This window comes from Campylobacter hyointestinalis subsp. lawsonii, assembly GCF_013372165.1.
Lineage (GTDB): Bacteria > Campylobacterota > Campylobacteria > Campylobacterales > Campylobacteraceae > Campylobacter > Campylobacter lawsonii.
Genome location: NZ_CP053828.1, coordinates 575,562 through 633,232 on the forward strand (window position 1 = coordinate 575,562; position 57,671 = coordinate 633,232).

The 57,671-nt window shown below is 32.1% G+C and carries 58 protein-coding genes and 2 pseudogenes (2 of these 60 cut by a window edge); 39 read left to right on the forward strand and 21 right to left on the reverse strand.

Annotated elements, in window-relative coordinates:
• The 4 genes in view from CHLWT_RS02930 to CHLWT_RS02945 are tightly spaced (at most 26 nt apart) and all read right to left on the reverse strand, a layout consistent with a single transcriptional unit that may run on beyond the window.
• Nucleotides 1-177 carry the beginning of an ABC transporter permease gene (locus CHLWT_RS02930; protein WP_111968671.1) on the reverse strand. Its footprint begins 558 nt before the window's first position, so 177 of the gene's 735 nt are visible here — the first part of the coding sequence; the start codon lies at nt 175-177; its stop codon lies beyond the left edge, outside the window.
• Nucleotides 174-1,091 (reverse strand): ABC transporter substrate-binding protein, encoded by a 918-nt coding sequence (locus CHLWT_RS02935; protein ID WP_111999939.1) that lies wholly within the window; start codon nt 1,089-1,091, stop codon nt 174-176. The genes CHLWT_RS02930 and CHLWT_RS02935 overlap by 4 nt, the downstream gene beginning before the upstream one ends.
• Nucleotides 1,092-1,103: 12 nt before the next feature.
• Nucleotides 1,104-2,159: an acyl-CoA dehydrogenase family protein gene (locus CHLWT_RS02940; protein ID WP_111970517.1), complete on the reverse strand. Its 1,056-nt coding sequence runs from the start codon at nt 2,157-2,159 to the stop codon at nt 1,104-1,106.
• 26 nt (nt 2,160-2,185) lie between these two features.
• Complete coding sequence (locus tag CHLWT_RS02945; protein WP_111999938.1) at nt 2,186-2,716, reverse strand: OsmC family protein; 531 nt, start codon at nt 2,714-2,716, stop codon at nt 2,186-2,188.
• A 203-nt stretch (nt 2,717-2,919) separates the two neighbouring features.
• Here CHLWT_RS02945 and CHLWT_RS02950 point away from each other — a divergent pair, with 203 nt between their 5' ends.
• The 14 genes from CHLWT_RS02950 (at nt 2,920) to CHLWT_RS03015 (ending at nt 21,461) form a co-directional block, all read left to right on the forward strand.
• A complete protein-coding gene (locus tag CHLWT_RS02950; protein WP_111999937.1) occupies nt 2,920-5,121 on the forward strand; it encodes an endonuclease MutS2 in 2,202 nt (733 codons plus the stop codon).
• A 62-nt stretch (nt 5,122-5,183) separates the two neighbouring features.
• The gene (locus CHLWT_RS02955; RefSeq protein ID WP_170253200.1) at nt 5,184-7,034 is read left to right on the forward strand and encodes an EAL domain-containing protein; all 1,851 of its coding nucleotides are present in this window, start codon (nt 5,184-5,186) and stop codon (nt 7,032-7,034) included.
• A gap of 9 nt (nt 7,035-7,043) precedes the next feature.
• Nucleotides 7,044-7,643, forward strand: a complete 600-nt coding sequence (locus CHLWT_RS02960) for a LysE family translocator (protein ID WP_111999935.1) — start codon at nt 7,044-7,046, stop codon at nt 7,641-7,643.
• Between the two features lie 3 nt (nt 7,644-7,646).
• Nucleotides 7,647-8,741, forward strand: coding sequence for a succinyl-diaminopimelate desuccinylase (dapE, locus tag CHLWT_RS02965; RefSeq protein WP_111999934.1), 1,095 nt, complete (start codon nt 7,647-7,649; stop codon nt 8,739-8,741).
• Between the two features lie 80 nt (nt 8,742-8,821).
• Nucleotides 8,822-10,168 (forward strand): FAD-dependent oxidoreductase, encoded by a 1,347-nt coding sequence (locus CHLWT_RS02970; protein ID WP_111947918.1) that lies wholly within the window; start codon nt 8,822-8,824, stop codon nt 10,166-10,168.
• Nucleotides 10,169-10,385: 217 nt separating this feature from the next.
• Nucleotides 10,386-10,622, forward strand: coding sequence for a hypothetical protein (locus tag CHLWT_RS02975; RefSeq protein WP_111999933.1), 237 nt, complete (start codon nt 10,386-10,388; stop codon nt 10,620-10,622).
• A 63-nt stretch (nt 10,623-10,685) separates the two neighbouring features.
• Nucleotides 10,686-12,131, forward strand: coding sequence for a pyruvate kinase (gene pyk, locus CHLWT_RS02980; RefSeq protein WP_063999006.1), 1,446 nt, complete (start codon nt 10,686-10,688; stop codon nt 12,129-12,131).
• Between the two features lie 10 nt (nt 12,132-12,141).
• Complete coding sequence (locus CHLWT_RS02985; RefSeq protein ID WP_111999932.1) at nt 12,142-13,365, forward strand: M16 family metallopeptidase; 1,224 nt, start codon at nt 12,142-12,144, stop codon at nt 13,363-13,365.
• Entirely contained in the window at nt 13,355-15,178 is a 1,824-nt protein-coding gene (gene recG, locus CHLWT_RS02990) for an ATP-dependent DNA helicase RecG (protein WP_111999931.1), read from the forward strand. The genes CHLWT_RS02985 and recG overlap by 11 nt, the downstream gene beginning before the upstream one ends.
• An 89-nt stretch (nt 15,179-15,267) precedes the next feature.
• On the forward strand, nt 15,268-15,915 hold the full coding sequence (locus CHLWT_RS02995; RefSeq protein WP_063998471.1) for an outer membrane protein assembly factor BamD: 648 nt from the start codon (nt 15,268-15,270) through the stop codon (nt 15,913-15,915).
• 8 nt (nt 15,916-15,923) lie between these two features.
• Complete coding sequence (lon, locus tag CHLWT_RS03000; protein ID WP_111999930.1) at nt 15,924-18,320, forward strand: endopeptidase La; 2,397 nt, start codon at nt 15,924-15,926, stop codon at nt 18,318-18,320.
• Nucleotides 18,321-18,883: 563 nt separating this feature from the next.
• On the forward strand, nt 18,884-20,317 hold the full coding sequence (locus tag CHLWT_RS03005; RefSeq protein WP_111999929.1) for a catalase: 1,434 nt from the start codon (nt 18,884-18,886) through the stop codon (nt 20,315-20,317).
• 84 nt (nt 20,318-20,401) lie between these two features.
• Nucleotides 20,402-20,890 (forward strand): ankyrin repeat domain-containing protein, encoded by a 489-nt coding sequence (locus CHLWT_RS03010; protein WP_111999928.1) that lies wholly within the window; start codon nt 20,402-20,404, stop codon nt 20,888-20,890.
• 121 nt (nt 20,891-21,011) lie between these two features.
• Nucleotides 21,012-21,461 (forward strand): hypothetical protein, encoded by a 450-nt coding sequence (locus tag CHLWT_RS03015; protein ID WP_111999927.1) that lies wholly within the window; start codon nt 21,012-21,014, stop codon nt 21,459-21,461.
• 37 nt (nt 21,462-21,498) lie between these two features.
• Here CHLWT_RS03015 and glnA read toward each other — a convergent pair whose 3' ends face one another.
• Nucleotides 21,499-22,926, reverse strand: coding sequence for a type I glutamate--ammonia ligase (glnA, locus tag CHLWT_RS03020; RefSeq protein WP_063998466.1), 1,428 nt, complete (start codon nt 22,924-22,926; stop codon nt 21,499-21,501).
• Nucleotides 22,927-23,013: 87 nt separating this feature from the next.
• A complete protein-coding gene (locus CHLWT_RS03025) occupies nt 23,014-23,793 on the reverse strand; it encodes a histidinol-phosphatase (RefSeq protein ID WP_111999926.1) in 780 nt (259 codons plus the stop codon).
• Between the two features lie 162 nt (nt 23,794-23,955).
• Here CHLWT_RS03025 and CHLWT_RS03030 point away from each other — a divergent pair, with 162 nt between their 5' ends.
• From CHLWT_RS03030 to CHLWT_RS03095, 14 genes are all read left to right on the forward strand, one after another.
• Nucleotides 23,956-24,723, forward strand: a complete 768-nt coding sequence (locus CHLWT_RS03030; RefSeq protein ID WP_111999925.1) for a chemotaxis protein — start codon at nt 23,956-23,958, stop codon at nt 24,721-24,723.
• Entirely contained in the window at nt 24,720-25,976 is a 1,257-nt protein-coding gene (locus tag CHLWT_RS03035) for a peptidase U32 family protein (RefSeq protein WP_111999924.1), read from the forward strand. The genes CHLWT_RS03030 and CHLWT_RS03035 overlap by 4 nt, the downstream gene beginning before the upstream one ends.
• A gap of 122 nt (nt 25,977-26,098) precedes the next feature.
• Nucleotides 26,099-26,596: a 5-(carboxyamino)imidazole ribonucleotide mutase gene (gene purE, locus CHLWT_RS03040; protein WP_111985145.1), complete on the forward strand. Its 498-nt coding sequence runs from the start codon at nt 26,099-26,101 to the stop codon at nt 26,594-26,596.
• A 12-nt stretch (nt 26,597-26,608) separates the two neighbouring features.
• The gene (locus CHLWT_RS03045; RefSeq protein WP_063998461.1) at nt 26,609-27,079 is read left to right on the forward strand and encodes a DUF3972 domain-containing protein; all 471 of its coding nucleotides are present in this window, start codon (nt 26,609-26,611) and stop codon (nt 27,077-27,079) included.
• A gap of 33 nt (nt 27,080-27,112) precedes the next feature.
• Nucleotides 27,113-27,970, forward strand: a complete 858-nt coding sequence (gene glyQ, locus CHLWT_RS03050) for a glycine--tRNA ligase subunit alpha (RefSeq protein WP_059425648.1) — start codon at nt 27,113-27,115, stop codon at nt 27,968-27,970.
• Nucleotides 27,967-28,701 (forward strand): Nif3-like dinuclear metal center hexameric protein, encoded by a 735-nt coding sequence (locus tag CHLWT_RS03055; protein WP_111999923.1) that lies wholly within the window; start codon nt 27,967-27,969, stop codon nt 28,699-28,701. Before glyQ ends, CHLWT_RS03055 begins: the two co-directional genes overlap by 4 nt.
• Nucleotides 28,698-29,405 (forward strand): zinc ribbon domain-containing protein, encoded by a 708-nt coding sequence (locus CHLWT_RS03060; RefSeq protein ID WP_111999922.1) that lies wholly within the window; start codon nt 28,698-28,700, stop codon nt 29,403-29,405. Before CHLWT_RS03055 ends, CHLWT_RS03060 begins: the two co-directional genes overlap by 4 nt.
• Nucleotides 29,402-30,532 carry a lipid IV(A) 3-deoxy-D-manno-octulosonic acid transferase gene (gene waaA, locus CHLWT_RS03065; protein ID WP_111999921.1) on the forward strand — a complete coding sequence of 377 codons (1,131 nt, stop codon included), beginning with the start codon at nt 29,402-29,404 and terminating at the stop codon, nt 30,530-30,532. Before CHLWT_RS03060 ends, waaA begins: the two co-directional genes overlap by 4 nt.
• Nucleotides 30,529-31,293, forward strand: a complete 765-nt coding sequence (locus tag CHLWT_RS03070; protein WP_111999920.1) for a pseudouridine synthase family protein — start codon at nt 30,529-30,531, stop codon at nt 31,291-31,293. Before waaA ends, CHLWT_RS03070 begins: the two co-directional genes overlap by 4 nt.
• 90 nt (nt 31,294-31,383) lie before the next feature.
• Nucleotides 31,384-32,133, forward strand: coding sequence for a DUF4198 domain-containing protein (locus CHLWT_RS03075; RefSeq protein ID WP_111999919.1), 750 nt, complete (start codon nt 31,384-31,386; stop codon nt 32,131-32,133).
• Entirely contained in the window at nt 32,133-32,735 is a 603-nt protein-coding gene (gene cbiM / locus CHLWT_RS03080) for a cobalt transporter CbiM (protein ID WP_111974813.1), read from the forward strand. Before CHLWT_RS03075 ends, cbiM begins: the two co-directional genes overlap by 1 nt.
• Nucleotides 32,732-33,121, forward strand: coding sequence for a hypothetical protein (locus tag CHLWT_RS03085; RefSeq protein ID WP_111999918.1), 390 nt, complete (start codon nt 32,732-32,734; stop codon nt 33,119-33,121). Before cbiM ends, CHLWT_RS03085 begins: the two co-directional genes overlap by 4 nt.
• Nucleotides 33,118-33,771, forward strand: a complete 654-nt coding sequence (locus CHLWT_RS03090; RefSeq protein WP_111970486.1) for a CbiQ family ECF transporter T component — start codon at nt 33,118-33,120, stop codon at nt 33,769-33,771. Before CHLWT_RS03085 ends, CHLWT_RS03090 begins: the two co-directional genes overlap by 4 nt.
• Nucleotides 33,768-34,421, forward strand: coding sequence for an energy-coupling factor ABC transporter ATP-binding protein (locus CHLWT_RS03095; protein ID WP_111999917.1), 654 nt, complete (start codon nt 33,768-33,770; stop codon nt 34,419-34,421). The genes CHLWT_RS03090 and CHLWT_RS03095 overlap by 4 nt, the downstream gene beginning before the upstream one ends.
• A gap of 11 nt (nt 34,422-34,432) precedes the next feature.
• On the opposite strand, the gene CHLWT_RS03100 is transcribed toward CHLWT_RS03095, so the two are convergent.
• Entirely contained in the window at nt 34,433-34,615 is a 183-nt protein-coding gene (locus tag CHLWT_RS03100) for a YgaP family membrane protein (RefSeq protein ID WP_111999916.1), read from the reverse strand.
• Nucleotides 34,616-34,853: 238 nt separating this feature from the next.
• Here CHLWT_RS03100 and CHLWT_RS03105 point away from each other — a divergent pair, with 238 nt between their 5' ends.
• From CHLWT_RS03105 to CHLWT_RS09730, 10 genes and pseudogenes are all read left to right on the forward strand, one after another.
• Complete coding sequence (locus CHLWT_RS03105; protein ID WP_111974808.1) at nt 34,854-35,345, forward strand: toprim domain-containing protein; 492 nt, start codon at nt 34,854-34,856, stop codon at nt 35,343-35,345.
• A gap of 176 nt (nt 35,346-35,521) precedes the next feature.
• The gene (locus CHLWT_RS09420) at nt 35,522-38,005 is read left to right on the forward strand and encodes an autotransporter outer membrane beta-barrel domain-containing protein (protein WP_244948795.1); all 2,484 of its coding nucleotides are present in this window, start codon (nt 35,522-35,524) and stop codon (nt 38,003-38,005) included.
• 366 nt (nt 38,006-38,371) lie between these two features.
• On the forward strand, nt 38,372-38,728 hold the full coding sequence (locus tag CHLWT_RS03115; protein ID WP_111999915.1) for a hypothetical protein: 357 nt from the start codon (nt 38,372-38,374) through the stop codon (nt 38,726-38,728).
• Between the two features lie 15 nt (nt 38,729-38,743).
• A complete protein-coding gene (locus tag CHLWT_RS03120; RefSeq protein WP_111999914.1) occupies nt 38,744-39,193 on the forward strand; it encodes a hypothetical protein in 450 nt (149 codons plus the stop codon).
• Between the two features lie 19 nt (nt 39,194-39,212).
• On the forward strand, nt 39,213-39,377 hold the full coding sequence (locus CHLWT_RS03125) for a hypothetical protein (protein ID WP_170253199.1): 165 nt from the start codon (nt 39,213-39,215) through the stop codon (nt 39,375-39,377).
• Between the two features lie 48 nt (nt 39,378-39,425).
• Nucleotides 39,426-39,701 carry a hypothetical protein gene (locus CHLWT_RS03130; RefSeq protein ID WP_111999913.1) on the forward strand — a complete coding sequence of 92 codons (276 nt, stop codon included), beginning with the start codon at nt 39,426-39,428 and terminating at the stop codon, nt 39,699-39,701.
• Between the two features lie 137 nt (nt 39,702-39,838).
• Nucleotides 39,839-40,519, forward strand: a complete 681-nt coding sequence (locus CHLWT_RS03135; protein ID WP_111999954.1) for an AAA family ATPase — start codon at nt 39,839-39,841, stop codon at nt 40,517-40,519.
• Between the two features lie 13 nt (nt 40,520-40,532).
• On the forward strand, nt 40,533-40,856 hold the full coding sequence (locus CHLWT_RS03140) for a plasmid mobilization protein (protein ID WP_111947943.1): 324 nt from the start codon (nt 40,533-40,535) through the stop codon (nt 40,854-40,856).
• Nucleotides 40,857-41,127: 271 nt separating this feature from the next.
• Nucleotides 41,128-41,337 carry a nucleotide-binding protein gene (locus tag CHLWT_RS03145; RefSeq protein WP_111947944.1) on the forward strand — a complete coding sequence of 70 codons (210 nt, stop codon included), beginning with the start codon at nt 41,128-41,130 and terminating at the stop codon, nt 41,335-41,337.
• Nucleotides 41,322-41,445: pseudogene (locus CHLWT_RS09730) on the forward strand (ankyrin repeat domain-containing protein); the annotation flags it as partial. The gene CHLWT_RS03145 and the pseudogene CHLWT_RS09730, both read left to right, overlap by 16 nt.
• Nucleotides 41,446-41,462: 17 nt before the next feature.
• Here CHLWT_RS09730 and CHLWT_RS03150 read toward each other — a convergent pair.
• The 14 genes and pseudogenes from CHLWT_RS03150 to CHLWT_RS03215 form a co-directional block, all read right to left on the reverse strand.
• Nucleotides 41,463-42,014 (reverse strand): ImmA/IrrE family metallo-endopeptidase, encoded by a 552-nt coding sequence (locus CHLWT_RS03150; protein ID WP_111947945.1) that lies wholly within the window; start codon nt 42,012-42,014, stop codon nt 41,463-41,465.
• Nucleotides 42,011-42,238 (reverse strand): hypothetical protein, encoded by a 228-nt coding sequence (locus tag CHLWT_RS03155; protein WP_111975141.1) that lies wholly within the window; start codon nt 42,236-42,238, stop codon nt 42,011-42,013. The genes CHLWT_RS03150 and CHLWT_RS03155 overlap by 4 nt, the downstream gene beginning before the upstream one ends.
• 213 nt (nt 42,239-42,451) lie before the next feature.
• A pseudogene (locus CHLWT_RS09690) lies at nt 42,452-42,628 on the reverse strand (DNA adenine methylase); the annotation flags it as partial.
• The gene (locus CHLWT_RS03165) at nt 42,562-42,750 is read right to left on the reverse strand and encodes a HipA domain-containing protein (protein WP_244948796.1); all 189 of its coding nucleotides are present in this window, start codon (nt 42,748-42,750) and stop codon (nt 42,562-42,564) included. The gene CHLWT_RS03165 and the pseudogene CHLWT_RS09690, both read right to left, overlap by 67 nt.
• Before the next feature lie 974 nt (nt 42,751-43,724).
• Complete coding sequence (locus tag CHLWT_RS03170) at nt 43,725-46,571, reverse strand: DEAD/DEAH box helicase family protein (protein ID WP_111999912.1); 2,847 nt, start codon at nt 46,569-46,571, stop codon at nt 43,725-43,727.
• 9 nt (nt 46,572-46,580) lie between these two features.
• Nucleotides 46,581-47,243: an MIT C-terminal domain-containing protein gene (locus tag CHLWT_RS03175; RefSeq protein ID WP_170253198.1), complete on the reverse strand. Its 663-nt coding sequence runs from the start codon at nt 47,241-47,243 to the stop codon at nt 46,581-46,583.
• Between the two features lie 5 nt (nt 47,244-47,248).
• The gene (locus tag CHLWT_RS03180) at nt 47,249-48,259 is read right to left on the reverse strand and encodes an AAA family ATPase (RefSeq protein WP_111999910.1); all 1,011 of its coding nucleotides are present in this window, start codon (nt 48,257-48,259) and stop codon (nt 47,249-47,251) included.
• Nucleotides 48,252-49,370: a DUF262 domain-containing protein gene (locus CHLWT_RS03185; protein ID WP_111999909.1), complete on the reverse strand. Its 1,119-nt coding sequence runs from the start codon at nt 49,368-49,370 to the stop codon at nt 48,252-48,254. The genes CHLWT_RS03180 and CHLWT_RS03185 overlap by 8 nt, the downstream gene beginning before the upstream one ends.
• A gap of 35 nt (nt 49,371-49,405) precedes the next feature.
• Nucleotides 49,406-50,707 carry a restriction endonuclease subunit S gene (locus tag CHLWT_RS03190; protein ID WP_111999908.1) on the reverse strand — a complete coding sequence of 434 codons (1,302 nt, stop codon included), beginning with the start codon at nt 50,705-50,707 and terminating at the stop codon, nt 49,406-49,408.
• Nucleotides 50,708-50,710: 3 nt separating this feature from the next.
• Nucleotides 50,711-51,256 (reverse strand): protein adenylyltransferase Fic, encoded by a 546-nt coding sequence (gene fic / locus CHLWT_RS03195; RefSeq protein ID WP_111999953.1) that lies wholly within the window; start codon nt 51,254-51,256, stop codon nt 50,711-50,713.
• Nucleotides 51,249-53,234: a type I restriction-modification system subunit M gene (locus CHLWT_RS03200; RefSeq protein ID WP_111999907.1), complete on the reverse strand. Its 1,986-nt coding sequence runs from the start codon at nt 53,232-53,234 to the stop codon at nt 51,249-51,251. Before CHLWT_RS03200 ends, fic begins: the two co-directional genes overlap by 8 nt.
• A gap of 545 nt (nt 53,235-53,779) precedes the next feature.
• The gene (gene ybeY / locus CHLWT_RS03205) at nt 53,780-54,184 is read right to left on the reverse strand and encodes an rRNA maturation RNase YbeY (protein ID WP_111999906.1); all 405 of its coding nucleotides are present in this window, start codon (nt 54,182-54,184) and stop codon (nt 53,780-53,782) included.
• 310 nt (nt 54,185-54,494) lie between these two features.
• Complete coding sequence (gene flgG, locus CHLWT_RS03210) at nt 54,495-55,283, reverse strand: flagellar basal-body rod protein FlgG (RefSeq protein WP_111970483.1); 789 nt, start codon at nt 55,281-55,283, stop codon at nt 54,495-54,497.
• Nucleotides 55,284-55,295: 12 nt separating this feature from the next.
• The gene (locus CHLWT_RS03215) at nt 55,296-56,108 is read right to left on the reverse strand and encodes a flagellar hook-basal body protein (RefSeq protein ID WP_111985123.1); all 813 of its coding nucleotides are present in this window, start codon (nt 56,106-56,108) and stop codon (nt 55,296-55,298) included.
• Nucleotides 56,109-56,293: 185 nt separating this feature from the next.
• On the opposite strand from CHLWT_RS03215, the gene rpoD reads away from it, so the two are divergent.
• Nucleotides 56,294-57,671, forward strand: the 5' portion of a protein-coding gene (rpoD, locus tag CHLWT_RS03220) for an RNA polymerase sigma factor RpoD (protein WP_111968632.1). The gene runs 509 nt beyond the window's last position; the window shows 1,378 of its 1,887 coding nt (coding positions 1-1,378); it begins with the start codon at nt 56,294-56,296; its stop codon lies beyond the right edge, outside the window.

Consider the following 57,671-nt stretch of genomic DNA (forward strand, 5'->3'; position numbering starts at 1 on the left):
TAACCCCAAAATATATCGATATAGTGAGTCTATAATGCCTATTTGAAGGCTATTATTAGCTATGATTTGCTCATAAGCTTCTAAGGTTTTAGCTGGTGATGGTATCAAAGCAGAGCTAGAGAAATGCCATAAAATGAGTAGCAAAACCAAAACTAAAATTTGATAAAAATATCTCATTTTTGCTCCACCAAATAGCTATCGATATCTAAATTTTTTAGCCCATCATTTGCTAAATTTTGAGATATCAAAAACTCTTTTAATGCTATTAAATCATCTTTTTTGACGCTTAAATCATCATATGATACTATCTTATCTTCTACAATTTTGTTGATGATATTAGCATCTTGAGCTAGGATTTTGGAGCCTATTATAGAGGCTTCTTTGTGATTTTTCTCTATGAAATTAGCTGCCATTTTAAAGGCATTTGTAAGTTGAGCCGCAACTGGTGAGTTGGCTAGCTCGCTAGAATAGTTTAGTAAGCAGCAGATGTGATTAGGCGTGATATCTTTGCTTAATATCAAATTTCTAGCTCCCCTTTGGACGCCAAGCTGACCAAAAGGCTCAGCAACGATATATCCATCAATTCTATTTGTTAGCAAGGCAAAAGGCATCTCAGTAGGTGCCATATCTACTAAATTTACTTTTATATTATGCTTGCTTAAAAGCTTGTGTAAGATATAGTAGTGGCTAGAAAATCTAGATGGAATTGCTATATTTTTGCCTTCTAATTCATTGATTGTTTTAATGCTGTTATTTACCACCAAAGATGAGCCGTTTTTGTGTGCGGCCATAATGGCTTTGATATCTGTGCCACTACCTCTTAGCATAAGCCCAAGCGGAGCTAATAAAAACGCTCCATCAACTGCTTTAGCCCTTAGAGCCTCGCTCAAATCCGCCCAATTAGCAAATTTAATAGGAACAATATCAAACTCATCACTACTAAAGATATCTTTAGCGATTATAATCAAATGATCGCAAATCGGCAGATATCCTATCTTAATACCTTTTTTAAATTTAGAATTTGCCACACTCTTAGTCGCACTAAGAGCTAAAAAACCAGCTAAAAATCCAAGCGCATATCTTCTATTCATATCTTATCCTTTTTATAATTTTTCTCGCCATGATTTTATGCAGCCACGCCCAGCTTCTACTTGAGCTATCTCTTTTAAAAGGTGCTTTATGCTAGGAGTTACTATAAGGACGAAATTGCCCTCTCTTTGGAGTCTTGCTACATGAGACTTCTCAAAATATCCCTTAGTACCACAAAACAACACCGCAGCACTCGTGACCTTTTGAGTTAGCAGTGAGCCATTTAACCTAGCTTTTAAAACCCTAATTGGCTCTATGTTTTCGATATTTTCTGATATAAGCTTAATCTCATTTAAAAGACTGTTAAATTCGCTTTTTAACTCATCTAAATTTATATTTAGATATGAGTTTATATCAGCGTGAGTTTTGTTTGATTTTTCTATCTCATCTAAGGCTGCTTGTATGATGCCAGCTGCTATGCCTGTTTGTAAGAGTATAAATCCAGGAGTTATTTTGATTAGATACTCATAGATATTTGTGGCTAAAATATCGCTACTAGCTAAAAAATAATCTTTTATAGCCACGCTTTTTGTAGCTGAGCCCTCAAGTGTGGCGTATTTGATATTTGATTTTAAAGTAGCATTTTTGCAAACTCTTATTACGCCCATTACAGGCTTATCATCTTCATCTAAGGCTATAGCGCCAAATACGCTATCTTCAGTGATATTTGATACCCATGGTAGATTGCCATTTATGATATATCCGCCATCAGTTTTGTGTGCTTTGAGATGATTTTTCTCAATCCCAGCAAAGGCCTTCATAGGATTAGACAGAGCCGTTCCGCCTAGAATTTCACCACTATATAGTTTTGGTAATAGCTCGTTTTTTAGCTCTTGATTATCGCTATTTATCAAGTAGTAGATAATCGCAAATTGGCACCACATGCAAAATCCACTAGTTCCACAAATATTTGAAATTTTCGCTATATTTTCTATAGCTTTGTATATATCGCTTCTAGTTTTTAAAACAGCGAAATCACCATTTTGAGCTATCTGTTTTAATAACTCTTTTGGGTAAATTCCATCTTTATCTATAGAGTGTGCTAATTCTGCTAATTTTTGTAGTGCCATTTTCTATCCTTTTATTTAACTTTTAATTATTTAACTTCTAAATTTACATTTCTAAGCAGAGTATTTGCAACAGGTGAATACTTAAGCGCGTGAGCGATAAGAGCATCATTTGTAGCTTTGTCTGCATTGCTTTGTAGATCAACTTTTACCCTTACATCTGTAAATCCAAGTGGTTTTTCGCTTAGATCACCAGTTCCCCAAACTGCAGTTATATTCAGGTCTCCCTCAAGCTCAAGCTCAAGCTTTGTTATAACTATATTTTGAGCGATTGCGTTTGCGTGGATTCCTACTGCTATACAACTTCCAAGAGCAGCTAAAACAGCTTCGCTAGGATTTGGAGCTGTATCTTCTCCAAGAAGTGTTGGTGGCTCATCTACTATGTATGCAGGTAGATTTCTTATGTAGTTTGCATGGCGGAATTTTCCCTCTGCGACTGTGCGACACTTAAGTGTCTTGATAACATCTGGATTTTCTTTTCCAGCTTTGATTAGAGCATCTAGACCAGCTTTATCAATTGGATCTAGTCTAGTGCAAGAATTTATAGCACAATTTGCCATTTTAAGTCCTTTATTAATATATTTAAAAGATATACTATCTTTTTTGTGTTGAGATTATAGCAATAAAATCATAACTTGTCAATATTTATTTATATAGTATATATTTAAAATAAATTTTGAAATAATCCAAAAATAAAAGCTTCATAAGCATTTTTATGATAAAATCCACAAATTTAATTTTGAAAGTGTATTTATAATTTTTTATGGAAGAACTATTTAGAAAACTTGATCTAAATGAATATTTGGATAAATTTAACTCACTTTTGGCTAGACCTAAACCGCTTTTTATTAGTGGTGATAGCAAGGTCAATTATGAAAAACTATCTGAAATCTCAAATATAGAACTAAGATATCCGCCAAGCGTGATAAATTTAGACGATGCTCTAGCAAGACTAAGCAAACAAGCTATTTTACATATCAGCGAAATTTACGAATTTGTTAAGATTATTCGTTATTTTTTGTACTTAAAAAAGCTTAAATTTGAAAATAAGATGAAAGCCTATCTTGATAAGATAGACATTCCTGTTTTGGTATCTGGAATTTGTGATTATTTTGATGAAAATGGCGAATTTAAAGATAGCGTAGATGATAGGCTGAGTGCTATAAATTTATCTTTTAAAAACAAAAAAGATGAGATAAACGCCGAGCTAAAAAGGCTTATTTATACAAAAAGTATCGCTCCATATCTTGTCGATACTCAAATTCACTTTATAAATGATAATGAAGCTCTTTTGGTACGCGGTGGATTTAACCACGTTTTAAAAGGTAGCGTGATAGCTAGAAGTAGTGGTGGATATTTTTACGTATTGCCTGCAAGTATCTCAAAATTAAAAAGTGAGCAGCGCGATCTGCTTGATAAAAAAGATGAAATTCTATATGAATACTCTAAAAATATAAGTTCTGTATTTCATAAAAATCTTATGTTTTTAAAATTTATAAACTCTGCTTTTGATCATATCGATGCTCTTATGGCAAGAGCTTCAATGGCAAAATTAGGTGATTTGGATTTTGTTCTTAGTGATAGTAGTAAAGATATCATTTTAAAGGATTTTGCTCATCCTGCACTTAAAAATCCTAAACGAATTAGCGTGAGTTTTAAAGGCAAAGTTCTGCTTATAACAGGCGTGAATGCCGGCGGAAAAAGTATGCTATTAAAAAGCATACTAAGTGCAGCTCTGCTCTCAAAATACCTTCTTCCTATGAGTATAAACTCGCAGTGTAGCCATATAGGCACATTTAAAGAGTTTGATGCTATCATAGAAGATCCGCAAAATGCAAAGAACGATATATCTACGTTTGCAGGTAGAATGCTGCATTTTTCTAAAATCTTTGGTAAAAAATCTTTGCTAATCGGAGTTGATGAGATAGAGTTAGGAACAGACTTTGAAGAAGCGGCCAGTCTTTATAGTGCGATCATAGACAAACTTTTAGAAAATGATATAAAAATGGTTATAACCACTCACCACAAACGACTTGCTATGCTACTTGCTAAAAATAGCGAAGTGGAGCTTTTAGCCGCACTTTATGATGAAGCAAACTCAAGACCAAAGTATGAGTTTTTAGCTGGAATTATAGGCAAATCTTACGCTTTTGAAACAGCTGTTCGTTACGGAATACCATCAAATTTAGTAGCTTTAGCTAAAAAAACTTACGGCGAAGATAAAGAAAATTTAAATGAAGCCATAAGCAAGGCTATAAATTTAGAAATGGAGTTAAAAGTCAAGCTAAATGAAGTAAATTTAAAAGAAGAGAAGCTAAACTCGCTTTTACAAAGTTTAAAAGATCAAAAAGAAAAAGTAGATGAAGACTTAAAAAGAGCTGTTTCTAAGCTAGAGTTTGAGTATTATAAAGCTATAAATGAAGCAAAAAGAGGAGTAAGCCTAACAGACACAAAAGAGAAGCAAAGAAGTATAAATAAGGCAAATGAGCTAGTTACTAAGATAGAAAAACCGCAAAATTTAATAGAGCCTTTGGAGCTAAAAATAGGCGATAAAGTAAAATACGAAAAGATAAAAGGCGAAGTGCTTAGTCTAAATAAAAATGAAGCTACTATCTTAAGCGATGGAATGAAACTAAGAGTTCCTATAACTCTTTTAAAAAGAAGTGGAAACATTCCAAATTTAACAAAGAAAAATATAAGCGTAAAAGTATCTCGTCCGGTGAGTGCAAGTGTGGTTTTAGATCTTCACGGACTCAGGGGCGAAGAGGCTATAGATAGATTAGATAAATTTATCTCAGATGCTTTGATAGCTGGATTTGATGAGGTTTTAATAAAGCATGGTATCGGCACAGGCAAGCTAGCGTATGCCGTAAAAGAGTTTTTAAAATCCCACCCAAGTGTTAAAGCATTTAGAGATGGGGCACCAAGCGAGGGTGGTTTTGGTAGTAAAGTAGTGAAATTATAAAATTAAATCATTAAGTAGAGTTATTTTTATGATAAAATATAAAAATTTAAAAAAGGTTAATGATGGTTAGAGTAGTTAAACATCCGGTTATTTACGCATTCTTGATATTTCTTATTATAAATATCGTTATTTTTATTGTGAAATTTGAAACCGCTTATAATTTTGATAACAATAGAAGCAATAAAATGGATTCTGAGATTATGATGAGTATGCTAAAATCATCGTTGAAAGATCAAAATATCAGCAAAAGCAAAATCACCGAGCTGTTTAACCATCTTCAAGTAGATGGCTGGATAGTTAAATTTGATGAAAATAAGACCATATCTTATATATTTAGCAACAAAAATGTAAAATTACCACTAAATGAGATCGAAACAAATAAAATGTTTTTTGAAAACGGCTTTTATAAAGAAAAGTTTTTGTTAAATAACAGAGTTGATATCTTGCATTTTGATGAGATAAGCAACAATCTTTTTGTAGGATATAAATTTAATGCATCTGTAGAAGATAATGAATTTGTGGTAAAAGATTTTATGTCGTGGTTTTTTGCAAATATGGCAATTACTTTTATATTTAGCTTTATTTTGATGCTTGCTTTGATATATAAATTTAAAAAAGATAAGAAAAAGTGGATTGAAAAGCAAAACTACATAGAGTCTGTACATAATGAAAACAAAAAATTATCTAGGTTATTAAATAGCGATCATATAACAAATTTACCAAACAGGCTAGCTTTGGAAAATGAGATCAAAACTATGGAAAATCCTAAAATTTTTGTAATCGAAATAGATGATTATATAAATACACTTAGTTATTACGGAAATGAGATTTTCAACAAAGTGTTGATTATATTTTCAGATCTATTGAGGGATTTTTCAGAGCAAAGAAATATGAAAGCATATAAGATATCAGATAGTCAGTTTGCTGTATGTGGGGATAGCGATCTGTTTTTTGAAGATTATGAACGTATAGCAAAAGATATGATAGATAGTTTTAAAATATGTAGCATAGAAGTAGATAAAGATGAGCGTATCTGCGTGGAAGTACGCTGTACTATAGGATTTTGTATAGAAAAAGAAGATACATTAAACAAAGCTCTTATAGCTTTAAATGAAGCATCTATTTTGCGTAAGAATTTGTTGTGCTATTTTGACAATATAAACAATAAGCATAAATACAAATCAAAGATAGAAAATTACTCTCTTATACAAAACGCGATTTTAAATAATAAAGTAGTTTCGTACTATCAGCCTATCTTTGACAAGGATAAAAATATAGTTAAATATGAAACTTTAGTCAGGATAAAGAGCGACAATGGAGGCATAATACTTCCAGGAAATTTTCTAAAAGATTCAAAAGATATCAAGTGTTATAATGAAATAGAAAAAATACTTATAGAAAAAAGTTTAATAGACTTAAAAGAAAACCCAGATGTGACTATATCTATAAATTTAAGCATGGCAGATATGACTAATGACGATGTGAGTCTATTTTTGATGGATATGATTCGTAAGCTACAGATATCAGATAGACTTATTTTTGAGATATTAGAAGATGAAAATATAACAGACTTTCAAAGAGTAAATAGCTTTTTGGATAAAGCTAGAAAAATGGGTGTAAGGATAGCTATAGACGACTTTGGTAGCGGATATAGTAATTTTTCATATATACTAAAGCTAAAACCCGATTATATAAAGATAGATGGATCTATCATCAAAAATATAGATAAAGACAAAGATTCATATGCTATGGCTGGTGCTATAGTCGACTTTGCAAAGAAGCTCGGTATAAAAACTATAGCTGAGTTTGTACATTCTAAAGAGGTATTTGATATATGTGTTGCTCTTGGAGTAGATGAGTTTCAAGGATTTTATCTAAGCGATCCAAAAGATGGTTTTATAAAAAATATTTAAAGGTTAAATATGGAGTCTTTTATCCAAGGCTTACTTCTTGGTTTTGGTGCGGCAGTTCCAATTGGTCCTGTAAATATACTTATTATGTCATATTCTCTAAAGAGATACGCACTTGGCGTGGGAGTTGGTTTAGGAGCGATGAGCGTGGATATATTTTATATGCTGCTTATGAGTTTTGGTCTGCTTAAATTTTTAAATCAACCGATGTTTTTAAATTTACTCTCTATATTTGGTTTTTTATTTTTATTATACATTGCGTACTTGACTTATAAGAGTGCTGATTTGCTTGTAGCTAAGGAACCAAATTTAAAAGAAAATTCGTTTTTATCTTGTTATGCTAAAGGTGTGCTTTTAAATTTAGTAAATCCATATATTATAGGATTTTGGATATCGGTTTCTAGTTTTGCGGCTAGTTCAAGTAACGCTCTTATGAGTCTTAGCGGACTTATCATATCTATCGGGCTTTGGATTTTAGGATTACCTTTGGTCGTTAGTAAGTCAAAGCGTTTTATATCTCAAACTACGGCAAAGATATTTGCTTATGTTTCTGCGCTACTTATGGTCGTTTTTGCTTTTATGCTTATTTATAATACATTTTTTAAAGGCTAAATTATGGAAGTTATAGAGGTACTTCAAGAACTTTTAAGGTTTAAAAGTATAACTCATGATGATGATGGAGCTATGAATTATATAGATATGTTTATGGATGACTTTTCTGCAGAGTTTGTAGAAGCAAGTGGCGTAAAAAATCTCATTTTGACAAAAAAATTTGGAAGTGGTGCTCATCTGTGTTTTGCAGGGCATATAGACGTTGTTCCAGCTGGAGAAGGTTGGGATAGCGATCCTTTTGAGCCTGAGCTAAAAGATGGTTTTATATACGCAAGGGGCGCCCAAGATATGAAAAGTGGAGTTGCAGCTTTTTTATGTGCATGTAAAGACGCTACTAAATTTGATGGAACTCTTAGCGTGATACTCACTAGCGATGAAGAAGGCGACGCTATTTTTGGTACTTTTGAGGCTTTAAAATATTTAAAGCAAAAAGATAGGCTTCCTGATTTTGCGATAGTTGCAGAGCCTACTTGTGAAAAAATTATGGGCGACTCTCTTAAAGTAGGACGTAGAGGCTCTATAAATGGAGTTGTCGTAGTAAAAGGTGTGCAAGGTCACGTGGCATATCCGCAAAAATGTATAAACCCAGCTCATCAAGTAGCTTCAGTTTTAGCTGATTTTGCAGGTTTTAATCTAGATAGTGGAAGTAAGTATTTTGAAGAGAGTAAAATAGTCATAACAGATATTAGGGGTGGTATGGAAGTTACAAATGTTACTCCTGGTAGCATAAAAATAATGTTTAATGTAAGAAATTCAGATCAAACTAGCTACGAAGATGTCAAAAAATATACTGAACATATTTTTCATGGGTTTGATTTTGTTTTAAATTTAAAACAGAGTTCAAAACCATTTTTGACAGACGAAAATTCGAAAATAGTAACTTCTTTATCAGATAGTATCTATAAGATCTGTGGCATAAAACCGGCTCTAAGCACGGCAGGTGGCACAAGCGATGCAAGGTATTTTGCTGCGTTTGGTATCCCAGTAGTTGAGTTTGGTGTCGTAAATGATAGAATTCACGCAGCAAATGAACGCGTGAGTGTAGATGAAGTGCAGCGTTTGTATGAAGTATTTTCAAATCTAATACAAACCTTTTAAGCCAGTTTTCGTTATTTTTTTCAAATTAATTTAATAAAGTTTTATATATACTATCTAACAAAATTTTAGGAGCCAAAATCATGAAAGAAAAGCATTATGAAGTCGCCATAGTAGGTGGCGGTATCAGCGGTGCGGCATTATTATACGAGCTTGCAAGATATACCGATATAAATAGTTTAGTGTTGATAGAAAAATACGGCGGACTTGCAACACTAAATTCAAAAGGAACTGCGAATTCTCAAACCGTACATTGCGGTGATATAGAAACTAACTATACTTTTGAGAAAGCTAGTAAAGTCAGAAGAACAGCTGCAATGGTTGTAAAATATGGTATTCAGCATAATCTTCAAGGCAAATATATGTTTGATGGTCAAAAAATGGCTATCGGCGTCGGTGATAGCGAAGTAGAATACATAAAAAAACGTTACGAAGAGTTTAAGCCATTATATCCATATATAGAATTCTACGACAAAGAAGAGTTAGCTAAGATAGAACCTAAAATTATTTACGACAAAAACGGAAATCAAAGAAGCGAAAATGTAGTAGGTATGGGCGTTAAAAGTGGTGTTTATACTACTGTTGATTTTGGAGCATTTACATCTACGTTTGTAGATAATGCAAGAAAAGAGGGTAAAGAGTGCGACTTATATCTAAATAGCGAAGTTACAGATATAAATCAAGTCGGAGATAAATTCTACATAACCACAAAAAATGGGCTTTCTATAAGTGCTGATTTTGTTGTGGTAAATGCCGGTGCTCACTCACTATTTTTAGCTCACAGAATGGGGTATGGTTTAAATTTTGGTTGTTTGCCTATGGCAGGAAGCTTTTATCTAACAAAACAAAAACTTCTAAACGGCAAGGTTTATATGGTGCAAAATCCAAAATTACCTTTTGCTGCTTTGCACGGAGATCCTGATATCTTAGCAGATGGTTGTACTCGTTTTGGACCAACTGCTCTTGCTCTGCCAAAACTAGAAAGATATCATGGCACTTATAGAAGTTTTATGGATTTTTGTAAGACTTTAAATTTTGATGGCGACATAGTTAAGATATTTTATGATCTGCTAAAAGATAGCGAGATTAGAAATTACATTCTTAGAAATTTTATGTTTGAAGTTCCATATTTAAATAAAAAACTATTTGTAAAAGATGCTAGAAAGATCGTCCCTAGTCTAGAAGTCAGCGATATTTACTACGCAAGAGGGTTTGGCGGAGTTAGACCTCAAGTCTTAAATAAAACAGAGAAAAAATTAATGCTCGGTGAGGCTAGTATAAATACTGAAAAAGGCATTATCTTTAATATGACGCCAAGTCCAGGAGCTACTAGCTGCTTAGGAAATGCAGAACGCGACGTAAAAGAAATATGCAAATTCCTTAATAAAAACTTTAATGAAGAGAAATTTAACCAAGAGCTGGTTGATTAAGATTAAATTTGAACAATAACGATAAACAAAATAAGAGTAGTCTTTATATAAACCAAGATTTATACAAAGAAGGGAATGATGATGCACAATACTCTTATGAAAGCCTTGATTTTGGTTGTGAAAATGGCAGATTTCTTTTAACTCCTAAAATTAATGTCTTAGGGTGCGATAAAAGTCCTAAGATACTTGAAATTTGCAAGTCTATACGTCCAGATCATTGCAAGACATCGATGCTAAATTTGATAAAAATATGCTTGATTTTATTTATTTTGCAAAAAATGGCGATTTATACAAAAGTTCTGTATTTCATATAACCAAGCATTATTATACTTCAAAAGATATTTTAGAACTATCAAAAGTATCAAATTTAAAGCAAGTAAAAAGACTAAACGTAAATCTTTTTAGCGATCATCTTGCTAATAAGGTGCTTTATATATTTCAAAAGCAGTTTTAGCAACCAAATTGTTATTTAAATTTGTTATAATTTATAATAAAAAACAAGGAGCAAAATTCTATGATAAGTAAAAGAACGAAGATCGTAGCTACGGTCGGCCCTGCAAGTGATAGTTTGGAGACTATAGAGGCGTTAGCAAAAGAGGGTGTAAATGTATTTAGACTAAATTTCTCTCACGGAACACACGAATACCATAAATCAACTCTTGATAAAGTAAGACAAGCTGAAAAAAATTTAGGCATTAGACTTGGAATTTTGCAAGATATTTGCGGGCCAAAGATAAGAGTAGGAAAGCTTGAAAATCCGTTTGAACTAAAAGCCGGAGATAAACTTATAGTTGTAAAAGATGATATTATCGGAGTTCAAGTCTCTCAAAATGAGTATAAACTTAGTATAAATCATCCTGAAATCTCAAGCCTTATAAAAGAGGGCGAGTATATATATCTATATGATGGAATGATCAGAGCTAAAGTCATAAAAGTAGCAGATCAAATAGAGACGATTGTAGAAAATGATGGAGTTTTAAATTCAAATAAAGGCGTAAATTTTCCAAATACAAAGCTAAATATCGAAGTCATCACAGACAAAGATAAAAAAGATCTAGAGTGGGGTGCAAAAAATGGTGTGGATTTTGTAGCAGTTAGCTTTGTGCAAAATGCAAAAGATGTGCAAAAAGCCAAAGATCTTATAAAAGAATTTGGCGGACACGCTAAAGTTTTTGCCAAAATAGAAAAATTTGATGCAGTTGAAAATATAGATGAAATAATCTGCTTAAGCGATGGTATAATGATAGCTAGAGGCGATCTTGGTATAGAAGTTCCTTATTACAAAGTACCATCTATCCAAAAAAGTATCATAAGAAAGGCAAATGAAGCAAATAAGCCAGTCATCACAGCAACTCAGATGATGCTCTCAATGGCAAAAAATGAAAGCGCAACAAGAGCCGAGATCAGCGACGTGGCAAACGCAGTTTTAGATGGAACTGACGCAGTTATGCTAAGCGAAGAAAGTGCTGTTGGTATAAATCCAGTCGCAGTCGTAAGAGCAATGAGCGCAACAATAGCAGAGAGCGAAAAGATATATCCTTATGGTAAATTTGATGAGTTTTCATTTACAGATGAAACAGATATGGTAGCAAGCTCGACTTCAAGACTAGCTACTAGGATAGGAGTTTGTGCTATAGTGTCTATAACAAGCTCAGGTCAAAGTGCTGTTAAAATGGCTAGAAATCGTCCAAATATGGATATTATAGCTGTGACTCACGATGAAGAGACCGCTAGAAGCTTGACTATAGTTTGGGGTGTTGAACCCTCACTTGTCGTACAAAAAAGTAGGTTAAATATCTTACTTGCAAATGTGATTCAAGGGCTTTATAAAAAAGGTCTTATAAGTGATGAATGCACCTATATAATGACTGCTGGTTATCCAACAGGAGCTATAGGAAGCACAAATTTTATAAGAATACTTAAAAAAGATCAAATAGATTATTATTTAGACGCTGCTATATAACGGAGATGGTTTGGAAAAGTTAGAATTAAATATCAAAAATATTTCTGTTCCAGTTATTTACGAATACGACAATACTTTGCCATTAGTAAGCTTAAAGCTTGTTTTTAAGGTAGCTGGAAGCATACAAAACAAAAAGCCCGGTCTTGCTTCTATGTGCGCTGAGCTTTTAAGTGAGGGAACTAAAAAACTTGGAGTAAATGAGTTTTATAAACGCCTTGATGAGAGAGCTGTGTATCTAAACATATCTGCTGGTTTTGAAACATTTGTTATAGAGATAGACTGCTTAAAAGAGTATTTTAAATTTGCCCTTGATAGCTTAAAAGAGCTCTTAGAAGATCCAAACTATACTGAAGAAACACTAGAAAAACTAAAAGCTCAAACTCTAGGTGATATAGCAGCAAATGCTACTGACTTTGACTATCAAGCAAAAATAGAGCTAAATAAAATTCTTTTTGAAGGCTCTAACCTAGCAGATCCTAGCATCGGCACTAAAAGTAGCGTAGAGCTTATAAATTTAGAAGATATCAGAGATTTTATAAGCTCAAATTTAGATATATCAAATTTATTTTTAGTATTAGGTGGAGATGTTAGATTTGATTTTGCTGATTTTATAAATTTACTAGAGCCTCTAAATTTAGGTGAAAAAAGAGAGCTTAAAAAGATTGTTACAAGTAGTTCTAAGCAAAAGAAGATTATAAAAAAAGATAGTGAGCAAGCTTACGTGTATTTTGGGGCTCCATTTAATGTGCCACCACAGCAAAAATTTATGGCTAACGTGGCTATGTTTATACTAGGAAGTAGCGGGTTTGGCTCTAGATTTATGGAAGAAATTCGTGTAAAAAGAGGCTTGGCATACTCTGTTTATATAATGAATTTTTTAAATTTATCAAATACTTCGGCGATGGGATATCTGCAAACAAAAAATGAAAGCAAAGATGAAGCAGTAAAAGTGGTGCTTAGTGAGCTTGAGAAATTTGTAAAATTTGGCGTAACAAGTAAAGAGCTTGACGCTGCTAAGAGTTTTTTGCTAGGTAGTGAGCCGCTTAGCAAAGAGACGCTTTTTAAGCGTTTGGATATAGCTCAAAATGACTATTATATGGGTTATGAACTCGGTGAATTTGATAAAAATTTAGAAAAAATCAAAAATCTTGAGTTAAAAACGCTCAACGATTTTATCCTCTCTCACAAAGAGATATTAGATCAATCATTTGCCATAATCACAAATGAAATTTGAAACTAGCGACACAAAAGAGCTTAAAGATATAGGCATAAGCTCTTTGCTAGATCTCGCTCTTAGGTTTCCTAAAAGTTATGATGATCTAAGCATCAAAGACAGACCAAATGAAGGTATAAATACCGTCCAAATAGAGATCAAATTTAGCAAAAGAAGTGCTTCTATGCTAAGTGTGATTGCTTTTTGTATTACTTGGAACGTAGAAGTAAGAGTTGTGATTTTTAATGCCAAACCATGGCACTACTCTACTTTTAGAAGTAAAAAGATCATTTTTATAAATGCAAGATCAGTCTATGCTTATGGTAGTTGGCAGTTTATAAATCCAAAAGTCGTCACTAAAATAGGCTCTATATTGCCACACTATAAAACAAGTATGCAAGACTCAAAGCTTGCTAAACTGATACGAAAATATGTAACTCATCAAAATCTTAGCAATGAAGGCTTAAACGAAAATGAGATAAATTTGCTTTTAAAAATTCACGAAAACAGCTCTGAGAGCGTAAATATTATATCAAATTTAAAACAAGACAAAAATGCTGTAAATATACTTAAATTTATAGAAATTTATAATTATATGAAAAAGCTTAACGGTAAAAAAATAAATTTTAAAGCTGAAAAATTTGATATTTTTGACATTACAAGCTGGATAAGCTCACTTCCTTTTAAGCCTACAAATGACCAAATAAATGCTTTGCAAGACATAAAAAACGATTTTTTAAAGGGTGAGGCTTCAAAACGCGTTGTTATGGGAGATGTGGGTAGCGGAAAAACTCTAGTTATCTTAGGAGCTGCTCTTATGGTATATCCAAAAACAGCGATTTTAATGGCGCCGACTAGCATTTTGGCTGAACAAATTTATAGTGAGGCAAAAAGGTTGTTACCTGAGTTTATGAACGTGATGCTAGTCAAAAAAGGTGCAAAAGATAGTGATTTTAAAGGAGTAAATTTGATCATAGGAACGCACGTTTTGCTTTATCAAAGCTTACCTAAAGTTCCGCTAGTAATGGTTGATGAGCAGCATAGATTTGGCTCAAATCAGCGTCAAAAGATAGACGAACTTACAAAAAGCACTCTTACTAAAGCTCATTTTTTGCAGTTTAGCGCTACGCCGATCCCTAGAACACTTAGTCTTATCCGCTCAGAACTAGTCAGTTTTAGTTTTTTAAAAGAGATACCATTTAAGAAAAATATCCATACGATTTTGATTCAAAACGATGGATTTAACTCTTTAATGTCTCATATAAAAGCTCAAATTTCAGCTGGTAAGCAAGCTATCATCGTATATCCTTTGGTTGAGGTTAGCGAAGTTAGCAACTATCAAAGTTTAAGTGAAGCTAGTTCTTTTTGGATGTCTAAATTTAAAAATATTTTCATAACTCACGGGAAAGATAAGCTAAAAGATGAAGTTCTAAAAGATTTTAAAGAACATGGAGATATCTTGCTTACGACGACGGTTGTTGAAGTTGGTATATCACTTCCTAGACTTAGTACGATAGTCATTGTAGCAGCTGAACTTTTAGGACTTGCCACTCTTCATCAGCTAAGAGGCAGAGTAGGGCGAAATGGCGGAGAAGGTTGGTGCTATCTTTATACTAAACTTAAAAATATACCGCCAAGACTAAAGGAATTTGCATCTACTCTTGATGGATTTTTAGTATCTGAGATAGATCTTAAAAATAGACAAGCAGGGGATATTTTAGATGGCAGACTTCAGCACGGCGCTACTTTTGAGTATTATGATATGGAAGAGAGTATAACTATAGAGGCTAAACGCAGACTCTCGCTTTTTAAAAAGTCAAATTTAAGTGAATAAAAAAGCTAAATTTAAATAAATTGCATTTGATTTATTGAGTAGTTATCAAATTTACAGTAAAATATATAAACAATAAAAAAAGGAAACTTATGGAAACATATCTTAAAAAAGCATTAATAATAATATCTTTGTTTGTTTTTGTCGGTTGCGGCAACAAAAACGATGCTGAGCTTTACAATCTCAGCCCAGAAGAGTGGTATTCGCAAATTCTTAAAGATATACAAAATTCGGATTTAGAAGAAGCGGATAAACATTATATATCGTTTTCTAGTGAGCATATATCGTCTCCTCTTTTAGAGCAAATGTTGCTTATCTTAGCTCAAGCAAATGTAAATGACGAGAAGTACGAAACGGCAAATGCTTATCTTGATGAATATATAAGAAGATATGGCACAAAAGAGAAGATAGAGTTTGCAAACTATATGAAGATAAAAGCAAATTTCGATTCATTTTCAAAACCAAATCGCAACCAAAAGCTTATGCAAGATAGTATAGAAGCGATAGAAAACTTTTTAAAAAACTATCCGGCTACCCAGTACAGACCGCTCATTGAAACTATGCTTGTTAAGTTCAAACTTGCGCAGTATTATTTAGATACGCAAATTTATAGCCTATATGATAGGACAGACAGACAAGAATCAGCTACTATTTACAAAGAGAAGCTAGATGTTTCGCCACTAAATGGCGTAGATATGATAGAGCCTACGCTCCCTTGGTATATGAGAGCCTTTGAATAGGAGAAATAATGCAGATAAAGAGTTCTAAAACATTTCCGTCAAATCTTCCTGTTATAGTAGAAGATGAGCTATTTTTATATCCTTTTATGATAACTCCATTGTTTTTAAACGATGAGCAAAATTTAAAAGCTCTTGATGTGGCTTTGCAAGAAGGTAGTCAAATTTTAGTCGTTTCATCAAAACCGCAAAATGAAACTATAAGAGATTTTGATGCTTGCTATGATGCTGGAGTTATAGGAAGTGTTATGAGAAAAGTACAGCTTCCAGATGGTAGAGTAAAAATTTTATTTCAAGGAAATTTAAAAGGTAAGATAACTGAACGAGTAAGCGTAGATCCTATGATAGCTACTGTTGATGTTATTGATGTTCAAAGACCATCATCTCAAAAAGTAGATGCACTTTTGAGTGTTTTAAGAGAAAAGGTTAAAAGCTTAAGTCTTTTAAACCATTTTTTCCCGCCAGATCTTCTAAAAACTATAGATGAAAGTATGGAAGCAACTAGGGTTTGTGATCTTATACTAAGCAGTTTAAGGCTAAAAAAAAGTATGGCTTATACTCTTTTTATCGAAGAGAATTTAGAAAATAGAATTCTAAAGATAGTTGATTATGTCATAGAAGAGATAGAGGCCTATAAACTCCAAAAAGAGATAAAAACAAAAGTTCATTCTAAAATTGATAAGGTAAATAAAGAATACTTTTTAAAAGAACAGTTAAAAGAGATACAAAAAGAATTAGGCGGCGATAGTAGCAAAGAAGAAGAGATAAGCGAGTATAGAGATAAGCTAGAAGCTAAAAAACCATATATGGGAGAAGATGCTTATAAGGAGATCAAAAAACAGATAGATCGGCTTTCTCGTATGCATCCTGATGGATCTGAGTTTAGTATGACTAGCGGATATCTTGACTGGGCGTTGGACGTACCATTTGGAAGTTTGGTTAAAAAGAAGCTTGGCGTAAATGACGTAGAAACTCAGCTAGGTAGTGATCATTATGGACTTGAAAAACCAAAAAGACGTATAGTAGAGTATTTTGGGCTTAGAGAACTTTTAGAACTAAGAGGCCTTGCTAGTAAGACAAATAACGGTGTTATTTTATGTTTTGTAGGGCCTCCTGGCGTGGGTAAGACAAGCCTTGCAAACTCTATTTCAAAAGCTTTAAAAAGAGAGCTTGTACGTATAGCTTTAGGCGGTCTTGAAGATGTAAATGAGCTAAGAGGTCATCGTCGCACATACATAGGAGCTATGCCAGGACGTATAGTACAAGGGCTTATAGAAGCTAAAAGTATGAACCCAGTAATTGTGCTAGATGAGATAGATAAACTAGCAAGATCTTATAAAGGCGATCCTACTGCTGTTTTGCTAGAGATTCTAGATCCAGAGCAAAACTCTAAATTTAGAGATTATTATCTAAATTTTGATATAGATCTTAGCAAAGTTATATTTATAGCTACGGCAAATGACATATCTTTGATACCAGCACCACTTAGGGATAGGATGGAGTTTATACAACTAAATAGCTATACTCCGCAAGAAAAATTTGAGATAGCAAAAAAGTATCTTATCCCTCAAGAGCTAAAAAAACACGGTCTTAAACCAAGTGAAGTTAGCATCACAAAAGACGCTTTAAATTTGATTATTGAAGAATATACAAGAGAAAGCGGAGTGAGAAATTTAAGACGAAGGATAGCAGATATCTTAAGAAAAGTCGCACTTAAAATTCTTTTAAAAGAGAGTGAGAAAGTCAGCGTAACTCCTAAAAATTTAAAAGAGTTCTTAGAGAAAAAAATTTACGAGATAGACAGCGTAGATAAGAAAAATCAAATCGGTATAGTAAATGGACTTGCATGGACTAGTGTCGGCGGAGATGTTTTAAAGATAGAAGCCATAAAAATACGTGGAAAAGGCAGTTTGCAAATAACAGGTCAGCTAGGCGACGTGATGAAAGAATCAGCACAAATAGCTTTTAGCCTTATAAAAACATTGATAGATAACAAAACCATAACCATACCAAAAACATTAAATTTCAAAGATGATAAAGGTAAAGAGATAGCAGTTTATAACGCTTATGATCTTCATATCCACGTCCCTGAGGGTGCTACGCCAAAAGACGGACCTAGTGCTGGTATCACGATGAGTACCGCTATAGCTTCAATCTTGAGTAATAAATTTGTAAAAAGCGATGTAGCGATGACTGGAGAGATAACCTTAAGCGGAAAAGTTCTTCCTATAGGTGGGCTTAAAGAAAAACTTATAGCTGCATACAAAGCAAAGATCAAAACGGCTTTGATACCGCGTAAAAACTATGATAGAGATTTAGACGAGATCCCAGCTGAGGTCAAAGACAATATGTCGATAATCCCAGTTGATACTATAAATGACGTCTTAGAACACGCGTTAGTAAGATAGACAAAAGCAGTTTTATATCCAAATTTAAACGCCTTTAAAAAGGCGTTTAATATACTTATATTTATCAGTAATAGTTATAAATTTAACAAAACCTAGAAAAATGCGTTTTATCTATATGATATTGTTTTAAGTTTTAGTGCTGATTTTTGGGGGTTAAAAGTATGCGGTATAGATTAAATAAAGAAAAAATAGCCAAATCGACTTAGAAAGCATACTTAAAAATGATATATTTAAGCTTAGTTTTAATCTTTTTTGCTTTCAAAATTGATGATTATAATACTTGATAATAACAATACCGCTTTTAATATCGATATTATGATGGAGTTGGACGCTGAAGTGCTTTGCAAAATCTATTTAAAAACGGAACATTATATACACAGAAAGATTTAGGATACAACAACGATTTTAATTCTAAAAATGCAGTAGCAATTTCCACTTTAGCTATACTGGCTTACTACTACAGATACAAAAACACAATCAATAAAATTTATCTTCATTTAAAAATTATTATTATTTAAAGATTATAATTTTTAAATAATAAATTTTATTAATAAAGGAAAAATATGGCAAACTTATTAAACACTGCTAGTGGTAATCCAATAGCTGACAACCAAAATAGTTTAACAGCAGGTGCTAGGGGGCCTGTTTTACTTCAAGATTATCAATTGATTGAGAAACTTGCATTCCAAAACAGAGAGAGAATCCCAGAAAGAACCGTCCATGCCAAAGGTAGTGGAGCTTATGGTGAGCTAGAGATCACAGAGGATATATCTAAATTTACAAAGGCTTCTGTTTTACAAAAAGGCGAAAAAACCAAACTTTTCATCCGTTTTTCAACAGTTGCTGGTGAGGCTGGTGCGGCTGATGCTGAAAGAGATGTGCGTGGATTTGCTATCAAATTTTATACAAAAGAGGGCAACTGGGATCTAGTAGGAAATAACACACCGACATTTTTCATAAAAGATGGTATGAAATTCCCAGACTTTATTCATACTCAAAAAAGAGATCCAAAAACTCATCTAAGATCAAATAACGCAGCGTGGGACTTCTGGACTTTAAACCCTGAAACATTACACCAAGTAACTATCCTTATGAGCGATCGTGGAATTCCTGCTAGCTATCGTCATATGCACGGATTTGGCTCTCATACTTATAGTCTTATAAATGATAAAGGTGAGAGATTTTGGGTTAAATTTCACTTCAAAACTCGCCAAGGTATCAAAAATCTAACAAACGAAGAAGCGGCTAAAATAATAGCAAAAGATAGAGAGAGCCACCAAAGAGACCTATATGAAGCGATTGATAAAGGAGACTTTCCAAAATGGGATTTTAAAATTCAAATTATGAGCGAAGAACAAGCAAATAATGCTAAATTTAATCCATTTGACCTAACCAAAATTTGGCCACACAAAGACTATCCACTAATACCAGTTGGTGTGATGACTTTAAATAAAAATCCTGAAAATTACTTTAACGAAGTAGAGCAAGCAGCATTTAGCCCAAGCAATATAGTCCCAGGTATCGGATATAGCCCAGATAGAATGCTACAAGCTAGAATTTTCAGCTATCCAGATGCTCAAAGATATAGAATAGGCGTGCATTATCAACAATTAGCAGTCAATAAACCAGTCGTAGAAGTTAATAACTACTATGTTGGCGGTGCTATGAATAATGGTAGCTACAAACAAGAGCCACACGCTTATTATGAGCCAAATAGCTTTGGTGGGCCAGTAGAGAGTGCTAAATTTGCTGAGCCTGATCTAGCGATCGGCGATGTGGCGCAAAAATTTAACCATAGAGAGTATTATGCTGATTACTACACAGATCCAAGAGCCTTATACAAGATACTTCCAGCTGATGAAAAAAATAGACTTTACTCAAATATTGCTGAGAGTATGGAAGGCGTAAAAGATGAGATAATCCAAAGAGCGATTTCTCACTTCGAGCAGATAGACCCAGAATACGCAAAAGGCGTTAAAGCGGCTTTGGCTAAATGATAAACCACTCCCTCATATTTGGGGGAGATATTGTAAATTTAAGTATCATAAAAATGGAATTTAAATTTACAATAAGGATAGAAAATGATAACACTAGAAGAAGAAAAAAGATACGAAGAGCTTTGCGGATATGCCTTTGATTTTGCTAGGCATAATGAGTGCAGTGAGCTTGAAAAGATGATAAACGCAGGACTTAATCCAAATTTAAAAAATCATAAAGGCGATAGTTTGCTTATGTTAGCAGCTTATAATGGATCATTTGAAACTACAAAAATGCTTATCCAAAAGGGTGCTAGAGTAGATGAGAGAAACGATAGAGGTCAAACTCCACTTGCTGGGGTATGCTTTAAAGGCAATCTTGAAATGACAAAACTTTTAGTCGAAAATGGCGCCGATATAGACGCAAATAACGGAATGGGGCTAACTCCATATAGTTTTGCTATAATGTTTGGTAGAAGTAAGATCGCTTCTTATTTACTAAGCAAAAGCAAAAAAAGAAGTATTTTAAAAATAATTAGCGCAAAATTTATTAAGCTTTTTAGTAAAAAAGCTAATTCGCAAGTAGCACTTTAATGCCTTATTTAAAGCCGTTTATGTGGCTTTAAATTCTTTACTTAATATTACGTTTTTTTAACTTATTTTCTATTTTAAGGAATATTTTTTGCTTATTATTTTTATCATATAGGAGTAAAAAATGCAAGTAAATAATGATGTTTTATTTGGTATGAGCTTAAGTAGTAATGTTTCATCAAAACAGAGCAGTGATGAAGATAATTATTTTGAAAAACTCTTAGAGAGTTTAAAACAAAGCAATAGCTCAGACAGCGATATTACAAGCATCACAGACACAGAAGAGTTTGCAAACAAACTAAGTGAGCTTGGATCTGCTGCGTTTCTTATGGCTTTTAATCTAGAAAAGATAGAAGCTAGATTAGAAGAAAAAAGAAAAGAGCTTATGTCAGCACTTGATGTAGAAAATTTAAGCGATGAAGGCAAAACAAAAGCACTTGATGGTATAGAAAAAGCTTTGGATAATTATAAAAAAGAGCTACTTGAAAAGCTTCGTATCAAAGAACTAGCAGAGCAAAAAGAGAATAAAAACCTAGAAAAAGGAAGTTTAAAATCCCTTTTATATAGTATATAAAGTGTTTTGGCATATCGATGGATATGCCAAATTTACTCTAGCAAGAGTAGCAGGTCTTAAACTCAAATGGAGTTGGTCTTTGCTCATAAGGCCATACTTGAGTTTCAAATTTATAATGTTGATATGTATCTATAAATAACTCGCTCATTACGCCACTTAGGTATTTGTTGTCACGAATGACCGCTTCAAGACTACCTCTTAGAGTGTGAGGAAGTTGCTCAATGCCACGCTCTCTGATCTCATCAAGGGTTAGTTCAAACAGATCCTCATCCATAGGACCGACTGGTTCTATCTTGTTTTTTATACCATCAAGTCCGGCCATAAGCATAGCGCTAAATGCTAGATATGGACAAGCAGTACTATCAGGGAATCTAAATTCTGCTCTAACGCTTTTTTCACCTGCACCATAAGGAATACGACAACTTGCACTTCTGTTTTGGCAAGAGTAAGTTAGAATGCTTGGGGCTTCAAAGCCTGGGATCAATCTCTTATAGCTATTTGTGCTAGGATTTGTAAATGCAGCTACGCTTCTAGCGTGTTTTAAAACTCCTCCTATATACCAACGAGCTATATCGCTAAGGTTTGCGTATTCGCCTGCTTTATAAAATAAATTTTTACCATCTTTCCATATACTTTGATGTACGTGCATACCGCTTCCATTATCGCCATAAAGTGGTTTTGGCATAAATGTAGCTGTTTTGCCATTTAAATGAGCTACCATTTTTACTACGTATTTATAAATTTGAACATTATCCGCAGCTTCTACAAGAGTACCGAATTTGACGCCTATCTCGCCTTGTCCTTGAGCGACTTCATGATGAACTACGAAAGTCTCAAGCCCGACTTGCTCAAGTACATTTACCATTTCAGCTCTTAGATCAACCATACTATCTACTGGTTGAACAGGAAAATATCCACCTTTTGCACGTGGGCGGTGACCAGTATTGTAGCCATCGCTATACTCTTTAGAGTCATTCCATTCGCCTTCTTCGGTATCTACTTCATACATTGCGCAGTTTTGTTTGTCGATGATACGAACATTATCAAATACGAAGAATTCATTTTCAGGGCCAAAATAAGCAACGTCGCCTATACCGCTATCCCTTAGGTATTGTGACGCTTTTTTAGCTATGCTTCTAGGGCATTTTTCGTATAATTCACCTTTGTATATATCATAAACATCGCATATTACTATGATAGTGGTATCAGCAGTAAATGGATCTAAAAACGCAGTCTCTACGTCTGGTTTTAGCATCATATCTGATTTATGGATCGGTTGCCAAGCTTCTATTGAGCTACCATCAAATGGAAGTCCGTTAAATGAATCTTCGCTCACGGCTTTTATATTATAAGATACGTGATGCCAAGTTCCTTTTAGATCCGTAAAACGAAAATCTACAAATTTGACTTCATTTTCTTTACAAAATTCGAAAAATTCCTTTACATTATTTACAAATTTGCCCATATCGGCTCCTTTAAAATTTAGATTTTGGAAATTATACCATAAAATTTAAATTTTAAGCTTAGTTTTATATTAAAAATATAGTCTTTTTTAAATTTCAATCATTTGTCTATCTCTATTTACAAAAATTGCAGCCTCGCTAAATCCAAATTCTTTTGCTTTTTCCATACTTTTATCCATATTTTGTCCTACTTGAGCTACTTCGTGAGCGTCACTTGAAAAGGTTATAGGTATGTTAAACTCAGCTAACATTTCTAAGATATCATCGCTAGGATATAGCTCATTTGCTGGTTTTCTATATCCTGCGCTGTTTAATTCGACTACTAAATTTGCTTTTTTTATCTCTTTTATGGCATTTTTTGCTATGCTTTTTATCTCTTTTGTCGGTTTAAAATTAAATACTTTTATAAGATCTATATGACCTACTATATCAAATTTTCCGGATTTTGCTAAATTTTCTATAGCATTAAAATACTGCTCCCAAATTTGGTTTATATCCTTGTTTTTGTACTCGCCTATAAACTCTGGATTATCAAACCCCCAACCATTTAAAAAATGCACTGAGCCTATGAGATGATCGCACTTTACGCTAAGAACTCTTTCATCCATAAATCCTTCTAAAAAATCAACTTCATAGCCAAATAATACTTCCATTTTTCCATCAAATTTAGCCTTGACTTCATCTATCATCTGTTTATAAAGCGACATTTGTTCAAATTTCATTCTGTATTTTTCATCGAATTTCATAGGATTGTGATCGCTAAATCCATAGTATTTACAACCCATTTCATAGGCTTTTTTGGCATATTGTAGTGGCGTACCTGAAGCGTGATTACAAAGTTTGGTGTGATTGTGTAAGTCTATTAACATCTTTACTCCTTCTGTGATATTTTAACAAATTTAGGTTAAAATAATTTATTACCTATTATTATAGATAAATATCGATAAATTACTAGAAAAAATATTAATGTTGTAATTCAATTTTTAGATAATTTAAGCTAGAATATGCAAATTAAGTTTTAGGAGTTTCTTATGACGCAAGAAGAGTTAGACGCTTTGATGGCTGATGGCCTAGAAGACGAGCAAAGCGCCGATATACAAAGCAAATCAAATTTAGATGAGAGCTTAGATACACAAGGTGACACCCAAGAGATCATAGAAGAAGAGTCTAAAGATAGTGAGCCTTTGGAAGAAAAATCGCAAAAAAAAGAAGAATCTTTTGATGAAAATAAAAACTATAGAGTAACTTCAACTGCAGCGTGGCCGCCTCCGCCTCCTACTGATGATCACAAAATGGTTAAACAACTAGACGATGTGACAAAAGATAGCGAAGAAAAAGCTACTCAAATGTTTGATAAGCTAGAGTCCATAAACAACTTCTTTATGGATGCTGAGAATATCTGCAATGATGCAAAAGAACTAAATGATAAAAATATAGAAGTATTTGAAAAACTAACGGCTAAGTTTCCAAATGTTGCAACGTTTTCAGATATGTTAAGGTCAAACAAAGAGCTAGGAAACAAATTTGATGATATCATAAGTAACTTACAAATGGGTCAAGATGAAGTCATGATGACTATGGATATGATGCAATATCAAGATATACATCGTCAAAAAATAGAACGCGTTATAAATGTTATGAGAGCTCTTAGCAAATATATGAATAGTCTGTTTGAGGGCAAAATTGAAGATGAAAAACGTGTAGGTTCTGCTATACATATCAAGGGTGATACTACTACTGAAAACGTAGTTAGTAACGAAGATATAGAAGCCCTCATAGAAAGCTTGGGTAAAAAGTGAAAAGACCAGAGCTTCTAAGCCCAGCCGGAAATTTGACAAAACTTCAAATAGCCTTGGCTTATGGTGCAGACGCCGTCTATGCTAGCGTAGGTAGTTTTTCACTTCGTCAAAGAAGCGCTAAGGAATTTAATCTAGAAAGTTTTGAAGAGGGCGTAAGACTAGCTCATAAACATAATGCTAAATTTTATGCTACAATAAATGGATTTCCATTTAATGGACAAATCGAGCCTTTAAAGCGTCATATCAAAACTATAGCTGAATTTGGTGTAGATGCCTTTATAATCGCAACCCCTGGAGTTATGAGTCTAGCTAAAGAGTTGGCTAGTAATGTAGAAGTTCATCTTTCGACTCAAGCAAATGTTATGAACTATCTTGATGCTGAAATTTATCATAAAATGGGAGCTAGTCGCATAGTCGCTGCTAGAGAGATGAGCTTAAAAGACGCAGTTTTGATAAAAGAAAAAATTCCAAACCTTGAGATAGAAATTTTTTGTCATGGCTCTATGTGCTTTGCATATAGTGGCAGATGTCTGATCTCAGCTGTGCAAAGCGGACGACTAAGCAACCGCGGAAGTTGTGCAAATGATTGTAGATTTAAATATGAATTGTATGCTAAAAGCGAAGATAACGGAACACTTTTTAGACTAGAAGAAGATGAAAATGGGACTCATATAATGAACTCTAAAGATCTAAATTTAGCTACTCATATAGAAAAGATAATGGCAACTGGTGCAATAGATAGCCTAAAGATAGAAGGGCGTACAAAAAGCGAGTATTACGTTGCTTGCACGACAAGAACATATAAAATGGCAATTGAAGACGCGCTTAGCGGTAAATTTAATCCTAATTTGTATAAAGCTGAGCTAAACACACTTAAAAATCGTGGTTTTAGCGACGGATATCTGATACATAAACCTTATGAAAGAACAAATACTCAAAATCACGTTTCAAGCCTAGAAGAAGGAACTCATCAAGTCCATGCTATAAGCGAAGATGGAGAGTATTTTAAAACTAAATTTAAAATAACTCCTAATGCTACCTATGAGATATTTGCTCCGCTTAATTCAAAGATAAATTTAGGTCAAAATGAGCTTGGAATGGTTTATGAAAAAGAGGGCAGATATTTTATTGAATTTACAAAACTTATAAACAAAAAAGGTAAAGAATTTAGCGAGATTCATAGCGGAAACGAAAACGAGATAAAGCTTCCATTTAAGCTACCTGAGTTTAGTTTTTTAAGGAAAGAAATTTGATTTATAAAAGAGCGACTACTGAGTTTTTTAGGATCTTTAAATTTAAAAAAGGCAGTGTTTGCAAAAAACGTAGCTTTTTATAAAAATATTTTAATTTGTAAATACGGATTATAAGGAGAACTATGAAATTTGTTAGTATTATTATGGGAAGTAAGAGCGATTATGAGATCGTAAATGAAGCTGCTAAGATATTAGAAAGTTTTGGCGTTAAATTTGAGATGATTATCAGTTCGGCTCATAGAAGCCCAAAAAGAACTCACGACTATGTTATAGATGCCGATAAAAGAGGTGCCACAGTATTTATCTGCGCTGCTGGTATGGCAGCTCACCTTGCAGGAGCAGTAGCAGCAAATACAACTAAACCTGTTATCGGCGTACCTATGGGAGGATCTGCTGTAAATGGTGTGGACGCACTGTATTCGACTGTGCAAATGCCAGCAGGTATGCCTGTAGCAACTCTTGCTATAGGAAAAGCTGGAGCAAAAAATGCAGCTTATCTTGCTATGCAAATTTTAGCTTTAAATGATGAAAACTTAAATTCTAAATTATTAGAAGATAGAGAAAAACAAGCAAAAATACTAGAAGAAGACTCTAAAAAGATCGAAGTTTTACTTGGATAAAAAAGGATAAAAATGAAGACCTATCTTGAAATCGATGAATTTTGTAAGCTGGTTCATTTAAATCGTGATGTTGTAGATGATATGATACAAAGAGGCGCTCTTAAGACAAAAAATGAAAACGATAAAATATATATCGAGGCAAACGAAGGAACGATGAGTATAGTTCCTAGTTCAAATAGTGATGTTACTCTTAGCTTAAATCCTACTTTACCAGGAGAGAGTTTCGTTGAAAAAACCATAGGGACGATTTTAAATTTACATGAAAAAGTTTTAGACGCCAAAGATGAAACGCTTGAGGCTTTGCGAAATGAAAATAAATTTTTAAAAGAAGCGCTTTATTCTATGCAAGATCTTTATGATGAGGATAGAAAAACGGTAGAAACTCTTACAAATCAGCTAAAAATCGCTCAAGATGAAGTTGAGTTTTTAAAAAGAAAATATAAGCTTATGTGGAATAAAGCAGTAGAAAATTTCAAATCCTAAGCTATTGTAAATTTAAATTGACAAAGGAACTTTATGACTTTTAGTGAGATAATACTTACATTACAAACTTATTGGCATGAACAAGGTTGCATCATAGTTCAGCCATATGATATGCCTGCTGGTGCGGGAACTTACCATCAAGCAACATTTTTAAGAAGTCTAGGGGATAAACCATGGAACGTAGCTTACGTAGCGCCGTCTCGTAGACCTACTGATGGAAGATATGGTGAAAATCCAAATCGCCTTGGGAGCTATTATCAGTTTCAAGTTATAATGAAACCAAGCCCTAAAAATATACAGGAGTTGTATTTAAAGAGTTTAGAGCGTTTAGGATTAGACGTAAATAAACACGATATTCGCTTTGTAGAAGACAACTGGGAAAGCCCAACTCTAGGTGCTTGGGGTCTTGGCTGGGAAGTTTGGCTTGATGGTATGGAAGTTACACAATTTACGTATTTTCAACAAGTAGGTGGCATACCTTGTGAGCTAGTTAGCGCAGAAGTTACTTATGGCATAGAGCGTTTGGCTATGTATTTGCAAGATAAACATAATGTGTATGATATAGTTTGGGATGAAAGAGATGGCAAAATCGTCACGTACGGCGACGTGCATAAACAAAGCGAATTTGAATTTAGCAAGTATAACTTCGAGATAGCAGATACTTCTATGCTTTTTAAACATTTTGATGATTACGCTAAAGAGTGTAAAATGATCTTAGAGCAAGGTTTAGCACTTCCTGCTTATGACTATTGTATGCTAGCAGCTCACACGTTTAACGTGCTTGATGCAAGAGGTGCTATAAGTGTCACTCAAAGGCAAGATTTTATACTAAAGATTAGAGAGCTTGCAAAAGGCTGCGCTATAGCCTATAAAGAGAGTTTGAATAAGTGAAAATATCTGAAATTTACTCACTTTTAGATAGTTTGGCGCCATTTAGTGATCAAGAGAGCTGGGACAACTCCGGGCTTTTGATCGGCTCTTTGAATGATAGTTTTGATGAGATAGTTTTAAGCCTTGATCTAGATACGAATTTGATAAAAAATGCCAAACAAAATACTCTTTTTATAACTCATCATCCATTGATATTTAAGGGTTTAAAGTCTATAAATCCTGATAAATTTCCATCAAATTTGATATCTTTGATGATAAAAAAAGAGATAAAACTTATATCTATGCATACGAATTTTGATCTGCACTTACTAAATAGATATGTTTTAAGCGAAGTGCTTGGATATAAAGATTTTATAAAAGAGGGTTTTATACTTAAATTTAATGTAAATAAGAGCTTTGATGAGTTTGCAAATGAGATAAGATCTAAGCTAAAAATACCAAATTTAAGAGCAGTTAAAGCAAATTCTTTTATCAAAAATGCTGCTTTTTGCACTGGAAGTGGAGCTGATCTAATAGGTAGTTTTGAAGCTGATTGTTTTGTAAGCGGGGATTTTAAGTATCACACAGCTCTTGAAGCATTAGAAAATTCGTTAAGTTTAATAGATATGGGACACTTTGAGAGTGAGCGGTATTTTGGGGATTGTCTAGCGATCCACTTGCAAAAAAATGGACTTTTTGCTACAATCACAAATTCAATCAATCCATTTACATACTACGAAGGAAAATTATGAATCAATACCTCAAGCAGCTAGTTACTCTATCGCAAATAGATAAAAAGATAGATGGCTATGCCCCACGCATCGACGATATAAACAGAAGTTTAAATTTAAAAAAAGAAGAGATAGAATCCATAGATAATCAAATAAGCAACACTCTAAATGAAATATCTGAGTTAAAATCTCAAATAGATAGCACAAACGCTCATATATCAGAGTTTAATTTAAAATTAAAAGAAGTCGGTAAAAAAAGCGGTTCTGTAAAAACAGAAAAAGAGATCAAGGCTTTAAATTTAGAAGAAGATCTAGCAAAAGATCAGCTTGAAGCGGCGAATGAAGAGATAGCTAGACTAGAAAGAATCATAGAGACAAAAAAACTCTTTACTACAGAACTAAATGAAAAAAAAGATGCGCTAAATGCGACTCTTGAGGAGCTAGAGAAAGAAACTCTATCTAAGTTAAATGAGCTACAAAATGATAGAAATATGGTTTATGAGCAAAAAGATAAGCTTTTATTAGAAATGAATCAAAAAGTTCTTACTTTTTATGAAAAAATTCGTAAATGGGCTAAGAATACTGCCGTAGTTCCTGTAAAAAAACAAGCTTGTTATGGTTGCTTTATGAAGATAAATGATAAAACTTATGCAAATGTTATTAAGAGTGAAGATATAGTTACTTGCCCTCATTGCGGACGTATTTTATACAAAGATAGCGAGTGATCTATACATTTTTTTGTTTTATAGTCTTATGTGTAGTAGCGCCTTTTTTGGCTCTACTTTGTTTAAGATCGAAATTTAAGCGAAGTATTCCTGCGAGATTTTTTTTAAAAAACAATCCAAAATTTAAAAGTTCAAAATATCATTTTCATGCCTGTAGTTTAGGCGAGGTTTCTAGCATAGAACCTATCGTAAAAGCTTTAGGAGATGCTAGAATTTCTGTTATCACGCAAACTGGTTTTAACAAAGCAATGAGTATTACTAAAAACGTACGTTTTTTACCATTTGAATGTTTTTTACCATTTTGGTTTAGTAAATGCGATACTCTTATAGTTTTTGAAGCTGAGCTTTGGCTAAATTTATTTAAATTTGCAAAAATAAATGGAGCTAGAACCATTCTTTTAAATGCGAGGATAAGCGATAAATCGTATAAATCTTATCTTAGATTTAGATTTTATTATAGATATCTATTTTCTTATGTTGATCTAGTTTTAGCACAGAGTGATGACGACAAGACTAGACTTGAAAGTCTAGGTGCGAAAAATGTAAAGGTAGTAGGAAATATAAAATCAACAAAACTTCCTAAGCCTACAAAAAACTATGCAAAGCATTTTGAGCGTTCTATCATCATAGCAAGCAGTCATGAAAATGAAGAAAAAAAAATACTTCAAAACTTAAATTTAAAAGATGGCGATCAGCTATTTATAGCTCCAAGACATCCTGAGAGATTTGGTAAAGTAGATGTTTTAGCTAAAGATTTCGCTTCTAAATTTGGATTTAGCTATGAAAAGTTTAGCCAAAATTTAGAGTTTAAAAGTAGGGTTGTATTGGTTGATGCTTTGGGAGAATTGGTAAATTTATATCAAATTTGCGATATTGTTATTTTATGCGGTAGTTTTGAGCCGGGTATCGGTGGGCATAATGCGATAGAAGCAGCGCAGTTTGGCTGTAAAATCATAAGCGGTAAATTTATAGATAATCAAAAATCTCTTTATGCTAGTATTGATGGTATAAATTTGGCTGATTATAGTGATATTTCTATGCTTTTAGACTCAAATTTAAAGAGTTCTAGCATAAGAAATCCGGCAAATTTTGATGAGATTTTAAAAGAGTTAAAAGGTGAAAAATGAAAGAAGAAAAAGCGTATAAACTACTTGCAAAACAAGAGGGAATTTCAAATAATGAAGCAAAAGATCTAATCGATGCTGGACTAGTGAGTGCTAGAGGAATGAAAGTAGTTTTAGCTAGAGGCTTAGTGAGCGAAACTACAGAATTTAAGGTTTTAAGATTTCCTAAACCGGTTAAGATTTTTGAAGATGAAAATATAGTAGTGATCAATAAGCCGCCATTTATGACAAGCGAAAAAGTGGCTAGCGAGTTTAAATATCCTCTTTTAAATAGACTAGATAAAGAGACGAGCGGAGTTGTTTTGCTGTATAAAAATGAAGAATTTAGACAAGTCGCCATAAAAGAGTTTGCTGCAAATAAAGTAGAAAAAGTGTATTTAGCTATCGTAAAAGGCATCGTTGTGGAGGATTTTAGCGTAGAACTTCCTATTACGACTATAAAAACAAAAAGTGGTGCATTTTCTAAGATAGATTTAAGCAGAGGCAAAACTGCGATAACTCACGTAAGTCCGCTTATGGTAGAAGGAAAGAAATCTCTCATAAAAATAGCCATAGAAACAGGGCGTACTCATCAGATCAGATGTCATTTATCTCACGTCGGTTATGGTGTTGTGGGAGATGAAAAGTATGCAAAAAGCACCGCAAATAGAATGTATTTACATAGCTATGAAACTTCATTGCTTGGATATAAATTTAGAGCTCATTTAGATAGAAGCTTTTGTGCTTATAGCTTTGAGCCGCCAAAAGAGTTTATGCATAAATAATTCCATTTGATTATTAATTTTTAAAATTAAGTAATATTAAAGAGCAAAAATAGCATAATTGCACGTAATATTTTTTAAAAAAGGATAATAATGAATTTAAAATCACTATTAGCAGTAGCGTCGCTTGCGTGCGTGGCTTGGGGGCATTTTGGCGTGGTAATTCCATCAAATTCTACTATAGATGAGCCATCTCATGCCAAAGAAAAAATTACATATAAATTTACTCATCCATTTGAGAGCATGATGATGAATTTAGATAAGCCAGTTGAAGCTGGAGTTTTTGTTGGTGGCAAAAAAGAGCTAATCTCAAATTTAAGCGAAAAAAAAGATGGCAAAATGAGCTATTACGAAGCTCAATACAATATTAAAGAGCCTGGAATGTATCAATTTTATATGGATCCAAAACCATATTTTGAGCCTGCTGAAAATATCTTTATAAGACACATTACCAAAACTATAGTAAATGCCTATGGATACGGCGAAGGCTGGGATGAGCCAATAGGGCTAAAAACTGAGATTATCCCGCTTACTAGACCTTATGCGCTTTATAAAGGAAATATCTTTTCAGGCAAGGTCTTATACAAAGGCAAACCGGCTAAAAACACTATCGTTGAAGTAGAATATTTAAATTTAAAAGGACTAAAGGCTCCTGGCGAGGACTATATAACTCAAGAAGTCAAAACTAATGAGCTTGGGGAGTTTAGCTTTGCTATGCCCCTTGCTGGTTGGTGGGGATTTTCTGCTTTGAATGAAGATGATGAAAAAATCAAAAAAGATGGCAAAGAGTATCCTGTAGAGATCGGCGCAGTCATCTGGGTAGAGACTAAGGATTATGAATAATGCATATTAGCGAAGGGGTTTTAAAGCCTGAAATTATTATCCCGGCGGCGGTTGTAGCTGGGGTTTGGGTGGCTTATCTTGTCTATAAATTAAATTTCAAAGATATCCCTAAAATCGCCTGTATGAGCGCTATATTTTTTGTGGCATCCTTTATACATATCCCCCTTGGGCCGACATCGATACATTTGATATTAGGTGGCTTGGTGGGTGCATTCTTGGGCGTAAATGCGATTATAGCGATATTTGTGGGGCTTTTGCTTCAAGCTCTATTTTTTGGCTATGGTGGAATTAGCGTTTTGGGGGTGAATTTGCTGATGATAGCGGTGCCTACGATATTTGCTAGGTATTTTGTCAAACTATCTTTTAAAGAGCAAAAATATCAAAAAATCTATCAATATATATGCTGGTTTTTAGTCGGTTTCATCCCGCTTTTATGCTCATCGCTTATTTTAAGTGGGGTTTTGGTCTTAAATGGCAAGGAGTTTTTGGCTATATCTGGGCTTGCTTTGGCAGCGAATTTCCCACTAATGATAGTTGAGGGGATAATAAGCCTATTTGCTATAAGTTTTATTTATAGAGTTAATAAGGAGCTTTTAAATTGATAAGGCTAATTTTGATACTGCTTTGTGGTGTGAGTTTGCAAGCTCACTCTTTGAAGGTTTTTGCTAGTCAAGATGGCGATTTTGTGGTGATTAAGAGCTATTTTTATGGGAATTCGCCTTGTAGAAATTGTAATGTCGATATCATCAAAGATGATAAAATCATACAAAATACCAAAACTGATGAAAATGGCGTTGCTAGGCTTAAACTAATAGCAAATGAATTTGATATCTTAGTTGATGGCTCTTTGGCTCATGAGAAGAGAATTTCATTTTCTACTGATACCAAAATAGCTATAGAAGATGATAATCAAATTTCTAAGATTATCTATAGTTTGATTGCTATTATTTTGATTTTTGGGATATTATATCTGATTAAAAGAAAATGATAAATCCATCTATCTCTATAGCGTGTTTTGCGGTTTTTAGCTTTTTTGTGGCTCTTAGTGGGGAGATATATTTGACTCACTTTTTGCCACTTATATTTTTGGGCTTAATCAAATTTAGATATATTTTTGAGATTTTAAAACGGCTTGTTTTTTTGAATTTTTTCATTATTTTGGTCGTTATAAGTGTGCTTTTAGCAGATAATTTAAATTTAGCTTTACTTATATTTGCTAGGTCAAATTTGATTATTTTATTTGGACTTTTGTCGTTTCATAAGCTTAACTCATATAGCATAGCACTAGGCATTTCAGGGCTTGGTATGGGTAATAAAATTAGCTATTTATTCTATTTTTGTGTTAGGTTTATAGAGATAGGCAAGATTGATTTTTACAAATTTAAACGCACTTTAAAAGCTAGAAATTTCAAGCACAAAACTTCGATTTTTGTATATCAAACATATGCGAATTTAGTAGCAATGCTATTTTTAAGTGCGTTTAAAAAATCACAAATGTTAGAAAAAACAATGCTAGCTAGGGGATTTGATGGGAAATTTTATAAATTTAAAAATAGCATTAAATTTGGATTTTGCGATATTTTGCTTATAATTTTGGTTTTAATCGCACTGATTTTAAGGCAAGGAGTATTGATTTGAGCTGTTCTGTAACGCTAAAAAATATAAAAGCTAAAATAGCAAATAGGGTTTTGTTTGAAAATTTAAATTTAAATCTTTCACACAAAGAAAAGATCGCTATCATAGGTCAAAATGGCTCTGGCAAATCAACCCTACTTGAGATAATCGGCGGTCTTAAGATGCCTTGTGATGGTAGTGTGGAGATATTTCACGAGCCTATGAGAGAGCTAAATGAGTTTGAAAAATATAGAAATTTAATAGGCTTTTTGTTTCAAAATAGCGATGATCAATTTATCGCTCCAAGTGTTATTGAAGATGTGGCTTTTAGCCTTTTGGCAAGGGGTGTAAGCAAAAATGAAGCAAGAAAAAGAGCTGAGTTTATGCTAGCAGAACTTGGGATTTCGCACTTAAGAGATGAGATAGTATTTTATCTCTCTGGTGGTGAAAAAAAGCTTGTGGCATTAGCTGGGGTCTTGATAACCGAGCCTAAAATTCTATTACTTGATGAGCCTACAACTGCGCTTGATTATGATATGCAAATCAAAGTAGCAAATATCCTTGGTAGCTTAGATATCGCTCAAATCATCGTTTCACACGATAAGGAATTTATAAATAAGGTAGTAGATAAGGTATATTTTTTAAATCAAAATGGACTAAGCTTGGAGGCTTAGCCCATTTCATATCACTTTTTCTTAAATGGGCAACTCTGTTTGCCTAATACTCTGTATATTGGGCAAAAGCCTATTAATCCTATTATGAGTGGCACCAAACCTAGCAAAGCCCACCAACTAGCATAGAAATACCATACTCCAACTATCACCAAAATACCGATTACAACTCTTAAAACTCTTTCAAATTTAGACATATTTACCCCTTAATATTTGTATAATTATAGCTGAATTTTTAAATTTTATCTGTGATGAATAGCTATAGTAAAACTTATGAGTATTATTATAAAAAACAAAACATTAAGAAAGATTGTTGGGGCTATTGATGAGTAAAAATGAACAAAAATGGGTGAAATAGGCATACGCAAAGATGAAAACATTAGTAAAATATGATTGCAAAAAATTAAAAAATAAAAATATAGAATTGGAGCTTTAATGAGATTATTTATAGCAGAAAAACCTGAACTTGCAAGAGCCATAACCTCTGGTATAGATAGTAAATTTGATAAAAAGTCAGATCATATAGTAGCTGGTGGCGATATTATCACTTGGGCTTTTGGACACATACTAGAGTTATGCGAACCAAACGAGTATGATGAAAAATATAATAACTGGAATTTGGTTGATTTGCCTTTTGAAATTAATAACTTCAAATACAAACCAAAAGAAAAATCAAAAGCTCAATTAAAAGCTATCATCAAGCTTATTAATGATAATCAAATTACTGAGATTATCAATTGCGGTGATTATGATGAAGAGGGTCAAATTCTAATCGATGAGATTATTATCTATTCTAAAACTAATAAACCAATTAAAAGAATGTTACTTCAAGATATCACCGAAGCTGGTATCAAAAAATCTTTAAAAGATTTAAAGCCAAATCCAAATTTCTTTGCAACAACCTTTAAAACCTTTCCTAAACTCTAAGCTTCTATTCTCTGGAATTCTCTCTTAAATTATTGCCATACCACTAAATTCAAATTTTCTAAAAAAGTTACAAAAAGCACCAAATAATCCTTATTATCTTTAATAAAATCATATTTAAGCAAAAAATAGGGGGGGGGTATAAAATAAATGGTTTATTTAATTTTTAAGGAGTAAGAATGAAATTATCTCTTATTGTATCAAGAGCAATATTTGGTCTAGGAGTGTTAGGGAGTGTGAGTATTTGCGCACAAGATATTAAGATTAATTCATCTAGCGAGATTCCCACATATTTTGATATTGATCAAAACGAAAATCTTAGTATAAAAGATGACTATAAAAATGGAGATTTAACCATTAATATGGCTTATGAAAACAGCGATTTAAACGAAGGTGTAGCAAGTGAAAAAAACCAAGATAAAAATAAATTAAACATTGATTTAGGGGAAAATAATCTAATCTTTAAATCTACTAATGCTAATCCAAAACTTTCCAATTATATCGGAAATGTGAATTTCACTGCTAAAACTATCACACTAGAAGATATGCACTTACAAGCTCTCCATAACGGCAGTGTGATTAATGGTGATACTACTATAAGTGGAAAGACAGATGTATTTACTAATAATAATGGTGAAATTACAATCAATAGAAGCTCTGATGAATTTGGTTCAGTGGTAACTGTAGCTACAAATATACCCGCTTTAGATACATTCAATGGTTCTTTAACTATTAATGGAAATTTTAATGCAGATAAAACTTATTTTAATGGTTTTAATGTTGGAAAAAACTATTTAAATTTTAATATTAATGGCGAAGCAAACATTAAAAATTCTGTAATTTCTGTAGGAAATACTAGCCTAAATAGTCTCGTGCTAGATAGATTCGTTTTTGCAAGTGCAGATAAATTTAATAGTGATATAACTACAAGCAATGTAGCAAGTGGGACAGTCATAAAACGTGCAAGTGAATTGATTAGCGATAAAAATCTTGTAGATGATTTTATAAAAGAGCAAAATCATTCTTATTTTACTCCTATGGATGCGAAAGATTTTACAGATTATAAGCTAAGTGTAGATAAAAGCAATGGCAAAGAATCTTTAATTGTTAGCGGTGGCTTTAGTGATAAGATTTCTGATACGAAAGCATTGTTACAATTTGAGATTGATTATCTAAAAGCTGCAGCTAAGGAATCTGATTTAAGCGCCCAAGATGCTAATGGGCTACTTCAAGCAAAAGAAAACGCAACAGAGATTGAAAAGAAAGTTGTAGAGGATTTCAATAAGCAAATACAAGCCAAACAAGAGATTATTGATAAAATTAATAGCAGTGGCGGCGAAGATTCTGTAAGCACTGAAGATAAAATGGGCGCAATGGGGATAGAGGTTACTGATACCACAAAATATATCTTTGAGAATACAAAAAATTCTAATGGAGCGCAAAAGAACAACTACATCGCACTTCTCACAACAGGCACTATGGGTGGTGCTACAAACACTGCTAAAACAGCAGATTCTATGCAAACTTCTGGCAACCTAAACGAAGCACAAGGTATCTTTGATAGTTTGATTAACTCTAATATTAATGCTAAAGTGGGTATAGATGCAATCACAAATAAAGACTTCTTTAAAGATGTAAGAGAAAGCGCAAAAAATAGCACAGATATTCTAAATAACACTAGTTCTGCAAATGGTGCTATAAATATCTCTAATGATATGGCTCTAGGTGACAGAATAGCTAGAATTAATAATCCATATAGTGAAGTAAGATTTGCTAATGTGCTTAAATCTAGCCTTTTGGCAAACAGCACAAATATAGCAAGTGACGCTATCTATGACTATTATGGCACAAAAACTTATAAAGATAGTGTATGGGCAAATACTTTTGGTGGAGCAAATATAATCGATGGAGAAAGTGGAGGATTGTATGGAATAAGCATAGGTGCAGATAAAGAATTTAATGAAAATTTACTTTTAGGAATCTATGCCACTTATGCAAATTCTAAAATCAAAGATAAGCTAAGCGTTCAAGAATCAGATAATTATCAACTAGGTATTTATAGCTCTTATAGATTTAATTATTCTTGGGAATTAAATTCTAAACTCTATGGACAAATAGGAGATACAAAGCAAGATATTAATTTAGCAGGAAGTTTAAGTAATGCTGATTTTAACAGAAGATTTGTAGGATTAAATACAAATATAGGTAAAGTATTTAATTTAGAAAATGATCTGTTTTTAAAGCCATTTGTAGGAGTGAATTACTACTATAGCTATACGCCTAATTACACAGAGACAGGTGCTGTATCAAAAAATGTAGAATCTAATACTAATAACTCTTTGAGTTTAGAATTAGGATTAGAATCTAGAAAATATTTTAATGAAAACTCTTATTTATTTATAACTCCAAAGATTGAACAATATGTAGTTAATAATGGAGAGGATTATGTAGCTAGCTTTGTAGGTTCTAATACTTCTTTTTCTATTAAAGGAGAAGAGAAGAAAAAGACTTATGGACAATTAATTGTAGGAGGAAATGTCTCTTTAAATGATAGACTAAGTTTAGATGTAGGGATTGGAGCTAAACAAATCTTAGCAGGAAAAGTAGATTCTAAAAATGAAACTTACTTAAGTGGAAATGTTGGGATAAAATATAAGTTTTAAAAGTTACTAGCTAGAAATTAAAGATAATTTCTTTCTAGCTAGTTTGGAGGTTTAAAAAATAAGAGAAAACCAAAACACAATAAGCAAAAATAAATCATTTAAAAAAATAAGGAGAATCTCTTAGGATTAAGAGATTCTCTTCTCCTTAATATGAATTTCATTTATTTGTTATTTCTTTATTTAATGGTTTTATTATGGTTGTGTTACCATCTTGCCATCTATTTTACTTTAAATTATAAAAACTCCATCACAAACACTTTATAAAAAAAATCACAAAAAATACCAAATTTTACAAAGATATACGCTTAATTGACAATATATATTTTAAAATATAATGCAAAAATAAAATCATAAAGGCAAAAACTGATGGAAATTGAAAGTAGAATCTGGGTTAAAGAAAAAGGGAAAAATATAGTCTCTAGTGAGCTTGGTAGGCAATTATATAGTGTAGCACCAGAAATTTTAACTAGTGTAGATTTGACTGCTTTATGGTTTGAAGAACAAAAAGAGATAAGTATCGGCACAAAAAGCAAAGATGATTTTTTGCTTGGAGTAAAACAAGTTGTAAGAGATGAGATTAATAGATTAAAAGAAGGAAATTTCAAAATGAATTTAGCAAATAACGAAACACATAAATGTCCTAAATGTCAAAACGGCTTTTTACAAAAGCAAAAAGTCACTAGCAAAGCTGGAAAAGACTATTTTTGGTGGCTAATTTATTAAAAATAAATAAAGGATATGAGACTATCGCCACACCAAACGGCTCTATTTTTACAAAGTAGAGGCTATGAAGTAGATAAATTTTACAAATTTAAAATACGACCTAATGAGAAAATATCTTCTGCTAGTATCCATAAAGATGGCAAAATTCACGATTTTGGGACTGGTTGGCACGGGGATATTATTGATTTTATGGTTGCTTTTGAAAATCTTAGTAAAAAAGAAGCATTTGCTATAGCAAAAAGCTTTACAAATCAGTCTATAAACAATATTTTCAAGCCTAATAACACTCAAACTCACACTCAAACCGCTAAATGCTTTGAAAGAGATGAAGTTTTAGAGAAATTTCAAGCTTATAAAGTTAATAGAGACTTAAATCAAGCTAGATTTAAAGAGTTAGTAAATCAAACTATACATACTGCTAATAACAATGGATTAAATCAGCAACTTAAGGAGTTGCTAGGATAGCAAAAGAGATAGAATTACAATGCCTATAATAGATAGTGATGGAAATGTAGCAAATTTCTGGGCTTATAATCCTAATTATAAAGAGTATAAAGTTTTATTTGAAAAAAATAGACCAAGAGAGATATTTAACATACAAATTTTAAACAAAACAAGAAAAGATGAATTAATCTATATATGCGAATGAGAGAAAGATGCATTAAACGCAATTAATTTAGGTATTAATGCTATTGGTATGCCAAGTGCTAATTATAAGATAAAAGATAAAGATTTAAATTTATTTAAAGATAGAAGAATATGTATAGTTTTTGATGTAGATGAAAGTGGGAGAAATGGAGCAATAGCATTAAAAAATCAATCACTAACCAATCAAGTTCGAATACTTAATTTAGAGATTTTAGCCAAAGAGATAAAAAATGAACCGATAAAAAGGGGATATGATTTTAGCGATTATGTCAAAGATAGACAAGATATTTTATATAAAAATATGAAGGTTGATCTAAATAGATAAATGGCGTAATTTCTTAATTATTTAATAATTAATTAAAAATAATTCAATAATTGACTAATTAAATTTATTTATTAATCTATAATTAATTTATTAATATTTTAGAAATATTTTAAAGCAAATATTATCAGATGAGCGTAATGACTATTGCAATTATAAATGAAAAAGGTGGCAGTGGCAAGACAACACTAAGTCTTAATCTAAGTGCTAGAATAGCCATAGATGGAGACAAAACATTACTTATAGATGCTGATCCGCAAAATTCAACTTCTGTTTTTTGCGAAAATAGAGTTGCAAATGGTATTGAACAACTATTTTCTACAATGTCTAAAACAGGAGAGAGCTTAGGCAGTGATCTTAAACTTATTAAATTAAGTTGTGATAGTATAATCATAGATACCGGTGATAGAGATAGCAAAGAGATGAGAAAAGCGATTTTATACTCTGATGTTGTTATTATACCAACAACTGCTTCATCTCTGGATACAAAAGTTATAAATTATATGGTTGAGATTGTAAAAAGCGCTAAAGATTTTAATGAAAATTTATTAACTTATATAGTCGTAAATAAGGCTACTACAAATAAATTTTTATCAAATGAGCTTGATATGTTAAAATCTGAGCTAAACGATATAATAGGTGAAAATCAAGATATATTTTTATTAAATCATCAAATTTCACAAAGAGTATCGTATAAAAGAGCCATTAATAGTGGCTTATCAATCAGCGAGTATAGTGATGAAAAGGCAAAAAACGAATTTGAATGCTTTTATAAAGAATTTGAAAAATCAATTAAATTAAATATAAAAAAATTTAGTTAAGAAATGATATATTATGGGCTTTAAAGATGAGAATGAATTTCTAAATTCAGCTAGGGGGGGGGATACTAATATTGCTCAAAAAAGAAAGACAATCCCAAATAAAGAAAGAATAGCAAATTTCAAAAGAAAAAAGATAATAACGATATATTTCACAGAAGAAGAGCACCACGATATCAACCAAACAGCATTTAATATGGGCTTTTCTGCTTCGGCTTTTATAAGATATGCTATAAAAGAGAAGCTAGATAGCATTAATCAAATAAAAGATTTGGGAGCTAAATACCAAATAAAGAGAGTAGAAAGCTTAAAAAAACTTATAAAAAAGGAGATAAAATAATTATGAAAAAAATATCAAATTTGGATTGGATAGAAAATCAAATCCGTTTAAATAAAGAAATAAGCACTGATGAATGCAAAGAAAAAATGGATTAAAATTTGCATTTATATATAGGGAAATTAAAAAGATATACCCAGATTGGTAATTTTTAAAATATGATGAAATATCGTGGTTTAACGCACCGACCATATTTGATGCTAAAGTAAATTTTATATATGAATTGCATATAAAAGGCAAGGTCATATGATATCAAAAATATTATCAATTATAAATGAAAAAAGGTAGTAGCGGTAAAAGCACACTAGCTATTAATTTAGCTATATATCAATCTATCATTAATAAACGAGATATAACTATAATTGATACAGATCCACAAAAAAGTATTGCAACATTTCAGTTTATAAGGAATGAAGAAAATCTTCCTAGAGCTTTTAAATATATCTACAAGCAAGGTGAAGATTTACTATGTTTTATACAGTAACTCACAATAATTTTTGAGCGATTTTGCTTTTATCTAAAATATTGAGCTATTTTAGATAAAGAGTATCTAGAAGAAAGCAGTAAAGATTTTAGCAAAAAAGCTTTATAATTTTTAGCCTCTTTACTCTAAAAAGGATATATATAATCTTTCTTTATTAGACCTACATTTTTAAGTCTGTGAAAAACAGCTTGCTTTGAAACTTCGAATTTTGAAGCAATAAGTAATATTGCTTCCGCCGCCTTTAAATCAGGTGTTGTTTTTCTACATTCTGCTATAAAATCTTCTATTTGTCGAAGAGGCATAAGTAGTCTTGCCGCAAATTGATTGGCTCTAGTTTCTATTCCACCATATGTATTGCTTCTATAAAGGGTTTCATAGCTATCAATAATAGGATTTTCTATGCTAGGTAAAATATCATTAGCTAAATGCCCTAATTCATGTGCCAATGTAAAACGCTGTCTATTTTCATTTTTGAGCGGATTTATCCAAATAATAGGTTCACCTTTTTCATCTACACTAATTTGACCTTCAGTTTCAATTTTATCAAGATCAAGATCTTTAACTACATTTATACCTAATTTTTGAGCAATTTCAAACGGATTGAATGGTGGTTCTTTCATTTTTAATAAATCTAGAATTTCATAAGGGGTTTTATCTTTTATCTCTTTATAGGTCATTCCAAACCTCCTATTTGTGATTTTTCTTGATCAATATCTATCAATGAAGATATTTTATCATTTATATGTAAATCGACCATTCTTTCAAATTCTTCCATAAATTCACTATTTTTTAGAATTTTATTTATAAAATCATTGCGTAATTTCTCATCTTCTATAATTTTATTCAAAAATACATCAGCTGTTTCTTTTATTAATCTTTGTTTATCACGGTTATAATGCACAGTAAGCCATATGGCAAGACAAGCTGTTGCTAAAGTAACAATAGCAACAATCCAACTTGTATAAGTTATATAAGAACTTGCAATAGCAATAATATCAGAATTGGTATAATTGTTTTCTATAATAAATCCTTAAATTATTTTAATTTTAAAGGTACTTTACCATATTTTTGCAAAATTAAATATTAAAGAGAGTATTTTTACTCTCTTAGTTTGCTAAAAATTCATAATCAAAAGCTCCTTACTTTCTTTTCTTTTTAAAACATTATTATTTAAAGAATACCTTACTTTTAACTCATTAAAATTAAAATCTTTATAAAGATTTCTTATACAATAGAAGGCAAATTTACAAAATCTATAAAATTTAAAGCGTGGCTTTGCTTTGAGTATATTATCGTATCAGGCGTAATGTCAAATGCTGGACTTAAATTCCAACTTTTTGTCTCTCTATCATATAAAACGCCGTGATTTTTTAAATGATCATCTGTATTACCAAATAAACCATTAAAAACCATTCTGCATTATTCTTTTTAATGGTAGTAGATTACTCAATAATAGAATTTTACATATAAACGAGTTGTTTTAAAAAGAACATATAAAATTTTTGTTTTACAATTTTGAATTTTTGATATTTTTTATAAAAATATAATACTCACCCCTTTTCATTTTTCTTTTTTATAAGAAAGGTCTCATGAACATTAACCCAATTTTAAAATATAATAAACAGCTAATTATATATTATATTAAGTTGATATTAAAGTGAATAATCCATAGATATAGTTAAATATGTATTTTATTAGGTCTAATTAATTTTAGTAAATATGTCGTGGTGCAAGTGGTAGAACGCCCGTGTTTGGAAGTTTATGCATAAATTATTAAAATTGTTCTGCGAGTGAGATATTGCTGGGAATACTCTGACTCTACAATTTACTCTGATACTTAGAAGGCGCTTGTGGAGTGCAAAATCCCATTATATGGTAACACTGGAGTTTGCAAAAATCAGATAAATAAAATTTAGAGTTTTTGGGAAAGCATAGATTAACTAAAGATTAAAAAGGAATTTTCTATCTTTATCTCAAAGAAAGTGAATTTAGATATAACACAAAAAATAGTAAGGAAAAAATCAAATTTGATTTATTTAACAAATAGGTTACTTATTGGGTTACTTTATAAATTTTATATTCATTAAATACTATATTTATATAACTGGCGATGATAAATCTAAATTTCTTTTTTAAATTTTAAATCCATTTTTTACTTGTTTTAAATGATAATTTTAAGAGTTTTTATAATCTTTTTTGAAGTATGCTTTTTATGTAATTATTTTGCTGTTTTTAGGACTTTATCCTATTTATTTTAAAATTGCTAAACTACAAATAGCTATTTACAATACAATTTTAATCCAAATTTCTCTAGCACTGAAGTGAATATTTGACCATTTTTTAATAATATAGCAAAAATTTACCATTTATTTATGCAAAATTTTAACCTATCTTTTTTCTAAAATATCATAGATATTATCTCTAAGCGGTGTGAAAATTTCATTTATATAAGTTTGATTGTTTAATAGTTGGCCGTATAAAGCACCAAATTTCGTATCATTGTAATTATCTGTCAAAATATCATTTAATTCATCATTATAAAGTTTTGTAAAGTCATTTTTATTATTATTTTTTGCTCCGCTTTGTAGCTTGGCGCTATTTAGTAGTTTCTCAGAGATATTTATAATAGCTTGAATTTGCGAGTTTTCTTCCATATTTAGACTAAGATTATCGTTAATTTTTTTTATAATTATTGAGAGCATTTCTAGCTTGCTAGAATTAATCTTCATTGAGCCAAAGGCACTCATCTGCATCACTGGATCTGGTTTTATATTTTCTTTTGTGTGTGTTTGGTTTTTTAGTACTTGAACATTTATCACGCCTATATCTATATCTATATTTTCGCTACTTCTATTTACAAGCTGTCTTAGCAAAATATCTATAAAAACATATCTATTATTTAGCTGATCGCTAAAAGTATCACCAAAAATAATTTTCAAATGTAAAAATAAATTTTTGTAGTTTGTAAGCAACCCTTTGAACTCTATTTTATGCTTATCATCTAAATTATTTATCTGTTTTATTGCTTTTGTGAAATATGGCCTTATCATCGTTTGAGTATTATCATCTATATTAGAAATAGCATCTGCTACTATCTTTTCTTCAAGTGGCATTAAGATATTATATCCATCTATTTTTGCGCTAATGTCAAGTAAATCAGCCATATCAATGCCGTCTTTTAGCATAGTTTGCGTATAATAGGGCGCAAAACTCGCCATAATATCATCAAATTTATTTACAAAATCAAGCACAAAAGTAGTTTTATGCGGGAATTCTGGGCAAATTCTATTTAGCCTTGATAGTGTTTGGACGGCGGTTATTCCGCTAAGGGCTTTGATGACATACATTATACAAAGCTTATTTTGGTCAAATCCTGTTTGGTATTTATTTGCGACAAAAAGCACCCTTCGCTCATCTTTATTAAATTCGCTAGGCAAAGATGCTTCGCTTATGCCATTGATCCCGCTTTCGCTATACTCCACTCCATTAATTTCTTTTTGACCGCTAAAAGCTATTAAAGGTTTAAAATCATATCTCCCCACGCAATACTCGCAAAAAGCTTGATAATATCTTATCACGCTTTCTATATCCTCGCACACTACCATAGCTTTAGCCTTGCTGTTTAGCATATCGCTACCGATATTAGCAAAATGCTCAGCTATCACAGCTACACGGCTTTTTATGATATCGGTATTATGTTTGATTATATCTCTTATTTTGCGTTTTGCTTGGTTTTGTTCTACCTCTTTATCGCTGCTTTTTAATACTATGTTATAAAGAGTGCTGTATGTTGTATAGTTATCAAGTACATTTAGGATATATCCTTCTTCTATCGCTTGTTTCATAGAGTATAGATGAAAAGGTACAAACATGCCATTTATCTCTTTACCAAATATTTGTAAAGTACTTTCCTTTGGTGTAGCTGTAAAGCCAAAAAGGCTTATATTTTTGGGTTTATTCTCTGCGCCAAATTCAGCACTAAGAGTATCTATCAAAGCCTCCATATTAGACCCACTGGTGCTAGAGTGCGCTTCATCTATTATCACGGCGCATTTGGTGTCAAAATTTTTTAATTCATCTTTGATATAAGAGAATTTTTGGATTGTAGAAATTATGATTTTTACACTATTTTTTATCGCATCTTTTAGATCTTTTGAGCTATTTTCATCGCCAAGAGCTTTTATAAATCCTTCTTGATGTTTGATCTTGTTTATCTCATTTTGCAGTTGTCTATCTACTACTATTCTATCAGTTACTATTATCACGCTTTCATATCTTACAGAGCCATTTTTATACAAAGATGCTAGCATATATGCCAGCCAAGCTATGCTTTTAGTCTTGCCAGATCCTGCGCTATGCTGGATTAAGTAGTTTTTATACTCTGAATTTTTCAAAATATCGCTTTTTACTTTATGTACTAGATCCATCTGATGATAGCGTGGGAAAATCATAACCCCCTTATCATCAAATATAAAATTTTTAATCAAATCAATTATATTATCCTTTACTAACACCTCTTCCCATAGATACCATACATTGCTTATTTTGCCATCTATCTCATCATTTCCAGCCCCTGTGTCATTGCCACTTCCTTTGCCTTTATTGAAGGCTAGAAATTTAGTTTTGGATTTTTCTAGCTTTGTAGTCATATAGCACTCATACAGATCCAAAGCAAAAAATACAATCGCACCAAGCCTATTATCAAATAGCCTATTTTGCGGGTTTCTATCCTCTTTATACTGCTTTATAGCATCTTTATAATCCTGCCCTGAATAATTGCTTTTAAGCTCCATACAAGCAAACGCCACACCATTGACAAAAACCACTAAATCCACACGCTCTTTATTCTCATTATCGGCATTTACTTCTTGCATTATTGTGATTTTATTTTTTTCATATTTCTGGGCTAAATCAGCATTAAAACCAGAGCTTTCTTTGTTATAAACTAGCTCTAAGTTTGTATTATTTATCATTACGCCATTTTTTAAGCACTCTAGAATTCCATTTTTGATTATATAGTCATTGATTTTAGAGATTATCTCATCACCCTTTAGCCCAAGTGAGTTAAGCTCCTTTTCTTGAGTGGATTTTAAAAACTCTAGTAGTATCTCTTTATCCATTGCTAAATTTTTATCATAGTACTTTGCGCTTCGCTCTACAACTCCATTTTTAGCAAATTCTTTTATTATATCAGCTTGATATTGTCTTTTTTCATCATATATAGTTTTTGACATTTTTGTCCTTTAAATTTCCCTAATTATATAAGTAAAATCTTTGCTTGTATCAAAAAGATAATCAATTCCACTTGTTAAAATAATTTCAATATTATTATCTATCATTATATATCTGTCATGTGTATTTTCACTGTTTAAATTATGAGCTTTGTCTATAGCTATTTTAGATTTTATTTTTGAACTTAGATTTTTATTTTTATTTAGTTCATTATAGGTATTTCTATCTAGATAAATATTGCATTGTATTTTGTATTCTTCTATAAATTTTTCTAAGTTAGCTAAATTATGATTCTTATAAAGGTACTTATCATAAATAAAAATATATTTTGCATCTTTAAACAGCGCTTTAAAATGCTCTATTGCTTTATCTCTTGGATCATCTTTTTTGAATGTTGCGCTTAGATTATTTTCTATTCTATCGCTAAAAATATTCACATTTGGAAATTTATCATTATCATCACAGAGAATTAATCGGAATTTCGGTATTTTATCAAGAAGTGGTAAAAACCTACTCATATCAAATGAAGCAATTTCTTTGCTAGCATAGCTAAGCTGCTCTTTTGTAAAAATAAACTCACCTTTAAAATAACACAAAAGAGCTTCAATACATCCCTCATCAAATTTACATTGATTTCTAAATTTAAGATATTCTAATGCTAATTTATCGCTCAAACGCATTACAAAAGCTCCCACAATTCAGCAGAATTAGCATCAAAAAATCCACTTGGATACTTCCTTAAATTACCATTATCATCTACAAATTTACCACTATTTCCTACATTTATCTTTTCAAAATCACTATTTTGATTCGCTTTATAATAAATTACTATATCACTAGAATCAAAATTTTTCTTACACACTTCATAGCAAGCGCTATTTATTATATGTTCTGAATGAGTTTCTAAGATAACTTGAACACCATTTTTAGCCAAAAATATAAAAAATTTAGCCATATTTGAAATAGCTTTTGGGTGTAAGTGAATCTCTGGATTTTCTACGATAAAAATATCGCCCTTTTTACAATTAAGCCCAATTACTAAAATTCTCAAAGCATAGCTAATTCCAGTTCCTACATTAAAAGGTGAAAGCTCTTTATCAATATTTCTAAAATAATATTTTATTTCGATATTGCTTTCATTTATTTTATTTGTTTGTACATCAAAATCTAGTTCAAAAATTTCTTTACACCAACGCCAAAGCTGACCTTTTAAGCTCTCATCATCTTTAAATTTAATAATCCCTGCTTTTTCTTGCCAATGTTTATCGAAATATCCAAAAGTATATTCACCTTTTACGCCAAACTTTTCGTAATAACTATAACTCGATAAATCTTCTGCCCCTGTGCGATTCGCACTAATAAAAAATAAATTTTCTTCAAATTTTAACTCTTTTGAGCAATAAATTTTATTGTTTTCATCGCCTTCATTTATTTTACAAACTTCCCCATTTAGCTCTATATCAACGCTATCTTTTTTGATAAAGATATTTCTAACAATGTTAAATTTATCAAAGTTTCTTGTCAATTCTTGAAGCGAACGGCTGGTTCTATTGTCTAATGTAAGCAATATAGCGTGTAAAATAGATGATTTGCCAGATGAGTTAGTCCCTGTCAAAATCACCAAAGGCTTAAACTCAAAACTTTGCTCTTTTATGCTTTTAAAATTTGAAATTTTTAATTCTTTAATCATTAAGCAATCTTTCCATAGAGTCAAATCTAAATTTTATATTTTCTATAGAATCAATACCATAAGTAATTCTCTCTGGCTTATCAAATTCATCTTTTTTAAACTTTTCTAGCTTTTGGATATCTACCGCCACGCCTTTTTCAAGCGCTAAAACAAAAAGATAAACAACACTTTCAAATAGAAGCATATTTAAAGGTCTTTTTTTATTGTTTTTATTTTCAAACCTAAATAGCTCATCTGAGCCATTTTTTGCTATATTTTCCATGGCTTTTTTAAATTTATTTTTTAAATCATCTAAATTTAGCTCTTTTTCTTTATTATTTATCTCTTTCATCGCATTAGCAAGGATTTCATCAATGCTGCCTTCAATTTTGGCTTCTATTTTTTCTTGCCTAATTAGATAAAAAACTATAAATCTTAATATCAAATATCTATCTTTCATTGTCTTTATAGCATTTTCTTTAAGATTAGTTGCTTTTTTGAAGTTTTCATCACGGCTTAATTCATTAATAAGCTTAGTGCTAGCACCTTGATAGAGTGCATTTCTCATCTCTTGGTGATTTAGCTGTGTTCCGCCACGATTTAATCTATCAAAAAGATTAAATTTAATATCTTCATTTGTAGGCGGCAATAGGGCGTAAATTTCTAGTTGATAATCCTCAAAGCTATTTTGAAGCAATGGTTCTAATTCGCTAAATTTTTTACCATTTAATTCGCTTAAAATTGTTAGTTTTGAAAGTTTTAATTTATCTTTGTAAAATTGCTGAATAGCACGAAGTCTTTGTCTGCCATCTACTACTTGTCTCATACCGCTACTTGTCTGAAATAGATAAAACACAGGCAATGGAATTCCTATCAAAATACTTTCTATCAGCTCTGATTTTTGTTTGTCATCCCATCTATCATCATCTCTTTGAAACTCTGGGTCTAACTCTATTAATCCACGCTCAGGGTTATCAAGCTTTCTATTGATATCAAAAATGCTTATTCTTTCTTTGCTAATGCGCAATTTTTCTTTATAATCCTTTTTTAAATTCTCTGCTAGTGTATTTAAGCTTTCTTCGCCTTCAAAGCCTTCAAATTCTTCATTTTTATTACCTACTTCATTATTCATTCTAACTCCTTTTGATTTTTGAAATTATAGCAAATTTAAATCTCTTTTTTGCCTGTTACGCACTCGTAAATTAGAGATTTTTTATACTCTTTTAGTGTGGTAATCTGCTTAGTGTAATTCTCATTTAATCTATCTATTTTTTCGCACTTTTTATCTAGGAATTCTGCTATTTCTTTTTGCTCGTTGAGTGGGGGTAAAACTACAAACAAATTTGAAATTTCACGAGATGAAATATGAACCACTTTTAATTTTGCTTTACCATAGCTTTTTTGATTTCTAGCATAATTGCAATCTAACGCATAATTTAAAAAGCTAGGATTTTGCTTATGATTTAAAATTATTATATCGCCACCTGCTAAGCATTTTTTATGACCCAAATAAACTACATTTTTTCCAATTTCTTCTATAAGCTCACCAGTACAAGTAAATAAAATATCGCCATATCCAAAATAAGAAGTAGAATTTAAAACTTTTTCAAAAGTGTAAGAAAAGCACTCATCAAAAGAATAATTATATTTTGTATAAATTTCGCCGTATCTCACACAAGGCATATCGCCGTTTTCAAAAACTTGTTCTTTTGTAATTCCATTGCCTTTATAAATTTTAGTTGCGATGTATTTTAGTTTTTTGATTTCCCAATGTTTTGGGATTTGCCCTATCCAAGGAATTCCGCTATCTTTAAATTTTAAAATTTTAGGATTTAGTCCTTTGGTTACACACTCGCTTATGAGTGATTTTTTATACTCTTTTAGAGTGTTTATTTTACGCTCTAAATTTTCTACTCTTTTATCAATTATCTCGCACTTTTTATCCAAAAATTCCGCTATTTTCTTTTGCTCATTGAGTGGGGGATAAGGTAAAAAAACATTATTTAGGTTTGACATAGGAATTCTCATGCGAATTTCTAAAATTCCATTGCCAAGACCTTTTAGAGAATTTTGAAATACACTAGTTTGAAAAATATAATTATAAAATTTTATATTTGAATTCTCTTTTGAATATAACGCATAATACACAGGACTTATCGCACCAAAATAACTTGATAAACCAACAGAGCCGATTACTACATTCATACTATTTAAAATAATATCATTTGGATAGGCTAATTTATAGCCAGTAATATCATCTTTTGAGATATTGCCTTGCGCTCCTTTTTCGCTATATGGGATAACGCCTTTTTCATTTGTTAAAGATAAAATAAAATCAGTTTTAACCGGCTTATTATTTTCTTTGCGTTCATTTAATGTAAATTTCAGCCTTTTAACTTCCCAATGTTTTGGAATTTGCCCTATCCAAGAAATCCCACTATCTTTAAATTCTAGAATTCTACTTTTCATCTTTTAACTTTCATAAAAATAACTTTGTTCTAAGCCTTTAAAAATAATATATTCATCATTTATTTTTTCGCTTAGGGCTGATTTTAGCAATGTTTTTAGCTCTAGGTCATTTATAGGACTTCGCTCCATTGCGGCTAGATACTCGTATTTATCTACCTTTTGCCACTCTATTATGAGTCCTAGTGTGCTTTTTAGCATTAGGTCTAGCCATATACGCATACTTCTGCCATTGCCTTCTAAAAATGGATGCGCTACATTCATCTCTATGTATTTTTCTATGATTTCATCAAAGTTTGAGTGGGGTAGTTTTTCTATTTTGGCTAGGGCTTCGTTTAGATATAAGCAGTTAGCAAAGCGAAAGCTACCTTTTTTGATATTTTGCTCTCTTATTTTCCCAGCAAAAGGATAAAGCCCAGCAAATAAATACAAATGAATATCCAAAAGCCCCTTTAATGAGCCTATCTCAATCCTTGCGATTTGCCCACTAGAAAAGAGCCTTTTTGCGTTTTCTAGACTTTTTGCATCTATTTCATTTAATAGTTCACTCATCAAAAAGCCCACTTTCAAGCTCTCTTGCTTCTTTTTCTAGGTTTTGGAATTCTAGTTTTATCTCATCAGTGCTTTTAGGGCTTTGGTATTTGTAGAAGTAGCGAGTAAATGGAATTTCGGCGCCGATTTTGCCCTCATCAAAGGCCTTTGCTAGTGGCAAATGTGGCAAGACCTCAGCCCTCATGTATTCATCAATGCTAGCATTAATGTTGATTATCTCGCTATCACGGCTATCTTTATCGTAGATAATCTCGCCTTTTTTATCTCTTTGAATTTGTGCTTCATCGTCATCACGGCTAAATATTTTGGCTATTTTGTCTAGTGTTTTGGTATCTTTGATATCTAAAATTTGTTTTAAAAAGCTGATAAATTCATCTTTGTTTAGATATTTTTTACTATCTTTATGGCCATTTAATTTGGTTATTATCACACTAGCAAGCTCTTTGGCATCTTTTTGTTTGCTTAGCTCTTTTTGCTCTTTTTGGGTTAGTTCATCTTTGTTTTCTAATTCTGTTATTTTGGTCTCATTATAAAAGGCAGATTTCAAGCTCTCTAGGCTCTCATCTGTGATGGTATAGCTCTTTTGAAGTGGGGTCATTATGGTGTATTCTTTATAGATAAATTCGCTATTAGTATAGATTTTACAATGCTCATTCTCTTTAAAATCTTTGTAAATTTGGGTAATTTGTGCTATATTTTGCTCATTTAGCTCGTTTCTTTTATTGCCCATTGATTTTCTAAGCTTTATATAGAAGCTACTAGCGTCGATTAGTGCTAGTTTGCCTTTTCTTTCATTTGGCTTGGATTTGCGTAGTATCCATATATAAGTAGCGATTCCAGTGTTATAAAAAAGATCTGTTGGCAAGGCGATAATGCTATCTATATAGTCATTTTCTAGTAGATAGCGGCGAATTTGACTCTCGCCTGAGGTGGTATCGCCACTAAATAGCGGAGAGCCATTTTGAATGATGGCGATTTTGCCATTATCTTTGACCTTTTCTAGGGCTGATTGTAAAAAGAGAAGTTGCGCATCGCTTTTGGCTGGTAGTCCTGCCAAAAAGCGAGATTTGCTCTCATAGGCTAGTCTTACAGCGTCTTCTACGCCATCTTTTGCTTTTTCTCCGCCCCATGAAGTGCCAAATGGTGGATTTTCGATGATGAAATCAAATTTTTCATTTGGGAATTCATTGTTTTTTAGAGTATCTGTTTTTAAAATATTTTTTTCATTTTGTCCTTTTATGAGTATATCGGCTTTGCAAATAGCGTAGCTCTCGCCGTTGATCTCTTGGCCGTATAGATAAATTTGTGCTTTATTGTTTTGTGCTTTTAGCTTTTCATTTGCTATGCTTAGCATTCCGCCTGTTCCACAAGCTTGGTCTAGGACTGAAATTACTTTATTATCGCCTTGTATATCTACACCAAAAAGCAAAATATCCACCATTAAAGCGATGATATCACGACCTGTATAGTGATCGCCGGCTTCTGCATTTTCGCTAAATTTGCGGATTAGTTCTTCAAATATATAGCCCATTGTGTGATTTGGGACGATTTTGGGATCTAAGTCAAGTTCGCTAAAAGCTTTGATGATACTAAAAAGGCAGTTTTCTTTGCTCATTTTGTCTATCTGTTTTTGGAATTCTAGATTTTCAAATATCTCTTTGATATTGTCGCTAAAGCCATCTATATAATTTATCAAATTTGCTTTTATGTTGTTTTGGTCGTTTCTAAGCTCTTTTAGATCAAATTTGCTTGTGTTATAAAATTTATATCCGCTTGCTCTTTCTAACACTTTTGCTGGGCAGTTTTTTTCGCTATTATACTTTTCTAGCACTTTGTTTTTGGTATCAGCTAAGGCGCACTCAAATCTGCGTAAAATAACCATGGGGATAATCACATCTTTATATTTATCACTAGTGTAGGCTCCACGAAGCTTATCAGCTATATTCCAAATAAAATTTACCTCTTTGCTAATATCCATTTTTACTCTTTTAAGTTTTGATTATTGTCAAGTATTATAACATAAATTAATATATTATTAAAAATTATATAATTATAAAAAATGGATTAAATAATGTTAATATCATATATAAATAATAAATCAAATAATATAAATTTTTAATTTACTTATATTTTTTAATCTATTAAAATATATCGTTATACACACGGCATCTCAGATTTTCATCTTTAGTGATAATTAGTTTTGCTTTTAATAGCTTGATTTTCTCGTTATGCTTTACAAGTTAGCCTTTGTAGCAACTAACTACATTTTGATAGTGTTTGGCTTGTGAGATAGTTTCAAGTTTTGCTATGCGTTTATTTTTAAAGGCGTATTTAAGGCAAATTGGCTCGTAATCTCTAGCTTGAGATTTTATCTGCTCTTCTTAGCCAACTCTCTTTGTGTTATACCTAAGATCACGGCATACTCTTTTTAACTATGTCTTTGCTTATTATCTATCCTTGTCTTTATGTCGGGTCGTATTTTAATAAAATCATTATATAAAAAACAGGGGTTAAATTTACCACTTAACAACCACTTCTGACAATTAAACTTTTTGGAAGAGAGAATTTCTCTATGATATCTATCTCTCTTCTTCTCATCTCTCCATCATCATTCTCATGATCAAATCCTAATACGTGAAGCAGTCCATGAATAAACAATAAAGCTATCTCATCTTCTACTTTATGACCTAGCTCTTTTGATTTTGAACTAGCTAAATCAATGTTTATAACAATAGATCCAATAGGGAAATGGGGTACATACTCAAGTGGAAAGCTAAGCACATCTGTAGTTTTATCTATATTTCTCTCTTTTTTATTTATCTCTTGCATTTCATCACTACTAACAAATACAAGCTCAATCTCTGCTTTAGTAAGCTCATCGCATATATCATCTAAAATACTAGGGTAATTTGTATCACAAAGTATCAAATTTAGTCCTTGATGTGAATTAAAGATATAATTATACCAAGAATTCTGATTATAAGATATCTCTATCAATCGCTTTTTATCTTTTAAAACTATGAAGAAATAGTTATAACAACTAAAAAGCTTGCTACATAGAAAATTATCTCTGTTGTCTTATTTGTAGCTTAGAATATAAATTTATAATTACGATCTTGCTCAAATATAGGCATTATGGAGCAAGATCAAATAACGTTGTCATCTTTAATATAAAAATAATCAACAGCACAAAAAAGTATAATAAACGCAAAGATTATAAATGAATATATCATTTTAATTATCTTTTAAGCTGATTGACTATAGAAAGCATATCATCGCTCGTAGTGATAGCTTTTGAGTTTGCTTCATAAGCACGTTGTCCAGTGATAAGATCAGTCATCTCTTCAACAAGCTGTACGTTACTCATCTCAACAAAATGTTGTTTTATCTGACCAAAACCGTCAGTTCCGCCATTTCCGACTACAGGAGCTCCACTCGCCGCAGTTTCTAAAAAATTGTTATCTCCCATAGCATGCAGTCCAGCTGGATTTATAAAATTTGCAAGTTCTATCTGTCCTATTTGCGTCATCTGTTGATTGCCCGGCTGAAGTACAGAAACAGTTCCATCAACGCCTACTGAAATCTCAGTAGCATCAGCAGGAATATTCATCTCAGGAAGTAGCCTATAGCCGTCGCTATTTACTATATTTCCATCGCCATCAAGCTTAAAAGCGCCATTTCTAGTATAAGCAGTGGTTCCATCTGGAAGTTGAACTTGAAAAAATCCATTGCCTGCTATTACCATATCAAGAGCATTTCCTGTTTCTTTAAAATATCCTTGAGTGAAAGTTTTTGTTATGGCTGTAGGTCTGACGCCAAGACCCACTTCCATACCAGTTGGGCTCATCGTCGTCGTGCTAGTAGGAGTCCCTGCGTATTGCATAGTCTGATACATAAGATCTGCAAATTCGGCACGATTTTTCTTATATCCTATAGTATTTACGTTTGCGATGTTGTGTGAAGTAGTATCTATCTGCGTTTGTTGAGCTACCATTCCAGTAGCTGCTGTATAAAGTGATCTTATCATAATTTATCCTTATTATGCTTTAGCCAAAGCTAATTTATTTGTTGCTTCTTGATTTAAATCATTCATATGTGTATTCATAACCCTTTGATACATATCAACAAGCCTATTTGTTTCTATAAGTCCCACCATTTCCAAGACTGGATTTACGTTTGAAATTTGAACATATCCTTGAGCTACAGAACCACTATCCTCGACATCTCTTAATTCATTTAAATTTGGTATCGTATAGAGATTATCGCCCTCTTTTTGTAAATTTCTAATCTCTCTTGGTTGAGCCATAAAAAATCTACCCAAAGGTTCATTTTGATTATATACATTTCCGTCTTTATCTATATTTATAGTAGCACCATCAGGAATTCTGATGCCTCGAACAATTGGCGGTTGATTTTCATAGTTGTTTGGCAATACTCTATATCCATCTTTTGTCACGATATAGCCTTCATTGTCCAAGCTAAAAGCGCCGTTTTTAGTCAGTCTCTCTCCATTTGGCGTATCTACAAGAAAAAATATATCCGATTTTCCTATAGCTACATCTAATGGATTATTTGAGACCCTAAGTCCGCCTGAACTAAAATCTGTATATTGTTCATCTATATGAGGCACTCTATCAATGGTGCGATTTAAAAATTTAGCAGCATCTTTTGTATTATTTTCTAATGGTAAAATATCTCTTGTTTCTTTAAAAATTCTCTCAAAGTCAGCGATAACGACATCATCTCTTTTGTAGCCGATAGTATTGATATTTGCTAGATTATTTGTGATGACATCAAGCCTATTAAACTGCGTAACCATAGCTCCTGTTGCTTGATAATAGCCGTTTTGCATATCTTCTCCTGCGTAGATTTTCTTAACTAAATCCAGTATAAGCAACTTGTATTCCAAATTTAAAATGATAGATTTTATACTCTTACAAAAAGTTCATTTTATATATTATTAATAAAAATTTGTGTATAATCCACAATTCTTATTAATACAAATCAGATAAAATCATACAAATAAAGGAGCTTTATATGAGTGCGGCAAAAGAGATTTTTGCACAAATTGAAGAGTTGTTTAAAGAAAATTCAAAAGGATACGTGACTTTTGAAAAGCTTGTAAGACTATTTGACAAAGCTCCAACAGCTGCTGCTATAAAAAAAGTAGAAGCTTTAGCAGGGTTACACAAAATACAGCTAATCAGTGCCGTAGAAGCAGCAAAATTAAAAACATTACAAGACGCAAAAACAAAAGAAGAAGATAGGTTAAATATCATAGATAATCCGCTCGAAGAAGAATTTGACCTTACTAGCGAAAACGAACTTTTAGAATGGTCTCGCTCAGATAGCCCTGTAAGAATGTACCTAAGAGAAATGGGACAAATTTCACTGCTTACAAAAGAAGAAGAAGTAGAGATCAGCAAAAAAATAGAACTCGGAGAAGACATTATCATAGACGCGTTTTGCTCAGTTCCATATCTTATAGATTTTATTCTTGACTATAAAGAGCCACTTATAAATAGGGAACGTCGTGTAAAAGAGCTATTTAAGAGTTTTGATGAAGAAAATGATGAGAGCGAAGAAGAAGATGATAGCATAGAAGAAGAGTATGAATATGATGAAAATGATGATTCTGAAAATAAAAACTCTGCTCTTAAAAAAGTTACACCTAAAAAACTAGACAAAAGATCTGAAAAAGTCATAGAAAGTTTCAAAGCGCTTGAAAAAGCTAAAAAAGAATGGATGAAAATCGTATCTAAACAAAATATCTCAGTAGAAGAAGAATCAGATCTAACTGCTAAGCTAAATTTGACATTCAAAAAGAAAGTCCTAAAAGACAAACTTATGGATCTTGGACCTACAAGCAAACTGATCAATGAGATAGTCAAATCCATGGAAACAGCTCTAAAAAGCGATGATGACTTTGATAAAGAGCTAAAACGTTTAGAATACCGTCTTCCTATGTTTAGCCCTGAGCTTAAAAAAAATCACCAAAGTATCCTTAAAGATATCACTAAATTAAGCAAAGAAGATATCACCGCAAGAGTTCCAGAAGCCACTATGGTTTCTACTTACGTGGAGATCAAAAAGCTATTTCAGACAAAAGAGGCTAGCAAAACAGGATTTAACCTTGAACCAAAAGATCTAAAAAACGTATTAGATCAGATCAAACGCGGTAAAAACATCAGCGATGATGCAAAAGCTAGAATGGCAAAATCAAATTTAAGGCTAGTTGTAAGCATAGCCAAACGCTACACTAACCGCGGTTTGCCGTTTTTGGATCTTATCCAAGAAGGAAATATAGGACTTATGAAAGCAGTAGATAAATTTGAATACAAAAAAGGCTATAAATTTTCTACATACGCTACATGGTGGATCCGTCAAGCCATAAGTCGTGCTATAGCTGATCAAG

What these genes read in the sequence shown, in the direction of transcription:
- CHLWT_RS03115 (WP_111999915.1), top strand. Translation starts at nt 38,372, where the DNA reads ATGGAAATTGAAAGTAGAATCTGGGTTAAAGAAAAAGGGAAAAATATA.
- CHLWT_RS03025 (WP_111999926.1), bottom strand. Translation starts at nt 23,793, where the DNA reads ATGTTAATAGACTTACACAATCACACCAAACTTTGTAATCACGCTTCA.
- CHLWT_RS03100 (WP_111999916.1), bottom strand. Translation starts at nt 34,615, where the DNA reads ATGTCTAAATTTGAAAGAGTTTTAAGAGTTGTAATCGGTATTTTGGTG.
- CHLWT_RS03165 (WP_244948796.1), bottom strand. Translation starts at nt 42,750, where the DNA reads ATGGTTTTTAATGGTTTATTTGGTAATACAGATGATCATTTAAAAAAT.
- CHLWT_RS03135 (WP_111999954.1), top strand. Translation starts at nt 39,839, where the DNA reads ATGACTATTGCAATTATAAATGAAAAAGGTGGCAGTGGCAAGACAACA.
- glyQ (WP_059425648.1), top strand. Translation starts at nt 27,113, where the DNA reads ATGACTTTTAGTGAGATAATACTTACATTACAAACTTATTGGCATGAA.
- CHLWT_RS03030 (WP_111999925.1), top strand. Translation starts at nt 23,956, where the DNA reads ATGACGCAAGAAGAGTTAGACGCTTTGATGGCTGATGGCCTAGAAGAC.
- lon (WP_111999930.1), top strand. Translation starts at nt 15,924, where the DNA reads ATGCAGATAAAGAGTTCTAAAACATTTCCGTCAAATCTTCCTGTTATA.
- CHLWT_RS03170 (WP_111999912.1), bottom strand. Translation starts at nt 46,571, where the DNA reads ATGTCAAAAACTATATATGATGAAAAAAGACAATATCAAGCTGATATA.
- CHLWT_RS09420 (WP_244948795.1), top strand. Translation starts at nt 35,522, where the DNA reads ATGAAATTATCTCTTATTGTATCAAGAGCAATATTTGGTCTAGGAGTG.
- CHLWT_RS03140 (WP_111947943.1), top strand. Translation starts at nt 40,533, where the DNA reads ATGGGCTTTAAAGATGAGAATGAATTTCTAAATTCAGCTAGGGGGGGG.
- CHLWT_RS02945 (WP_111999938.1), bottom strand. Translation starts at nt 2,716, where the DNA reads ATGGCAAATTGTGCTATAAATTCTTGCACTAGACTAGATCCAATTGAT.
- CHLWT_RS02940 (WP_111970517.1), bottom strand. Translation starts at nt 2,159, where the DNA reads ATGGCACTACAAAAATTAGCAGAATTAGCACACTCTATAGATAAAGAT.
- CHLWT_RS03190 (WP_111999908.1), bottom strand. Translation starts at nt 50,707, where the DNA reads ATGAAAAGTAGAATTCTAGAATTTAAAGATAGTGGGATTTCTTGGATA.
- CHLWT_RS02970 (WP_111947918.1), top strand. Translation starts at nt 8,822, where the DNA reads ATGAAAGAAAAGCATTATGAAGTCGCCATAGTAGGTGGCGGTATCAGC.
- purE (WP_111985145.1), top strand. Translation starts at nt 26,099, where the DNA reads ATGAAATTTGTTAGTATTATTATGGGAAGTAAGAGCGATTATGAGATC.
- glnA (WP_063998466.1), bottom strand. Translation starts at nt 22,926, where the DNA reads ATGGGCAAATTTGTAAATAATGTAAAGGAATTTTTCGAATTTTGTAAA.
- CHLWT_RS03060 (WP_111999922.1), top strand. Translation starts at nt 28,698, where the DNA reads ATGAATCAATACCTCAAGCAGCTAGTTACTCTATCGCAAATAGATAAA.
- CHLWT_RS02955 (WP_170253200.1), top strand. Translation starts at nt 5,184, where the DNA reads ATGGTTAGAGTAGTTAAACATCCGGTTATTTACGCATTCTTGATATTT.
- CHLWT_RS02950 (WP_111999937.1), top strand. Translation starts at nt 2,920, where the DNA reads ATGGAAGAACTATTTAGAAAACTTGATCTAAATGAATATTTGGATAAA.
- cbiM (WP_111974813.1), top strand. Translation starts at nt 32,133, where the DNA reads ATGCATATTAGCGAAGGGGTTTTAAAGCCTGAAATTATTATCCCGGCG.
- CHLWT_RS03090 (WP_111970486.1), top strand. Translation starts at nt 33,118, where the DNA reads ATGATAAATCCATCTATCTCTATAGCGTGTTTTGCGGTTTTTAGCTTT.
- CHLWT_RS03185 (WP_111999909.1), bottom strand. Translation starts at nt 49,370, where the DNA reads ATGAATAATGAAGTAGGTAATAAAAATGAAGAATTTGAAGGCTTTGAA.
- CHLWT_RS03180 (WP_111999910.1), bottom strand. Translation starts at nt 48,259, where the DNA reads ATGATTAAAGAATTAAAAATTTCAAATTTTAAAAGCATAAAAGAGCAA.
- CHLWT_RS03015 (WP_111999927.1), top strand. Translation starts at nt 21,012, where the DNA reads ATGCAAGTAAATAATGATGTTTTATTTGGTATGAGCTTAAGTAGTAAT.
- CHLWT_RS03045 (WP_063998461.1), top strand. Translation starts at nt 26,609, where the DNA reads ATGAAGACCTATCTTGAAATCGATGAATTTTGTAAGCTGGTTCATTTA.
- CHLWT_RS02995 (WP_063998471.1), top strand. Translation starts at nt 15,268, where the DNA reads ATGGAAACATATCTTAAAAAAGCATTAATAATAATATCTTTGTTTGTT.
- CHLWT_RS03105 (WP_111974808.1), top strand. Translation starts at nt 34,854, where the DNA reads ATGAGATTATTTATAGCAGAAAAACCTGAACTTGCAAGAGCCATAACC.
- CHLWT_RS02935 (WP_111999939.1), bottom strand. Translation starts at nt 1,091, where the DNA reads ATGAATAGAAGATATGCGCTTGGATTTTTAGCTGGTTTTTTAGCTCTT.
- CHLWT_RS03130 (WP_111999913.1), top strand. Translation starts at nt 39,426, where the DNA reads ATGCCAAGTGCTAATTATAAGATAAAAGATAAAGATTTAAATTTATTT.
- CHLWT_RS02960 (WP_111999935.1), top strand. Translation starts at nt 7,044, where the DNA reads ATGGAGTCTTTTATCCAAGGCTTACTTCTTGGTTTTGGTGCGGCAGTT.
- dapE (WP_111999934.1), top strand. Translation starts at nt 7,647, where the DNA reads ATGGAAGTTATAGAGGTACTTCAAGAACTTTTAAGGTTTAAAAGTATA.
- CHLWT_RS03070 (WP_111999920.1), top strand. Translation starts at nt 30,529, where the DNA reads ATGAAAGAAGAAAAAGCGTATAAACTACTTGCAAAACAAGAGGGAATT.
- fic (WP_111999953.1), bottom strand. Translation starts at nt 51,256, where the DNA reads ATGAGTGAACTATTAAATGAAATAGATGCAAAAAGTCTAGAAAACGCA.
- flgG (WP_111970483.1), bottom strand. Translation starts at nt 55,283, where the DNA reads ATGATAAGATCACTTTATACAGCAGCTACTGGAATGGTAGCTCAACAA.
- CHLWT_RS03145 (WP_111947944.1), top strand. Translation starts at nt 41,128, where the DNA reads ATGAAAAAAGGTAGTAGCGGTAAAAGCACACTAGCTATTAATTTAGCT.
- CHLWT_RS03200 (WP_111999907.1), bottom strand. Translation starts at nt 53,234, where the DNA reads ATGGATATTAGCAAAGAGGTAAATTTTATTTGGAATATAGCTGATAAG.
- CHLWT_RS03005 (WP_111999929.1), top strand. Translation starts at nt 18,884, where the DNA reads ATGGCAAACTTATTAAACACTGCTAGTGGTAATCCAATAGCTGACAAC.
- CHLWT_RS03125 (WP_170253199.1), top strand. Translation starts at nt 39,213, where the DNA reads ATGCCTATAATAGATAGTGATGGAAATGTAGCAAATTTCTGGGCTTAT.
- recG (WP_111999931.1), top strand. Translation starts at nt 13,355, where the DNA reads ATGAAATTTGAAACTAGCGACACAAAAGAGCTTAAAGATATAGGCATA.
- CHLWT_RS03075 (WP_111999919.1), top strand. Translation starts at nt 31,384, where the DNA reads ATGAATTTAAAATCACTATTAGCAGTAGCGTCGCTTGCGTGCGTGGCT.
- CHLWT_RS03010 (WP_111999928.1), top strand. Translation starts at nt 20,402, where the DNA reads ATGATAACACTAGAAGAAGAAAAAAGATACGAAGAGCTTTGCGGATAT.
- CHLWT_RS03150 (WP_111947945.1), bottom strand. Translation starts at nt 42,014, where the DNA reads ATGACCTATAAAGAGATAAAAGATAAAACCCCTTATGAAATTCTAGAT.
- CHLWT_RS03120 (WP_111999914.1), top strand. Translation starts at nt 38,744, where the DNA reads ATGAGACTATCGCCACACCAAACGGCTCTATTTTTACAAAGTAGAGGC.
- CHLWT_RS03215 (WP_111985123.1), bottom strand. Translation starts at nt 56,108, where the DNA reads ATGCAAAACGGCTATTATCAAGCAACAGGAGCTATGGTTACGCAGTTT.